The organism is Brevibacterium renqingii (assembly GCF_017808095.1).
GTDB lineage: Bacteria > Actinomycetota > Actinomycetes > Actinomycetales > Brevibacteriaceae > Brevibacterium > Brevibacterium renqingii.
The window spans coordinates 1-56,980 of the sequence record NZ_JADBHG010000012.1 but is presented as its reverse complement, the minus strand read 5'-3'; the positions used below and the strand labels follow the sequence as shown (position 1 = coordinate 56,980).

Annotated in this window: 50 protein-coding genes; 17 read left to right on the top strand and 33 right to left on the bottom strand. The window is 65.6% G+C overall.

Annotation, left to right across the window (positions count from 1 at the left end; translation table 11 throughout):
• A partial coding sequence (locus IIE29_RS16125; RefSeq protein ID WP_209326318.1) for an IS3 family transposase occupies window positions 1-549 on the top strand: 549 nt, incomplete at its 5' end.
• Between the two features lie 45 nt (window positions 550-594).
• Here the strand turns inward: IIE29_RS16125 and IIE29_RS16120 are convergent.
• The 5 genes from IIE29_RS16120 to IIE29_RS16100 all read right to left on the bottom strand — a co-directional run bounded on the left by IIE29_RS16120 (window position 595) and on the right by IIE29_RS16100 (window position 8,103).
• Entirely contained in the window at window positions 595-3,777 is a 3,183-nt protein-coding gene (locus IIE29_RS16120; protein WP_209326317.1) for a DUF3427 domain-containing protein, read from the bottom strand.
• On the bottom strand, window positions 3,770-4,210 hold the full coding sequence (locus tag IIE29_RS16115) for a (deoxy)nucleoside triphosphate pyrophosphohydrolase (RefSeq protein WP_209326316.1): 441 nt from the start codon (window positions 4,208-4,210) through the stop codon (window positions 3,770-3,772). The genes IIE29_RS16120 and IIE29_RS16115 overlap by 8 nt, the downstream gene beginning before the upstream one ends.
• A 247-nt stretch (window positions 4,211-4,457) precedes the next feature.
• Window positions 4,458-5,321 (bottom strand): HTD2 family dehydratase, encoded by an 864-nt coding sequence (locus IIE29_RS16110; RefSeq protein ID WP_209326315.1) that lies wholly within the window; start codon window positions 5,319-5,321, stop codon window positions 4,458-4,460.
• Window positions 5,322-5,370: 49 nt separating this feature from the next.
• On the bottom strand, window positions 5,371-6,519 hold the full coding sequence (locus IIE29_RS16105) for an acyl-CoA dehydrogenase family protein (protein WP_209326314.1): 1,149 nt from the start codon (window positions 6,517-6,519) through the stop codon (window positions 5,371-5,373).
• A gap of 273 nt (window positions 6,520-6,792) precedes the next feature.
• Entirely contained in the window at window positions 6,793-8,103 is a 1,311-nt protein-coding gene (locus tag IIE29_RS16100; RefSeq protein WP_209326313.1) for an Nramp family divalent metal transporter, read from the bottom strand.
• A 215-nt stretch (window positions 8,104-8,318) separates the two neighbouring features.
• Between IIE29_RS16100 and arr the strand changes: the two genes are divergently transcribed.
• Entirely contained in the window at window positions 8,319-8,750 is a 432-nt protein-coding gene (gene arr / locus IIE29_RS16095; protein ID WP_209326312.1) for an NAD(+)--rifampin ADP-ribosyltransferase, read from the top strand.
• Between the two features lie 25 nt (window positions 8,751-8,775).
• Here arr and IIE29_RS16090 read toward each other — a convergent pair whose 3' ends face one another.
• From IIE29_RS16090 to IIE29_RS16045, 10 genes are all read right to left on the bottom strand, one after another.
• A complete protein-coding gene (locus IIE29_RS16090; RefSeq protein ID WP_209326311.1) occupies window positions 8,776-10,776 on the bottom strand; it encodes a TRAP transporter permease in 2,001 nt (666 codons plus the stop codon).
• Between the two features lie 2 nt (window positions 10,777-10,778).
• Window positions 10,779-11,222, bottom strand: coding sequence for a DUF1850 domain-containing protein (locus tag IIE29_RS16085; protein WP_209326310.1), 444 nt, complete (start codon window positions 11,220-11,222; stop codon window positions 10,779-10,781).
• 42 nt (window positions 11,223-11,264) lie between these two features.
• Window positions 11,265-12,251, bottom strand: coding sequence for a TAXI family TRAP transporter solute-binding subunit (locus tag IIE29_RS16080; protein WP_209326309.1), 987 nt, complete (start codon window positions 12,249-12,251; stop codon window positions 11,265-11,267).
• A gap of 136 nt (window positions 12,252-12,387) precedes the next feature.
• Window positions 12,388-12,870, bottom strand: coding sequence for a carboxymuconolactone decarboxylase family protein (locus IIE29_RS16075; protein ID WP_343071941.1), 483 nt, complete (start codon window positions 12,868-12,870; stop codon window positions 12,388-12,390).
• Window positions 12,867-13,241 carry a GNAT family N-acetyltransferase gene (locus IIE29_RS16070; protein ID WP_209326308.1) on the bottom strand — a complete coding sequence of 125 codons (375 nt, stop codon included), beginning with the start codon at window positions 13,239-13,241 and terminating at the stop codon, window positions 12,867-12,869. Before IIE29_RS16070 ends, IIE29_RS16075 begins: the two co-directional genes overlap by 4 nt.
• A 43-nt stretch (window positions 13,242-13,284) precedes the next feature.
• Window positions 13,285-14,346, bottom strand: coding sequence for a pirin family protein (locus IIE29_RS16065; protein WP_209326307.1), 1,062 nt, complete (start codon window positions 14,344-14,346; stop codon window positions 13,285-13,287).
• Window position 14,347: 1 nt separating this feature from the next.
• Window positions 14,348-14,788 (bottom strand): MarR family winged helix-turn-helix transcriptional regulator, encoded by a 441-nt coding sequence (locus tag IIE29_RS16060; protein ID WP_209326306.1) that lies wholly within the window; start codon window positions 14,786-14,788, stop codon window positions 14,348-14,350.
• Complete coding sequence (locus IIE29_RS16055) at window positions 14,785-15,426, bottom strand: isochorismatase family protein (RefSeq protein ID WP_209326305.1); 642 nt, start codon at window positions 15,424-15,426, stop codon at window positions 14,785-14,787. The genes IIE29_RS16060 and IIE29_RS16055 overlap by 4 nt, the downstream gene beginning before the upstream one ends.
• A 123-nt stretch (window positions 15,427-15,549) precedes the next feature.
• Window positions 15,550-16,035, bottom strand: a complete 486-nt coding sequence (locus tag IIE29_RS16050) for a MarR family winged helix-turn-helix transcriptional regulator (protein ID WP_209326304.1) — start codon at window positions 16,033-16,035, stop codon at window positions 15,550-15,552.
• Between the two features lie 233 nt (window positions 16,036-16,268).
• Window positions 16,269-18,539, bottom strand: coding sequence for an MMPL family transporter (locus IIE29_RS16045; protein WP_209326303.1), 2,271 nt, complete (start codon window positions 18,537-18,539; stop codon window positions 16,269-16,271).
• A gap of 150 nt (window positions 18,540-18,689) precedes the next feature.
• Here IIE29_RS16045 and IIE29_RS16040 point away from each other — a divergent pair, with 150 nt between their 5' ends.
• Complete coding sequence (locus IIE29_RS16040) at window positions 18,690-19,610, top strand: carbon-nitrogen hydrolase family protein (RefSeq protein WP_209326302.1); 921 nt, start codon at window positions 18,690-18,692, stop codon at window positions 19,608-19,610.
• Window positions 19,611-19,690: 80 nt separating this feature from the next.
• Here the strand turns inward: IIE29_RS16040 and IIE29_RS16035 are convergent, their stop codons facing one another.
• The gene (locus IIE29_RS16035) at window positions 19,691-20,932 is read right to left on the bottom strand and encodes a PucR family transcriptional regulator (protein ID WP_209326301.1); all 1,242 of its coding nucleotides are present in this window, start codon (window positions 20,930-20,932) and stop codon (window positions 19,691-19,693) included.
• Between the two features lie 214 nt (window positions 20,933-21,146).
• On the opposite strand from IIE29_RS16035, the gene IIE29_RS16030 reads away from it, so the two are divergent.
• Genes IIE29_RS16030 through IIE29_RS16020 form a run of 3 tightly spaced genes read left to right on the top strand, consistent with a single transcriptional unit; the run spans window position 21,147 to window position 26,352 of the window.
• Window positions 21,147-23,234, top strand: a complete 2,088-nt coding sequence (locus IIE29_RS16030) for a hydantoinase/oxoprolinase family protein (RefSeq protein WP_209326300.1) — start codon at window positions 21,147-21,149, stop codon at window positions 23,232-23,234.
• A gap of 10 nt (window positions 23,235-23,244) precedes the next feature.
• Window positions 23,245-25,221, top strand: a complete 1,977-nt coding sequence (locus tag IIE29_RS16025) for a hydantoinase B/oxoprolinase family protein (RefSeq protein WP_209326299.1) — start codon at window positions 23,245-23,247, stop codon at window positions 25,219-25,221.
• A gap of 54 nt (window positions 25,222-25,275) precedes the next feature.
• The gene (locus IIE29_RS16020; RefSeq protein WP_209326298.1) at window positions 25,276-26,352 is read left to right on the top strand and encodes a VanZ family protein; all 1,077 of its coding nucleotides are present in this window, start codon (window positions 25,276-25,278) and stop codon (window positions 26,350-26,352) included.
• A gap of 4 nt (window positions 26,353-26,356) precedes the next feature.
• On the opposite strand, the gene IIE29_RS16015 is transcribed toward IIE29_RS16020, so the two are convergent.
• The 3 genes from IIE29_RS16015 to IIE29_RS16005 are packed head-to-tail and all read right to left on the bottom strand — an operon-like array spanning window position 26,357 to window position 29,535.
• Window positions 26,357-27,388 carry a phosphotransferase gene (locus tag IIE29_RS16015; RefSeq protein ID WP_209326297.1) on the bottom strand — a complete coding sequence of 344 codons (1,032 nt, stop codon included), beginning with the start codon at window positions 27,386-27,388 and terminating at the stop codon, window positions 26,357-26,359.
• A complete protein-coding gene (locus tag IIE29_RS16010) occupies window positions 27,375-28,664 on the bottom strand; it encodes an aspartate aminotransferase family protein (protein ID WP_209326296.1) in 1,290 nt (429 codons plus the stop codon). The genes IIE29_RS16015 and IIE29_RS16010 overlap by 14 nt, the downstream gene beginning before the upstream one ends.
• Window positions 28,665-28,680: 16 nt before the next feature.
• The gene (locus IIE29_RS16005; protein ID WP_209326295.1) at window positions 28,681-29,535 is read right to left on the bottom strand and encodes an aldo/keto reductase; all 855 of its coding nucleotides are present in this window, start codon (window positions 29,533-29,535) and stop codon (window positions 28,681-28,683) included.
• A 70-nt stretch (window positions 29,536-29,605) separates the two neighbouring features.
• Between IIE29_RS16005 and IIE29_RS16000 the strand changes: the two genes are divergently transcribed.
• On the top strand, window positions 29,606-30,787 hold the full coding sequence (locus IIE29_RS16000) for an SLC13 family permease (RefSeq protein WP_343071940.1): 1,182 nt from the start codon (window positions 29,606-29,608) through the stop codon (window positions 30,785-30,787).
• Between the two features lie 142 nt (window positions 30,788-30,929).
• On the opposite strand, the gene IIE29_RS15995 is transcribed toward IIE29_RS16000, so the two are convergent.
• A complete protein-coding gene (locus tag IIE29_RS15995) occupies window positions 30,930-31,319 on the bottom strand; it encodes an MmcQ/YjbR family DNA-binding protein (RefSeq protein WP_246476007.1) in 390 nt (129 codons plus the stop codon).
• 88 nt (window positions 31,320-31,407) lie between these two features.
• Complete coding sequence (locus IIE29_RS15990) at window positions 31,408-32,949, bottom strand: sodium:solute symporter family protein (RefSeq protein WP_209326294.1); 1,542 nt, start codon at window positions 32,947-32,949, stop codon at window positions 31,408-31,410.
• A 262-nt stretch (window positions 32,950-33,211) separates the two neighbouring features.
• On the opposite strand from IIE29_RS15990, the gene IIE29_RS15985 reads away from it, so the two are divergent.
• A complete protein-coding gene (locus IIE29_RS15985) occupies window positions 33,212-34,300 on the top strand; it encodes a flavin reductase family protein (protein WP_209326293.1) in 1,089 nt (362 codons plus the stop codon).
• A gap of 71 nt (window positions 34,301-34,371) precedes the next feature.
• Window positions 34,372-34,761 carry a hypothetical protein gene (locus tag IIE29_RS15980; protein ID WP_209326292.1) on the top strand — a complete coding sequence of 130 codons (390 nt, stop codon included), beginning with the start codon at window positions 34,372-34,374 and terminating at the stop codon, window positions 34,759-34,761.
• A 72-nt stretch (window positions 34,762-34,833) separates the two neighbouring features.
• Here IIE29_RS15980 and IIE29_RS15975 read toward each other — a convergent pair whose 3' ends face one another.
• From IIE29_RS15975 to IIE29_RS15960, 4 genes are all read right to left on the bottom strand, one after another.
• The gene (locus IIE29_RS15975) at window positions 34,834-36,525 is read right to left on the bottom strand and encodes an HAL/PAL/TAL family ammonia-lyase (protein ID WP_343071939.1); all 1,692 of its coding nucleotides are present in this window, start codon (window positions 36,523-36,525) and stop codon (window positions 34,834-34,836) included.
• Between the two features lie 40 nt (window positions 36,526-36,565).
• On the bottom strand, window positions 36,566-37,804 hold the full coding sequence (locus IIE29_RS15970; protein WP_209326291.1) for a cytochrome P450: 1,239 nt from the start codon (window positions 37,802-37,804) through the stop codon (window positions 36,566-36,568).
• A gap of 180 nt (window positions 37,805-37,984) precedes the next feature.
• The gene (locus IIE29_RS15965; RefSeq protein ID WP_209326290.1) at window positions 37,985-38,773 is read right to left on the bottom strand and encodes an IclR family transcriptional regulator; all 789 of its coding nucleotides are present in this window, start codon (window positions 38,771-38,773) and stop codon (window positions 37,985-37,987) included.
• 151 nt (window positions 38,774-38,924) lie between these two features.
• Window positions 38,925-39,704 (bottom strand): GntR family transcriptional regulator, encoded by a 780-nt coding sequence (locus tag IIE29_RS15960; RefSeq protein ID WP_209326289.1) that lies wholly within the window; start codon window positions 39,702-39,704, stop codon window positions 38,925-38,927.
• Window positions 39,705-39,845: 141 nt separating this feature from the next.
• Between IIE29_RS15960 and IIE29_RS15955 the strand changes: the two genes are divergently transcribed.
• The 6 genes from IIE29_RS15955 to IIE29_RS15930 all read left to right on the top strand — a co-directional run bounded on the left by IIE29_RS15955 (window position 39,846) and on the right by IIE29_RS15930 (window position 46,559).
• The gene (locus IIE29_RS15955) at window positions 39,846-40,961 is read left to right on the top strand and encodes a TIGR03364 family FAD-dependent oxidoreductase (RefSeq protein ID WP_209326288.1); all 1,116 of its coding nucleotides are present in this window, start codon (window positions 39,846-39,848) and stop codon (window positions 40,959-40,961) included.
• A gap of 196 nt (window positions 40,962-41,157) precedes the next feature.
• Window positions 41,158-42,105, top strand: coding sequence for a phosphate/phosphite/phosphonate ABC transporter substrate-binding protein (locus IIE29_RS15950; protein WP_209326287.1), 948 nt, complete (start codon window positions 41,158-41,160; stop codon window positions 42,103-42,105).
• Between the two features lie 29 nt (window positions 42,106-42,134).
• Entirely contained in the window at window positions 42,135-43,022 is an 888-nt protein-coding gene (gene phnC / locus IIE29_RS15945; protein ID WP_209326286.1) for a phosphonate ABC transporter ATP-binding protein, read from the top strand.
• Complete coding sequence (phnE, locus tag IIE29_RS15940) at window positions 43,022-44,701, top strand: phosphonate ABC transporter, permease protein PhnE (RefSeq protein WP_209326285.1); 1,680 nt, start codon at window positions 43,022-43,024, stop codon at window positions 44,699-44,701. The genes phnC and phnE overlap by 1 nt, the downstream gene beginning before the upstream one ends.
• 104 nt (window positions 44,702-44,805) lie before the next feature.
• Window positions 44,806-45,498 carry a phosphonatase-like hydrolase gene (locus tag IIE29_RS15935; protein WP_209326284.1) on the top strand — a complete coding sequence of 231 codons (693 nt, stop codon included), beginning with the start codon at window positions 44,806-44,808 and terminating at the stop codon, window positions 45,496-45,498.
• Window positions 45,495-46,559 carry an alcohol dehydrogenase catalytic domain-containing protein gene (locus tag IIE29_RS15930; protein WP_209326283.1) on the top strand — a complete coding sequence of 355 codons (1,065 nt, stop codon included), beginning with the start codon at window positions 45,495-45,497 and terminating at the stop codon, window positions 46,557-46,559. The genes IIE29_RS15935 and IIE29_RS15930 overlap by 4 nt, the downstream gene beginning before the upstream one ends.
• A 25-nt stretch (window positions 46,560-46,584) precedes the next feature.
• On the opposite strand, the gene IIE29_RS15925 is transcribed toward IIE29_RS15930, so the two are convergent.
• The 6 genes from IIE29_RS15925 to IIE29_RS15900 all read right to left on the bottom strand — a co-directional run bounded on the left by IIE29_RS15925 (window position 46,585) and on the right by IIE29_RS15900 (window position 52,115).
• A complete protein-coding gene (locus IIE29_RS15925) occupies window positions 46,585-47,595 on the bottom strand; it encodes an ArsA family ATPase (protein ID WP_209326282.1) in 1,011 nt (336 codons plus the stop codon).
• Window positions 47,586-47,888, bottom strand: coding sequence for a cory-CC-star protein (locus IIE29_RS15920; RefSeq protein ID WP_209326281.1), 303 nt, complete (start codon window positions 47,886-47,888; stop codon window positions 47,586-47,588). Before IIE29_RS15920 ends, IIE29_RS15925 begins: the two co-directional genes overlap by 10 nt.
• A 7-nt stretch (window positions 47,889-47,895) precedes the next feature.
• Entirely contained in the window at window positions 47,896-49,623 is a 1,728-nt protein-coding gene (locus IIE29_RS15915; RefSeq protein ID WP_209326280.1) for a carbon starvation CstA family protein, read from the bottom strand.
• 211 nt (window positions 49,624-49,834) lie between these two features.
• The gene (locus IIE29_RS15910; RefSeq protein ID WP_209326279.1) at window positions 49,835-50,593 is read right to left on the bottom strand and encodes an HpcH/HpaI aldolase family protein; all 759 of its coding nucleotides are present in this window, start codon (window positions 50,591-50,593) and stop codon (window positions 49,835-49,837) included.
• A gap of 134 nt (window positions 50,594-50,727) precedes the next feature.
• Window positions 50,728-51,279: a dihydrofolate reductase family protein gene (locus IIE29_RS15905; protein ID WP_209326278.1), complete on the bottom strand. Its 552-nt coding sequence runs from the start codon at window positions 51,277-51,279 to the stop codon at window positions 50,728-50,730.
• Between the two features lie 152 nt (window positions 51,280-51,431).
• Window positions 51,432-52,115: a Crp/Fnr family transcriptional regulator gene (locus IIE29_RS15900; protein ID WP_209326277.1), complete on the bottom strand. Its 684-nt coding sequence runs from the start codon at window positions 52,113-52,115 to the stop codon at window positions 51,432-51,434.
• 160 nt (window positions 52,116-52,275) lie between these two features.
• Here IIE29_RS15900 and IIE29_RS15895 point away from each other — a divergent pair, with 160 nt between their 5' ends.
• Entirely contained in the window at window positions 52,276-52,509 is a 234-nt protein-coding gene (locus IIE29_RS15895; protein ID WP_209326276.1) for a heavy-metal-associated domain-containing protein, read from the top strand.
• Window positions 52,510-52,602: 93 nt separating this feature from the next.
• The gene (locus IIE29_RS15890; protein ID WP_209326275.1) at window positions 52,603-54,603 is read left to right on the top strand and encodes a heavy metal translocating P-type ATPase; all 2,001 of its coding nucleotides are present in this window, start codon (window positions 52,603-52,605) and stop codon (window positions 54,601-54,603) included.
• Window positions 54,604-54,630: 27 nt separating this feature from the next.
• On the opposite strand, the gene IIE29_RS15885 is transcribed toward IIE29_RS15890, so the two are convergent.
• Together IIE29_RS15885 and IIE29_RS15880 are read right to left on the bottom strand one after the other, a co-directional pair.
• Window positions 54,631-55,332, bottom strand: coding sequence for a helix-turn-helix domain-containing protein (locus tag IIE29_RS15885; protein WP_209326274.1), 702 nt, complete (start codon window positions 55,330-55,332; stop codon window positions 54,631-54,633).
• Between the two features lie 42 nt (window positions 55,333-55,374).
• Window positions 55,375-56,889 (bottom strand): tripartite tricarboxylate transporter permease, encoded by a 1,515-nt coding sequence (locus IIE29_RS15880; protein WP_209326273.1) that lies wholly within the window; start codon window positions 56,887-56,889, stop codon window positions 55,375-55,377.
• Window positions 56,890-56,980 lie beyond the last annotated feature (91 nt).

The window sequence follows — 56,980 nt, the reverse complement described above, 5'->3', positions numbered from 1 at the left end:
GTCGACGCCGACGGACGAACCCGTCATGAGTTCCGAGCCGATGGACCGAATCAGCTCTGGCTCACCGACATCTCGGAGCACCACACCGATGAGGGCAAGCTGTACTTGTGCGCAATCAAGGACGCCTGCTCGACGCGCATCGTTGGCTACTCGATCGGCTCGAGGATGAAGGCGCGTTTGGCTGTCGATGCCCTCGAGATGGCAGTGATCCGTCGCGGCGGTGACGTCGCTGGATGCGTGACGCATAGCGATCGCGGCAGTCAATTCCGGTCGAAGAAGTTCACTCGGGCTCTGGCCCGCCACGGCATTGCCGGGTCGATGGGCAGGGTCGGTGCTGCCGGCGATAACGCTGCGATGGAGTCGTTCTTCGCGCTGTTGCAGAAGAACGTTCTCGACCGTCGCCGGTGGGCCTCCAGGGACCAGTTGAGGATCGCGATCGTGACGTGGGTTGAGCGGACGTATCATCGGCGTCGGCGACAAGCTCGGCTGGGTCGTTTGACACCTGTCGAATACGAAGCAATTATTGAGTCACCTGCAGTCGCAGCGTGACACCCTAATTGTCACCTCTCCTTGCATCAGTCCCTTTCGATCGGTCTAAGCAACCGCTTTTGCTGCCAGAAATAGGTCAGTAGGCATTGGCCGATCGAGCTCCCACACGACCTGAATCGGTCGCGAGCCCTCGTGCGAGACATACTTAGCAGTGCCCAGACAAGTATAGGGTTCTGTTCCCAGGTCCCCTACCTTCGCGTGACGCACGAACAGAAGGACGTTCGTCCCATAATCGCGATGTCGAATATATCGCTGTCCCGTTGGACTCTCAATTGAAGTTCCGGACTGTGACTCCCAGTGGAACAATTGCGGGGTGAGTGCATAATCCCTGTAGCGAGTCGACGGTGAGAAGTCCGCATCGGACTTCCGGAGAGTAATGAGGAGGGCATCTGTCTTATGCTCCTTGAACCATTTCACTCCTTCACGAAAGTTTCCAGGCTGAGGCTTCTCGTTCACTCCCATCCCAAGGGCCGACAACAATTCCTCACGAGAATATCGTGCGTGTGTCCGAAGAGGAATATCCTCGAGTCCACTTTCAAGGCGCCGTGGTGTCAGACGATGCAACGATGATGTAACAGTGAGGAGTTGATCCAGCTCCTGGCATAGCACCTGATTCGAACGGATCTCGTCGAGGCCCTCGGCGACCGATCCGCCATCACCTTTTGGCCAGAATGCGTAGTAGAGCATTGCCGCATATGGGCTGGTAACTAATTCATCCGATGGGGCTTCAGACGAAATAATTCGACGATATTCCAACGCACGTTCTACATCGTCAACATGGGTCAGCGCGCTCACTCTGCGCATGATTCGGGCAGCAAGCTCACTTTCTATGGCGCTGTCGCTATGACTGCCGAAAGCCAGGTGTCGCACTGCCGACCATGTTGCAGGTAGCTCCAGTCCAAACATCCGCCTTGTAGCCGGCTTATAAATATCCGGTAGGCCTCTTCCCGACTCCGCAAGGTAGTCGCTCAATCGATACTCGAGCGCGTTCGTGCCGTCATGAATATTCTGGCGCACGTCCGACACCAGAGCTTTAGTTGTCAACGATAGCTGACTCCTAATGCTGTCGATAACTCGCTCTTCAGCCACCCGATCGAGAACAATCTGCGACCCACCCGGCATTTGCGGGAATCCGTTCTCCACCGCGTGTAGAATCCTCCCCCGCGGAACACCGGTCATCGCGCGCAGCGGTATATCGAACCGGAACTTCTCATGCTGATGCCCCACAAAATCTAGGACAGTTAGCAGCGCCTTGCCTGCTGCACGGCGAAGGCCACGACCCAGCTGCTGCAGAAAGACGGTTGCAGATTGAGTCGGACGGAGCATGAGTACAGTGTCGACTTCGGGTACATCCACTCCTTCGTTAAAAAGGTCCACGGTAAAGATGCACTGCACTTCTCCCGCCCTAAGTCGGCGAAGTGCAGCATCACGGTCATCCGTTGTCGACTGTCCACTCAGTGCGACAGACTCGATTCCTGCGCGAGTGAACACTTCCGCCATATAGCGAGCATGATCCACGCTCACACAGAATCCCAGCGCCCTCATCGCTTGCGGGTCCAGGATCTTCTCTCCCACCTGCTCAACGATAAGAGCCGCACGGTCACGATTTCCGGTATAGATCTCTGACAATTCAGCGGAATCGTAACCGCCTGCCCGAAATGTCACACCGCGAAGGTCGACATTGTCTGCGATTCCGTAGTAATGAAAAGGTACCAGTAGGTCCGCATCCAACGCGTCCCAAAGCCGCAGTTCGCTCGCGATCCGTCCATCGAAAAACGCTTGAGCCACGTTAACCCCATCAGCTCTCTCCGGGGTTGCAGTCAGGCCGAGTAGCTGCGCCGGCTTGAACCAATTGAGAATTCTTCGATATGTGGCAGCTGCCGCGTGATGAAACTCGTCGATCACAACAACATCAAAATGATCAGGTTCCCACTGTTGAAGTTGATCATCTCGTGACAGCGATTGAATCGAAGCAAAAACATGGTCTCGATCGTCTACGGGGATCCCGCCTAATAGCAAAGACCCAAAATCACCACGCTTGAGCACGGAACGATACGTGTCCAGCGCCTGATCTAGGAGCTCCTTCCGGTGCGCCACGAATAGAAGCCGCAGTGGTTTAGGCATCATCTTGCGTGCACGCGTCGTCTCCAGCGACTCCCGTACAAGTCGTGCATAGTCCAACGCTGCCACAACAGTCTTGCCTGTGCCCGTTGCCGCAACAAGCAGGTTCCGAGTACGGCCGTGTTCGCTTCTCTCCGACGCAAGCTCCTCAAGCATCTCAGTCTGGTGAGGAAATGGACGAACATCCAAGAAATGCGTTGTGATCCCCGACGATGACGATCGCGCTGCTCGAAAACTACCTGCCCGAGCGCTGGCCAACGAGTCGTCAAGACGCCGAGCGTCGCGTGAAGGGATGTAATCCTCGAATTCGTTGGACGCCCAGTACGACTCAAACGTAGCGTCAAAGTTGTCCATCAATGGCGGTGTCGCTTCTCGCGACACCCGGACGTTCCATTCGAGCCCATCGACAAGCGCCGTCCGGCTCAAGTTGGAACTCCCTACGTACCCGGTGTCGAAGCCGGACTCTCGGTAAAAGAGCCATGCTTTCGCGTGCAAGTGCGTTGTTCGCGAATCGTAATTGACCCGCACCTCGGCGCCGAACTCGTTGACAAGACGGTCGAGGGCTCTGCGCTCAGTCGCACCAATGTATGTTGTTGTCAGGACACGAATCGGCACTTTCCGTTCTCGCAGACGCTGAAGTCCCCGTTCCAGCACCGTAATTCCGCTCCATTTGACGAAGGCGCACAGCAAATCAACACGGTCCGCGCTTTCCATCTCCAACCGCAGCTCTGAGTTGAGGCTCGGAGTCTCAGCAGCATTCGTGAAAAGCGCGGTTTCGGTTAACGGAGTCGAAGGTCGTCTCGCTGGTGATTCTTCGTAGACCGACATCAGCACATCAGGAGTGTGGTTAAGCACGTGCTCGTTTCCGTTCCCCGGCAACACGCGAAGAATCTCATTAGCTATCGATACTCGATTCGCAGCATCCGTTTGAGTCAGCGCAGCCTTAACTTTGAGTCCGATATGGTGCGCAGCAAGCGCCGGATAGTCCTCGATATCAACCGATTGCATATCGACGTGGAGCGCGTCATCCATATCTTCAATGAGCGAGTTCACCGACCCATCGACCAGTCGTTCATAGAGTCCGGGGCGTAGATTATCGTCACTCATTATTGTGCGCACCTCCCCGGTCCTCAGACATAGCTACTTCGATCACTTCGACGGCTGGAAGATCAGGCTCTGCCCAGTCCAGCGTACGCAAGTCGGCCGAGGTCACCCATTGGATTGCGTCATGGTCGCTACTTTCTGTCGGAACCTCTTGCACAGTTACCCAATAGCAGGCAAGATCTATCACTCGACTGCCAACAGGCGTGCGAGCCCGAGCCACTAGCGGACCGACGCCAACTTCAATACCTAGCTCTTCTCGAATTTCACGAGCAAGCGCAACCGATTGAGTTTCAGTCTGTTCAACTTTCCCGCCGGGAAACTCCCACTTGCCTCCGGCAGATTTTTCCGCACGTCGACGGAACGCCAGAACGGCAGGCGCCCCGTCTACATCTCCGCGTATCACTGCACCTACAACCTCGAGGACGTCCTGCTTCATGTAATGCATATTAGCTGTGGCATAGCTCCCCTCAATCTTTCAACCTTCCCGTACAGTACGCGCCGTCTACTTAGGTCGCAGTCGGAACTATCGCAACCGCACTTGTCGGCGGGTTCAAGATCAGGTCGACAGGTTCAGTCCTGAAGGGGGTCCGTCTTTCTGCCTCTCGAGCGTTACCGTTGAGAACGGCCGCAGGGCGCAACGTTATTCAGGCCCGTCCTGAAGATGCTCTTTCAATCGCTGCTCCTCACCCTTCCGCCATCACGGTGGCCGCGATTGCGGTCGTCCCGCCGGGGGCGATCGCCTGCAGCTCGTGAACGCCGCCTGCGGTCTGCCGCCCGACGAGGTGGATCTGCTCGTTCGCGAACAACGGGGACTTCGCAGTGAAGCTGTACTCGGTCACGCGGGCGCCCGGATGCTTGGCGATGAAGGCGTCGAGCAGCAGCGTCGCCGTCAACGGTCCGTGGGTGACCAGACCCGGATATCCTTCGACCTCGGTGACGTAGGGGTAGTCGTAGTGGATACGGTGCGAGTTGAACGTCAGCGCCGAATAGCGGAACAGCATGACCTCATCAGGGCGCACGCTCTCCGCCCAGTCCCACCCCGTCGGTGCGGCCGAGTCCGCTCGTGGCGGTTTTGCCGCAGACGCGACCGGCGCCGAGGCGGCCTCCCTGTACACGATCGTGTGCCGATCCGACGTCGCGAGGACTCCGTCGGCAGAGATCTCGTGCCGCAGCACCACGAAGCACAAAGAGCCGGTGCTGCCGGACTTCTCCGTGACCGATTCGATCGTCGTCGTCCGCGAGAGCAGCTGACCAGGCAGGATCGGCGCGTGGAACGTGAGTTCGCTGCCAGCCCACATTCGCCGAGGCAGGCCCACCGGTGGCATGAACCCGCCGAGCCTCACATGCCCATCGGTGCCGAGCTCACTCATCGGCACATCGTCTTCGGAGAAGTGCAGCCAGTGTCCGACAGGAAAGAGCGGGTCCGTCTCGTCAGCTTCACGGCCGAGCAGAGAGGCCAAGCGTGACGCCCGCTCCCCCGAGGCGACTTCCTCGATTGTCGAAGTTCGCCCCACCGAATCCCGCAGGTTCACGTCATCTTTGCCCATGCTCTCTTCTCTATCACTCTTCCGGCCCCCGCGCTGTCAACGAGGCAGATCAGATCTTGTTGCGGCCGATGAGCTGTTTGGCGATGACACCCATCTGGATCTCGTTGGTTCCTTCTCCGACGATCATCAGCGGCGCATCGCGGTAGTAGCGTTCGACGTCGTATTCGGTGGAGTATCCGTAACCGCCATGGACGCGGATCGCGTCGAGGGCCACCTCGGCGGCCATCTCCGAGGCGTAGAGCTTCGCCATTCCGGCTTCCATGTCCACTCGCGCCCCCGAGTCATACGTGCGGGCCGCGTGGAGGACGAGCTGGCGGGCGGCTTCGAGCTTCGTCGCCATCATCGCGAGCTTGTTGCCCACCGACTGATGCTTCCAGATCGGTTTGCCCATCGATTCGCGTTCCTGCGAGTACTTCACCGCATCATCGAGGGCGGCCTGCGCGACGCCGAGTGACCGGGACGCGACCTGGATGCGGCCGATCTCGAGTCCCTTCATCATCTGCTTGAACCCGACGCCTTCGACCTCGCCGAGCAGCTGGGCCTGCGGCTGGCGGAGGTTCTCGAAGTTCAGTTCGCAGGACTCGACTCCCTTGTACCCGAGTTTCGGCAGATCCTGGGAGACGGTGAAGCCATCGCCCTTCTCCACGAGAATGATGGAGATTCCCTTGTGGCGTGGTTCGGCGTTCGGATCGGTCTTGCACAGCAGGGCGATGAGGTCGGACTTCCGCGCGTTCGTGATCCACGTCTTCGAGCCGTTGATGACGTAGTCGTCGCCGTCCTTGGCGGCACTGGTGCGCATCGCCTGCAGATCGGAGCCGCCGCCGGGCTCGGTCAGCGCCATCGTCGCCCGCAGCTGCCCGGTGGCCATCTTCGGCAGATACGCGTCCTTCTGCACCTGAGTGCCGTACTCCTGGATGAGCTTGGCCACGACGGTGTGACCGCCCATCGCACCGGCCAAGGACATCCAGCCGCGGGCGATCTCTTGTGTGATGAGGGCGTAGGCCTCCGTCGAGACCTTGCCCATCCCCCAGGGTTCGTCGATGGCGAGCCCGAAGATGCCCATGTCCTTCATAGTCTGAATCCAGGCTTCGGGGTACTCGTTGGCGTGTTCGACGCGGTTGACGTGGGGTTTGACCTGTTCGTCGACGAACTCGGCCACCGTGTCGATCATCATCTGCTCTTCGGCGCTGACAGGCATTCGCGGACGTCCATCTCCTCTGTCGTTGAGGGTGCTGCTCGCGGCGGCACACAGAGCGATCACCCGCTCCTCATCTCCGCATCGACTGGTTCGCCAGCACTCGACGCGTGGACCTCGGCGACGAGCTCTCACTATTGATTACTCAAAGCATAGCTATATAACCCAATTATTGACGTACCTATCAACAGTAATGTGGTCGAGTTACACGGGCACCCCTGAGGCAGACGGGATGCGCCGCAGCAACCGTCGAACCGCAACTACGCAGCCACGGCCCTACCCAACCAGGCCCATGACCGACTCCTTCACCTGCAGTGCGGCGAGGAAGCCGAAGAGCGCGAGGCAGATGCCCAGCAGCACATTCGACCACCTCGTGTTGCGCAGTTCGGCTGGCACCGAGGACCGGTTGAGGATGACGAGCAGCGCCAATGCGAGCACCGGCAGAATAAAGGCGCTGATCGCCGCATAGATGAGGACAAGAGTGACCGGCTGGCCCAGACTCATGATCGCCAAGGTCGCGACGGAAAGATAGACGAGCGCTCCGCGGAACTCGGTGGACTTCGCCGACATCTCATGCTCGGGTGTGTCCTGGTGCGGATAGCGGCGGAGGACCCGCAGGCAATCGGCGGTGACGTAGGCGATGCCGGAGAAGCCGCCGAGCACGCTGGTGTAGACCACGGCGAGGAAGCTGATGAGGAAGACCAACCGCCCGACTTCGCCGATGCGGCCGATGAGATTGTCGGCGATGGCGAAAAGCGCATCGTTGTCCGCGATCGAAAAGCCCTGACCGTAGAGGATGAAGGCGCCCACGGCGCTCATGGCCACGGCGAAGACGAAGACGAGGCCGTAGCTGATGAACAGGTCGAGGCGGACGACGGGTTTCCAGTCCTCGCTGCGCCAGGACTTCTCACGGATCCAGAACGAGTAGGCGAGGATGCCGGTCGCTCCCCCGACGCCGCCGATCAGCGACATCACCGTGATGATCGACGTGTCCGGGAACGTGGGAACGATGGTCTCCGCCGCCACCTGCTGGGCATCCTGGCCCTGGAACACGGAGACGGCGAGGGCGATGATGCCGAAGAACATGATGATTCCGAAGCCCATCATGGCCTTTTCCACGATGCCGTAGCGGCCGATGCCTACGAGCACGGCAGCCGACAGGAGGACGACGACGGCGGTCGGCCAGAACGGCAGCACGGGGAAGATCGCCTGGAGGATGTTCGTCGTCACGGCGATCACGCCGGCACCGAAGAACAGTCCGACGAGCAGTTCGGCGATGAGGAAGGCCACGGGGAAGGTGCGTCCGCCGAAGCGCGTGAGGTGGGACAGCAGGGACCGATCGCCGCTCATCTGCAGCCGCGCGACCGCCTCGGAGAGCACGAACTTGAGGATGATGCCGACGGTGAAGACCCAGACGAGCGCGAGACCGTATTCGGCTCCCGAGTTCATCGTCGTGATCATGTCGGAGGCGCCGACGCTGGCCAGGGCCAGCACGATTCCCGGCCCGATGAGCCTCAGTCGTCCGGCGAAGGTCAACGGCGCCGAGGTGGTCCCGTCAGTGGTCTGGACTGGTGGTGCGGACGACATGGTTGAGCTCCGGCTGCTTGCTGGGTTCGTCATCGGACGAGATGGTCGGCATCAAGTGTGCCTGGCATCTTCAGCTGTGGAAGTCGGAGTCTCATCCTCTGAGCCGATCGGCCCGTCAGCAGCTGATCGTCGACGACCGAATCACTGCCCGTTGGGTTCCATTCTAGCCGCAGCACCTGACCTCAATGTGCAGACTGCACAGCTATATTCGTGTCATGTCTGAGCCACTTGATGAGGGCCCGTTCTTCCACGGGACGAGAGCCGCCCTGCAGCCCGGTGATCTGCTCACCGCCGGTTACACCTCGAACTACCGCCCCGAGGTGACGATGAATCACATCTACTTCACGGCTCTTCCGGACGGCGCAGGCCTGGCCGCCGAGGTGGCCGCGCTGCGTTCCGAGGCCGACGGTTTCAGCGGGCAGCCGCACGTCTACGAGGTCGAGCCCACAGGTGAGTATGAGAACGATCCGAACGTCACCGACAAGAAGTTCCCGGGCAACCCGACGCGCTCCTATCGCAGCCGCCAGCCGCTGCGGGTGATCCGCGAGGTCAGCGACTGGAAGCGGCTGAGCCCCGCAGATCTGCAGCTGTGGCGCGAACGTCTGGCCGCAATCGCCGAAGACGACAGCAAAGAGATCATCAACTGATCCCTCGGCGGCCTCCGACCTCTGCTCAGATCTCGTTCCATGCCAGTCGGTCCTGACGTTTGGCCATCACGAGGATGATGACCAACGCTGTCACTGCTATGACCGCGCCGATCACGTCATAGAGGGCACTCGGCGTCACCAGCCCCAGTGCCGCCACGGCGACGACGAACCTCAACCAGATCGGAAGCGGGACCAGGAAGTGCCCTTCCGCCGCAACGGACATCATCATGACCCCGATGAGCAGAATCACGGCAGCACGCGCGGTATCGAATCCGGTTCCGTCGAGCATCAGCAGTTCGGGCTGATAGACGAAGACGAAGGGGACGATGAGGCCTCCGAGCGCAAGGCGCATGGCGATGAATCCCGTCCGCATCGGACTGCCTCCCGATAGGCCGGCAGCGGCGAAAGCAGCGAGAGCCACAGGTGGGGTGATATTGGCGAAGAGGCCGAAGTAGAAGACGAAGAGATGCGCGGCCAGCGCCGGGACGTCGAGTTGCACGAGTGCCGGCGCGGCCATCGTCGCCACGATGATGTAAGCCGGAATGCTCGGCAGTCCCATGCCGAGGATGATGCACGCGAGAGCCGTCATCAGCAGGGTGGGCAGGAGGAAGCCGCCGCCGATGGTGACAATCGTTCCCGCCAGCTTCACACCGAAACCGGTCTGTGTGGCCGCACCGACGATGATGCCGACACAGGCACACGCCACAGCGACCGAGATCGCAGTGACCGCTCCATCCCGCAGGGCAAAGATGATGTCGATGAGCGACATGCGCGTGGACTTGCGCAGCATTGAAGCGATCACGGTGACGAAGATCGTTGTCACCGCCGCGAAGAGGATGGTGGTTCCGGAGAAGAAGAGCATGTAGAGAAGGAAAAGCAGCGGCAGGAGCAGGTGCCCGCGCTCCTTCATCACTTCTCGCACTGCCGGGAGATTCTCCCGGCTGATGCCCCGCAGCCCTTGGCTCGTGGCCCGCAGATGGACTTGGACGAGGATCGCCAGATAGTAGAGCACAGCAGGGATGATCGCGATGAGAACGATCTCCGTATAGGGGACTCCGAGTGTCTCGGCCATGATGAACGCGGCTGCGCCCATGATCGGCGGCATGATCTGCCCACCGACCGAAGCGGCCGATTCGACGGCTCCCGCGAAGTTCCGCTGGTAGCCGACTCGCTTCATCATCGGGATGGTGAAGGCACCGGTGGTGACGACATTGGCGATCGCAGAGCCGTTGATCGAACCGAGGAATCCGGAAGCGAGCACGGCGACCTTGGCCGGGCCTCCCCTGGCCTGGCCGGCCAGAGCCAGAGCGATGTCGTTGAAGAACTGCCCCATCCCGGACTTCTGCAGAAATGCGCCGAAGAGAATGAAGAGGAAGATGTAGGTGGAGGACACTCCGATCGCTGTCGAGAAGATGCCCTCCGTCGACTGATACATGAACGTCACGATGCGATCGAGATCGTACCCCCGGTGCCGGAACAAGCCGGGCATCGACCGCCCGTAGTAGTCGTAGACGATGAACAGGATCGCAAGAATGGGCAGAATCGGCCCTGTCACGCGCCGGGAAGCCTCGAGGACGAGGACCAACGCCAACACCGAGAAGATGACGTCGATGGTGTCGAAGCGTCCGCCGCTGACGGCGAGCTTCTGGAAGACGAGCCCGAGATAGACCGCGATCGCGATCGATCCGGCCATGAACAGCCAGTCGTACCACGGCGGCGTTCTGCGCTTCTCGCCGAGGCGGAAGCGCTGGACAGCGAAGCAGAGCACGAGGATCGCCCCGACGTGGATGCCTCGATGCACCAGGGTCGGCGGTCCTCCGAAGAGCGCATAGTAGATCTGGTAGAGCGAGAGCGCCACGGCGAATGCCGTCAGCGGCAGTGACCATTTCGTCGACCATACATCGCGGGTCCGAGACTCCCGATCGTATTTTTCGACAGTGTCCGGAGACACGGACTCGGCGGGCACGGAGACGACTTCCGCGGTCCCTTCCTTCGCCTCCGCTGGGGAGCTGTTTTCGTTGGTCATGTTCATCGGTCTCCGATTACGATCATTTCGGTACGTACGTGGTGGTCGATGGCGCGAGTCGGCAGGATGAGCTCGCTGTCGAGATAGATGCGGTGGTGGACTCGATGGGAGTGAATCCACCGGACCGCGGGAAAGTGCTCGTCGAGTCCGCAGAGCCTCACCATGTCTCCGTCAATCTCGGTGTGCGGAGCTTCGAACGGGGTACCCGCGCCCATCAGCGCCAACTCGGTGCAGTCGAGGACGAGCTCACCGTCGACGGCTGAGTAGTATTCCCACCACGGCGTCTTGTCGACCGAATGCATCCAGGTCATCGCCACCACGTCGTCATCTGAAATGGGGACGGATCTGAAGATCCGGCGACCCGGCGCCTGCTCCCGGATGACCAGTCGCTGCGCAACCGGTCCGGACACGGAGATCGGCACCACGAGACCGAACCCGGCGAGCACAGCCGCGGTCAGTGCCGCTCTCCGCGTCAGGGAGCTGATGGCTCAGCCCTGTTCGTCGAAGTACTTCTTCGCGCCGGGTGCGACTTCGCCGACCGGAACGTCTTGAGCGGTGTCGACCGTGATGTCCTTCGCCGCGTTGTGCGAACTCTGGATCTGGTCGAGGTTGTCGAACAGCGACTTCGTCACGTCGTAGACGGCGTCATCGCTCAGCGACGGGCTGACCACCAGGAGGTTCGGAATGGTCAGCGTCTCGGCGGCCTCACTATCGCCGTAGGTCCCGGCCGGGACCTCTCCTTCGCCGAAGTAGTCATGCTCGGCGAGCAGCTTCTCGCGGCCCTCACCGGTGAAGGGAACGACCTTGACCTTGTCGCTGGTAGCGAGGTCGGTCACGGCCGAGTTCGGCAGACCGCTGGTGACGAAGGCGGCGTCGAGCTGCCCATTGCGCATCTGGTCGATGGCTTCGGCATAGGGCAGGTAGTCGGCGTCGAAGTCGTCGTAGCTGAGCCCGTATGCATCGACGACGGTCTTCGCGTTCAGCTCGACGCCGGAGTTCTGATCACCGACCGAGACCGCTTTGCCTTTGATGTCTTCGATCGACTCGATCCCCGACCTTTCCACGGTGACGAGCTGGACGTACTGGTCGTAGAGATTGGCCACGACCGGCAGAGATTCGATCTCCTTGCCGTCGAAGGGCCCTTCGCCGTTGAGCGCTTGGTCGACGGCGTCGCCTTGGGTGAAGGCGAGTTCGGCTCCTCCGTCTTCGATCAGGGTGAGATTCTCGACCGATGCGCCGGTCGACTGGACCGAGGTGTCGGCGCCGAGGTCATCGGCGAGGATTTCGGACATCGTCGCACCGACCTGGTAGTAGACGCCGGAGGATCCTCCGGTCGCGATAGTGATGAAGTCAGCGCTCGCCTCTCCTTCTTCGCCACCTCCACCACCGCCGCCACCGCAAGCAGTGGCGAGCAGGACGAAAGCAGCGGCGCTCGCCGTTGTGGCGAAGAGACTGAACCGACGAGAGGTGCGCATAGTGATGTTCTCCTTCGAACTCTGAACGCCAGATGGCAATTCAATGTGTGAATGCTTCATCTGAAGATAGTGGAAAACACCGTTCGAGACCACACCATCTCAACTGTCGGTCCGGGCCTGCCCGGCCGGGAGGCGTTCAGTCCTGCTTGGCTCCGAAGACCGGATGATCGCTGGCGATCGAGATGCGGTTGAAGGCGTTGATCAGCGTCGTCGTCCACTCGACGGCGGAGATCTGCTCGGTCGTCAGATGCTGACCGGCCTCGGCCGCGATCTCGTCCCGATCGACCGTCTTGTCCAGCACGGTCAGGGATTCGGCGAGCGTGAGGGCCGCCCGCTCCCGGTCGTCGAAGATCTCGGCCTCGTGCCAGCTGGGCAGCACATCGAGTTTGAGCTGATCGATGCCGGCCTTCCGCGCCGCCGGCGCGTGGATGCTCAGACAGGTGCGGCAGCCGTTGATCTGGGACACGCGGGTGTTGACGAGCTCGATGAGTCCGTCGGTCAGCTCGGCCGCATGAGCGACCTTCCGCGATGCGGCCGCCGCCTGCGCCATGGCCTTGTAGACCTCGGGATGGGTCTTGTCGATGAAGGGTCTGTTCGCGTTCATGCTCAGTGCGATCACGCCTGCTTCTTGACGATGTCGAAATCCGCCCCGGTGGCGTTGCGGAAGCGTCCGCCCTCGGCCTGATAGTCGTCCCCGGTCTGCTGGAGCTTCTTGACGAACAGCGGGCAGATCGGCACGACGGTGATGCCGCGTTCCCGGGAGTCGGCAAGCGCCTCGGCGACGAGGACCTTCGACAGGCCGCGGCCGCCGAACTGCTCATCGACGACGGTGTGATAGAAGATCCGCTCGGTCTCGGCCTCGGGGCCGGGGAGGAAATAGGCGTGGCCGGCGATGGCGCCGCCCTCGACCGCGATGACGTAGGACCGGCCGTCCTCATCGAGGGTGACGGTGACTTCGACTCCCGTCGAGTCCGTGAGTGTCTTGCTCATTGCTCTCTCCTTAGCTGCTTGGTTGGTCTGCGGGTAATTCCGGTCATTGTGTCTCGTCGGGTCCACCCTGGACCCGCGGAGGCGGGTTCCTCCGCGCTCTGATCGTCACGTCGGGCAGCCTCGGCGCGGGGAGCCGACTGAGGCCGTCCGCGTTGCGGCCGGGGCCTCCGCGGCCGATGTAGCCGTCGACGGCGCCGAACCGGTCGCCCTCGGCCTGCCACTGCTCACGGAAGGCCACGATCTCCTCGTGGGTGCGGCCGACGAAGTTCCACCACATGACGATCTCTTCGGCGAAGGGCTCGCCGCCGAGGAGGATCAGCCGGGCCGTCTGATCTCCGCGGTTGCTGATGCGCAGCTCGCTCGACCCCACCCCGGTGTAGCCGAGTGCACCCGTGGGCAGGGTGACGTTCTCGAGTTCGATCTCACCGGAGTCGACGAGGAGGCCGTGCTCGAAGGTCTCATCGACCGGCAGATCCACGGTGACTCCGGCGTCGAGTCGGATCTCGGCACCGAGCAGCGGCGTATGCGTCGTCACCGGTGACGAGGTGCCCCAGAGGTCTCCGAGGAAGACGAGCATCTCACCGCCGTCGAAGGGAGTGAGCTCGGGGGCGTAGTGCTCGAACTCGCGCTCCTCCTGATGGCGGGTGGCATCTGGCAGGGCCAGCCAGAGCTGGACTCCGTGGAGAGTCGTCGTGTCCTCGGTCGAGACCTCCGAGTGGCAGATGCCCCGGCCGGCGGTCATGAGATTGACCTCTCCGGGCAGGACCAGGCCGGCGTTTCCGCCCGAGTCGATGTGCTGGATCGCACCGGAGAAGAGCCAACTCACGGTCTGCAGCCCGGTGTGCGGGTGCGGGGCGACATCCATGCCGCCGGCGATCGACACGTCCTCGGGACCGTAATGGTCGACGAAGCACCAGGGGCCGATGAGGGAGCGCTGGCGCTGCGGCAGAGTCCTGCGCACGGTCATCGCACGAGGTCCGCCGAGCGGGACATCCCGCGAGGTGATGATCTCCACCGGGGCGCGCCCCTGCTGGTCACAGGCCGGGTCAGGCAGACCGCCCGGGCGGCAGACGATCTGCGCGGGATCCGTTTCCACGTTGCTCATCTCATTCTCCTGTCTTCGCCGGGCGGATCCGTCGAACGGCCTCGCTGAGACATGTGAGATCGGCCGAGTCGAGTGCCGCGAAGGCGTCGTCGACCACCTCGGCGTTCGTCTTCGCAGAGGCCGCCCGCAGGACGCGGCCGCGTTCGGTCAGTTCGACGCAGATGCCCCGCTGGTCCTCGTCATCGGAGCGCTGCTCGATGAGACCGCGCTGCTCCAGCCTCCGCAGCAGACGTGAGAGCGCACTGCGGCTGAGCACGATCTCGTCGACGAGGTCGCGGTGGCGGATCGTCGAGTGCGGCGGGATGTTGATGAGGACATCGAACTCGGTGGCAATGAGTCCGTGCTCGGTCCGCAGCCGGGCTCCGATCGCATCGACGAGGTCAGCGTGTTTGAGCAGCATGCTCCTCCACACGGTGACCGCTTCGGACTCGAGCTGTCTCATCCTTCGCTGGCATCGAGTTCGGCCTTGCGCGGGAAGTACCACCCCATGATCGAGCGCAGGCGGTCGGAGTCGGGGCGGGCCCAATTGCGCATGAGCTCTCCGGCGAACGAGATCGCGGTCACCGGTGAGGCTCCTGCGGCGACCATCCGCTGCAGGGCGGACTCGTGGGCAACCCGGCTGATGCCGCCGACGGCGTCGACGACGGGGTAGACCTCGAAGCCTTCGGCCAGCATGTCGAGCGTCGGGAAGGTCAGGCAGACCTCGGTCCAGAGCCCGGCGATTACGACCTTCTTGCGGCCGGTGGCTTCGATGGCGCTGCGGAAGTCCTCGTCCTCCCAGGCATTGACGCCTGTCCGATCGATCTCCCCGACGCCGGGCAGTTCGTCGACGATTGCCGGCTCGGTTCCCTGGTTCACTCCGAGGTCGACGCCGACGGTCGAGAGCACGATGGGGACTTCGTAGGCGGTCGCGGCCTTGGCCACGGCGACGACATTGAGGTCGATCCGCTCCTTCGTCGCCGAGGTCACGGTCTGGTACTGCTCCGGTTGGAAGTCGATGAGGGCGACGACGCAGTTGTCCGGGGTAAGCAGCCGATCGGCTCGCGGGTCTCGAATCGGCTCGGGTTCGGTCTTCGGCATGTCGACAGCTCCTCCGGGATCTGGGCCGGGAGAATCGTCCGACCGCGCGCTCGCATGCATTTTGTTGCATACACAACAGTTCCACAGCTGCACGGCGATGTCCAGGGGCGCGATCGGACCATGCTACTCCTGGGCCGGTGGGATCGGGCGGACCGCGCTCACCAAGTCGAAGACCTCCTCGGCGGCGGCATCGCTGAGGCCGGAGAAGCCGGCGAGGATGATCTCGACGTTCGTCTTCGCGGCCGCCTCACGCAGCTCCTCCCCCGCCGAGGTGAGGCCGACGAGGACGCCGCGATGGTCCTCGGGATCCGGGGCTTGGGTGACGAGGCCGCGGTCCTCGAGCTTGCGCAGCAGACGGCTGAGAGCGCTGCGGCTGAGCACCATGCTGCGCAACAGGTCCCGGTGCCGGATCTCCTCACCGGGCAGGCAGTTGATGAGTGTGTCGAATTCGTTGAGTGTGAGGTCGTGCCGCTCACGGAACCCGAGCTCGAATTGGCGCATGAAGTCCTGGTGCTTCTCCATCATCAGCCGCCAGGCCGCGACTTTGATCGGCCCATGCTCTCTGATCTGACTGCTGACCGGAGTCGTCTCGTCTGTACGCTCGCCCATGCGCGCTCAGTATGCCCTCTCGCACTCTTTGTTGCAACGTCAACAAAATCGTAGTTCAATAGTAGATCAGGCTCCGCACAGCGGGGCCTGGTCGACTACCCCTCGACAGCAGTACCCGGCACATCCCCAGTGCACCCCCGGCCCAGTCGGATGACACGAGCCTCCCCACGGCTCACATCTCACGCCGGGGGTCCGTATTGCCCCGCGGCTTCCGTCCCGATTCCTCAGTGTCCTCAGTCCCGTGGGATCCTCTTCCGCCATGGCCACCACACGCTGCGCCCCACGTCGTGGACCAATGCCGGCACCACGAGCGAGCGCACGAGGATCGCATCCAGCAGCACCCCGAAGGTGACGATGAAGGCGAGCTGGAAGAGGAACATGATCGGAATGACTGCGAGTGCTGCGAAGGTCGCCGCGAGCACGACCCCCGCCGAGGTGATCACCCCGCCCGTGGCGACCAGCCCCGCGAGCACACCGCGCCGGGTACCCAGGCGCAGGGACTCCTCGCGCACCCGCGACATGAGGAAGATGTTGTAGTCGATGCCGAGTGCGACGAGGAAGACGAAGGCGTAGAGCGGCACCGAGGGGTCGGCCCCGTCGAAGCCGATGATGTGGTTGAACACGAGCGCCGAGACGCCGAGCGCCGTGCCGAAGGACAGCACCGTCAGCGCCACGAGCAGCAGCGGGGCCAGCAGCGACCGCAGCAGCAGGACGAGGATGACCGTGATGACGAGGAGGATGAGCGGGATCGCCAGGCTCCGGTCCGCCTCGGCGGTGGTGTTCGTGTCGAGGTCGACCGCGGTCTCCCCACCGACGAGGGCCTCGCCGTCGAGCGGATGGACCGCCTCCCGAATATCGGTGACGGTCTCCTCGGCGGCCAGTGAGTCGGCGGCATCGGACAGCGTGACTTCGAGCAGCACCTGACCGTCGACGGTCGTGGGGGCCGGAGTCGAGGGGGTGTTCCCGGTCGGTGGGCCCTGTGAGGGTGCGGCTTCGATCTTGCCGTCGGCGGTCACGGTCGCCGTTCCGCTCGGCGAATCCTCGGTCGTGACCGACATCGATTCGACGCCGTCGAGTTCGCCGATCGCCTTCGCCGCGTTCTCGAGCTCATCGTCGGAGACGACGACCTGGGTGGGCGAGCCCGAGCCGCCGGGGAAATGCGCGGCCAGAACGTCCTGGCCGTCACGGGCCTCGGACTCGCCGAGGACGAATTCGGACTGGGCCACGCCGGAGGCCTTGAACTGCGGGGCGGCGAGCACCGGCAGGGCGAGGAGGATGACGAGTCCGATCCAGATCACCCGCGGACGCTTCGCGACCACTCCGGCGATGCGGCCCCAGACGCCCTTCCGCCCGGTGACCTCCGAGGCGGGGCCGACCTTCGGCTGGAAGGGCCAGAACACGGCACGGCCGATGACCATGAGGGCGGCCGGGAGGAAGGTCAGTGCGGCGAGGATCGCCATGACGATGCCGATCGCCGCGACCGGCCCGAGAGCACGCGTCGAAGCGAGATCGGTGAGCAGCAGGACGAGGAGGCTGGCGATGACAGTGCCGCCGGAGGCGAGGATCGGCTCGAGCACGCCCTTGAGCGCGCTCAGACCCGCGCGCACCCGATCTCGCTCGGTCAGCAGGGCATCGCGGAAGCGGGCGACGACGAGGAGCGAATAGTCGGTCGTCGCTCCCACGACGAGGATGAACAGGATCCCCTGGACCTGCCCGTTGACAAGGAGGATCTCGGCATCGGCGAGGTGCCAGACGACGAAGATCGACGCCGCCAGGGCCGCCACCGAGGTGAAGAGGACGATGACCGGCAGCAGCGGGGACCGGTAGACGATGACGAGGATGACGAAGACGGCGATGAGGGCCACAAGCAGCAGGATCCCGTCGATGCCGGCGAAGGCCTCGGTGAGGTCGGCGGCGAATCCGGCGGGACCGGTGACATGGACGGAAACGGCGGTGCCGCTGTCGGTTCCGCCGTCCGAGCTGTTCGGGAAGGCATCGGCGATGGCGGTGCGGATGCTCTCGACGTCCTCGGCGGTGGTCTCCGAGGACACGGGCAGGATGAGCTCCAGGGCCTCTCCGTCCTCGGAGGGGATGGCCGGCGAGGCGTCTGCGGCGAGGACTCCGTCATCGTCGAGGGTCGTCGCGAGGTCCTTGAGCGTCGACGAGTCGTCGTCGGTGACGCCGTCGGAGTCCTCGAGCACGACGATCGCGGGCACATAGTCGTCTTCGCTGAAGCGGTCGATCATCTCCTGCGCGCGAGTGGACTCCGCCGATTCCGGCAGGAAGGTCGAGCGGTCGTTCGTGGCGACATCGGAGATCTTGCCGAAATAGGGGCCGCCGACTCCGGCGATGCCGACCCAGGCGACGAGGAGGATGGCGAAGAGGGCGATGAGAGATCGACGTCCGCGCACGGGGGTGCCGGGACCGCCTGCGGAGCGCTCCGCGGTCCGATCGTCGTCGGGGCGAGGGGGCTGCGGGGTGCGGGTCAGCAGAAAGTGCGGCATGGCCTCAGCCTACGCGGAGGGTCCTGCCCCGGGCACGGGGGTGCGGAATCGATGCTCGAATGCGACGCTCGCGCGAGTTGACTGCCGCGACCGGTCGGTCGAGAGTGAGAGCACACAGGAGTGTTCAGCAGAGCGAGGAAGGTCAGCCACATGCCCACAGCAGCAGTCGTCCAAGCAGGATCGATCCCCTTCGACGCAGAGGCCTCAGTCGACAAGGCCATTCGTCTGATGAGGGAAGCCCGCGACAACGGCGCCGAGATCGCCGTCTTCCCCGAGGCATTCATCGGCGGCTACCCGAAGGGCAGCACGTTCGGGGCCCCTGTGGGACTGCGCACGAACGACGGACGCAGGCAGTACGGGCGCTACAGCTCCGGCGCGGTCACACTCGACGGGCCGGAAGTCGCACGGCTGGCAGAGGCTTCCCGGGAGCTCGAACTCTTCGTCGTCATCGGCATCATCGAGCGCCTCGGCAACACGCTCTACTGCACCGCGCTCATGCTCGACCCATCCGCCGGCATCGCCGGTGCGCACCGGAAGCTCATGCCGACGGGGTCGGAACGCCTCATCTGGGGCTTCGGCGACGGGTCGACGCTCGACACGATGGATACACCTCTCGGTCGGGTCGGTTCGGTCATCTGCTGGGAGAACTACATGCCGCTGCTGCGGCAGGCGATGTACGCCAAGGGAGTCGAGCTCTACTGCGCCCCGACGGTCGACGACCGGCCGACCTGGGCCGCGACGATGACACACATCGCTCTCGAAGGGCGCACGCACGTGCTCTCGGCCTGCCAGTTCATCACCAAGGACGCGTACCCCGACGACCATCCGTTCGAGGTCGACCTGCCCTACGGCAGCACGGCCATCCGCGGCGGCAGCATCATCGTCGCCCCGACCGGAGAAGTCCTCGCCGGGCCGGTCTACGACGAGGAGACGATCCTCTACGCCGACATCGACCCGGACGCGAAGACCCGCTCCCACCTCGACTTCGACGTCGTCGGCCACTACTCACGCCCCGATGTCTTCGAACTCACCGTCCACTCCGAGCCCCGCAGCTCGGTGAGCTTCGACTGAGACCCGACTGCGGGGGCGGGGCACTCAGCACCGACTGCGGAGCGCAACGTCCCGAGCCGACGTTCGGACACTCGCCTCGTTCAGGCACCGTTGCCCATCCGCCGGCACTCGAAGGCGACCACGACATCGGCCACGGCTCGAGGATCGGTCAGGCGTGCGCCGAGTGCGTTCTCGATCTGACCGAGCCGGTAGCGCACGGTGTTCTCATGCACGTTCAGGGCACGGGCCGCCTCGGCGATGCTCCCGGCGCAGTCGAGGTAGGTCGTCAGCGTCAGCCATGAATCCGTTCCCTGGGCGAGGCGTTCGAGGAACCGGCGTGCGATCTTCTGATCGAAACGCGAGCTCATCCTCGCTGCGGCCCACTCGACGGGACGCATCTGCTCGACGTGGACGATAGCGCCCGGTTCCGCTGCGGCGAGGGCGACATCGGCCGAGCGGAGCATCTCGGGGACCTGACTGAGCGCGGTGAATGCTTCGGAGACCCCGGCGCCGATCATGCCGTCGGTGAGGAACCCCTCGATCGCGAAGTCCTCTGCGCACAGAGCGGTCATCTCATCCAGCGAGGAGTGCACTCCCGAATCACTGAGGACGATGCCCTTCATCGCCGTCAGCGGCTGGCCGCCGGCTGCGAACTCAGTCCGCCGGCTCGAGGCACTGCCAGGCTCCGAGACGGCCGCGGTCGGTTTCCTCGCTGAGCCGTCGGAGGCCGCGGCCGAACGGGCTCGCACGACGCGGACGGGAGCATAGGCTTCGAACCCGAAGTTCTCCAATGTCCGCCATTTGGCCGGTTCGCGTCCGGGTGCGACACCGGCCTCGAGCTCACGCATCAGTCGTGCCGACTCCTCCCTGCGAGTGCTCATCGAGAACGATTCGAAGCCTTCGAACGCGCGAAGGATCTTCACCGCGGTGTCGAGCACGAGCGAGACGTCCTCGCCGGCCGATCGAATCTCTCCCCCAGCTCGGCCGTCGGCGCCGCTGTCCTCATGCACAGCGATGACGATCGTATGCACCCTCTGTCGTATACGCACCACTCGAGCCGAGACACTCCACCGGCCGATCTGTCCCTGCCGCACCTCGTATTCTCGCGCGGAACCGCGCTGGGATGCGGCGGCAGACGGCCCCGCGAAGACATGCGCAAGGACCCATTCGGAGACGAGATGTCCCGGCGCCGCTCCCACTGCGCGGAGCGTCTCCCCCAGTTCGTTGACCACCAACGCGGAACCGCGGCAGATCCTCGCCGCCTGCGCGATGACGGACCCGAGCGGGTCGGCGGCGCCGAGTGACGCCAGCAGCGTCTCGAATACCTGCTCACGGCTGTTCATCAATGACTCCCTCGTCTCTGCGGCGCCGCCTCGTTGGTTCTCAGCAAGCTTGCCGAATCGCGAAGGAGCGGCAGACGACGACGCCCACCAGCAGTTTCGCCCACAGTTTGTGCTTTCCACAAGAGAGGGGTTCGTGATCCTTCGGATCCTCCATTGACCGCACCCGGAGGACGAGTCACGATGAGGGGCAGATCACACAATCAAAGGAGATCCCGTGGCCAATCTGCGCGTCGCCGTCGACGTCGGCGGCACTTTCACCGACATCTGCATCTTCGACGAATCAACCCAGTCCATGCGGGTGACGAAGGTTCCGTCCACTCCGGACAACCCGATGACCGCCGTCCTCAACGGAGTCAGGAGAGCGAACATCAACCTCACCGATGTCGAGCTCTTCTCGCATGGTACCACTGTCGCCACCAACGCACTCATCACTCGTAAATTTCCCAAAGCAGCCATGGTGACCACGAAAGGGTTCCGCGACGTCATCGAGATCCGCGATGGCACGAAAGACGACCTCTGGGACGCCTACTCCGATGTCTCGGGCCCCTACATCCGCCGTCGCGATCGCTTCGAGGTTCCCGAACGCGTCGATTTCGCCGGCAATGTCGTCACACCGCTGGATGAGGATGCCGCCCGCGATCTCGGCCGTCTGCTGCGCAAACGCGAAGTCGACACGGTTGCCGTGTGCTTCATCAACTCCTATGCGAACCCCGCCCACGAGATCCGCATGCGCGAGATCCTCGCCGAGGAGCTGCCCGGAGCGAGCATCTCGACCTCGGCGGAGATCCTGCCGGAGATCTTCGAGCTGGGCCGCTTCAACACCACCGTGGCCAACGCCGTCCTCGGACCCTTGGTCTCCGGATACGTCGAGAACCTCGACCGCAGCCTCACCGCCGACGGGTACACCGGAGAGCTCCTTCTGCTGCATTCGGGCGGCGGATCGATGACCTCCGAGGTGGTCAAACGCTTCCCCGTCCGCCTCGCCGCCTCGGGCATCGCGGCCGGGGCGATCGCGGCTCAGCATGTCGCTGAGCAGTGCGGATTCGCCAATGCCGTCGGACTCGACATGGGCGGCACCTCGACCGACATCTCCCTCATCGCCGATGGCGAACTGCGGGAGACGAACGAATGGCAGGTCGAATACGGCCATCCCATCGTCTTCCCCAGCATCGAAGTGCTCACCATCGGTGCCGGCGGCGGCTCACTGGCACACATCGACATCGCCGGCTCCCTGCGCAACGGCCCGCAATCGGCCGGTGCCGATCCCGGCCCCGCCTGCTACCGCCGTGGCGGAACCGAACCGACGAACACCGATGCGAATCTCTGGCTCGGACGGCTCGGCACCGACCTCGCCGACGGTGAGATGACCCTTGATAGGGCAAGCTCGAGAGCGGCGATCGAGTCCACGATCGCGACTCCGCTCGGTCTCGACATCGACACGGCGGCCGACTCCATCATCAAGGTCGCGAACGCGAACATGGCCGATGCCGTTCGGCTGGTCTCGATCCGGCGGGGCCTCGACCCGCGCGACTTCGCCCTCATCGCCTTCGGCGGCGCGGGAGCGCTGCACGGTGCGGACGTCGCAAAGGAACTCGACATCCCCTCCGTCATCGTGCCCCCGAGCCCCGGGGTCACCTCGGCGCTGGGATGCCTCCTCGTCGATATCCAGCACGACCTCTCGCAGATGTACACCGGAGCGGCAGACGCCGCCGATGCCGATGTCGTCGAAGAGCATTTCCGGACCCTCGAGCTCGAAGGCCGCGACCGGCTCCGCCATGAGAAGGTCGCCGAGGAGGACGCCGTCTTCCAGCGCGGAATCTCGATGCGCTACCAAGGGCAGTGGCGCTCACTGCAGGTGAAGATGGGAAGCGGCCAGAAAGCTCTGGAAGAGGCCGTGCAGCTCTTCCACGAGGAGCACGAGAAGCAGTATGCATTCCGGCAGGACGAGACACCGGTCGAGATCTACCAGCTCCACCTCAAGGCACTGGGCAAGACACCCAAGCCCAGCTTCAAACCCTCGCCCGTGAGTTCGGACGATCCCGGCGAGCCGATCGAGATCCGCGACGTCCACTTCGACGGAAGCTGGCACCGGACTCCGGTCTACCAGCGGGAGAACCTGCCCTCGGGCGCGGCATTCATCGGACCGGCGATACTCAATCAGATCGATTCGACGACCGTGATCCCGCCCGAAGCCTCCGCCGTCATCGACGAATGGTTCAACATCAGGATCAGCCTGCCCACAGCCACCGGCGGAGAGGCCGCCGAGACCACCGCCAGCGACTCGACGCAGAGCGCAGTGTGAGGAGAGACCCATGACCACGACAACACCAGCAGAGAAGACCTCGACGCTCGACCCGGTCACTTTCGAAGTGCTCAAGAACGCCTTCGCAACCAGCGTCGACCTCATGAGCGAGCAGATCCTGCGCACCTGCTACTCATTCGTCATCTACTCCCGTGACTTCTCATCGGCCCTGTGCGACAAGTACGGCAACACGGTGATGCAGGGCAGCGCAGACATCGCTGTGCATGTCGGCACCCTGCACTTCCAGTGCAAGGCCGTGATGGAGGAGTTCGGCGACGACATCAACCCCGGTGACGTCTTCCTCATCAACGATCCCTACAGAGGCGGCACCCACTTCAACGACGTCAGCTTCGTCCGGCCGATCTTCTCCGAGGGCGAGATCATCGGCTTCGCCCAGAACAAGGGTCATTGGGCCGATATCGGCGGCTCCGTACCGGGATCGTTCGACGTCTCCGCCTCCGAGCACTTCGGCGAGGGCCTGCGGATCACTCCGCTGAGAGTGTGGCACAAGGGCCGGTTCCTCCATGATGTCGCGCAGCTGCTCGTGTCGAACACGCGCGCTCCCGACCAGGCTCTCGGCGACCTCAATGCCCAGGCCGAGGCGACGGCCGTGTGCGAACGCGAAGTCCTGCGCCTCGTCGACAAGTATTCGAAGGACACCGTTCTCGACGCGATGCAGGAGACCCAGGACTATGTGTGCCGCACGGTGCTCGCCAGCCTCGGCGATCTGCCCCGCGGGGAATGGGAGACCGTCGACTACCTCGACGGCGACCCGGCCAAGGGTGAAGGCCTGGCCCCCATCCGCGTCAAGCTCACCCTCGACGGCTCCGGCATCCACTACGATCTCACGGGATCCGCCGAAGCGGTCTCGACGTTCCTCAACTCCGGCTACGGCACCACGTTCTCCGCGATCTACGCGGGAACGAAGACCTTCTTCCCCGAGGTGCCCCTCAACTCCGGGTTCTATGAGGCAGTGACGGCCGAGATCGGCGAGGAGGGCACCGTCGTCAACGCCGGCTGGCCGCACGCGGTGACCGGCTTCTGTTCGGGGCCGTACGAGAAAGTGATGAACGCGATCTTCGAGCTCTGGTCCCACATCATGCCCGAGCGGGCGATGGCCTGCGCTTTCAACCTCGAATACCTCCTGGTGGGTGGCCATGATTCGCGAGTGAAATCGAGCCCTTACTTCATGTGGTACGACTGGATGGCCGGGGGCTGGGGCGGCCGGTCGACGAAGGACGGGTCCTCAGCGACTTCGCCGGTCTTCGGCACCGGACTCGCCGTGCAGCCCGTCGAGGGCCAGGAGCGGCTGACGCCGGTGCTGACCACCCAGCATTCGATCAACACCGATTCCGGTGGGCCCGGTCGGTTCCGGGGTGGCTGCGGGGTCAACAAGGGCGGCATCCTCACGGACGCCTCGGGCGCGGTGATGAGCTACTGCTGCGATCGCGGCCGATCGACGACCTGGGGCATCAACGGCGGACTGCCGTCGATTCCCCATGGAGTCTGGCTCAACCCCTCGGCCGAGGACCGCACGTACCTCGGCGCGACCTTCTCCAATGTCTCGATCGCTCCGGGCGACAGCTTCGAACGACCCAGCGCGGGCGGCGGCGGATTCGGCGATCCGCTCGACCGGACCACCGCCGAAGTCCTCGAAGACGTCATCGACGGCTACGTCTCCATCGATCGGGCTGCGAAGGACTACGGCGTCGTCATCACCGAGATCGATGCCGAACTCGACGAATACGAGGTCGATGAGGAGGCGACGACACGCGAACGCGCTCGGATCCGATCCGAACGCGCCTCCTGGCTCGACACCGACGCCGCCGAGGTGGCCCGTTGCTATCGTGAAGGCGAGATCACCGTCCACGACGTGATCCGCCGGTACGGCGTCGTCCTCGACTGGGGCACGGGCGAACTCCTCGAGAAGTCCACGGGCCAGTTCCGCGAGAGCATGCGCGCCCGCTCGGCAGCGCACTGGAGCTGATCCCTCCCGGCGTCGAGCTGCCGCTGACCTGGGCGGACACGTAGGATTATGGGAATGAGCACTTTCGTCATTCCTGCCTTCGTCGCCGTCCTCGTCGGCTGCGGCCTCGCCGTTCTCGCATTCGTGCCGTTCGTCGCGATCAGCTACCGCCGCAGAGGCGGCCTGACGTTCTGGCACACGCTGGTGTGGCTCGCCGCCGCCGTCTACGCGATGGCGCTGTGGACGTACACGCTGCTGCCGATGCCCTCGGCCGCTGAGGTCACCTGCGCGGCGGTGCAGCTGCGCCCCTTCCAGTTCGTCGCCGACATCCTCAGTTTCGACACCGGCAGCGCCCGTGCCCTGATGACCAATCCCGCGGTCCTGCAGGTGGTCCTCAACGTCGTGCTCTTCGTTCCGCTCGGCTGGTTCGTCCGACAGCTCGCGGGCCGAGGCATCATCGTGGCGACGATGACGGGACTGGCAGCCTCGGCGCTCATCGAGTTCACCCAGATCACCGGCATCTGGGGGCTCTACTCCTGCGCCTACCGGGTCTTCGACGTCGACGATCTCATGATGAACACTTTCGGTGCGATCCTCGGCTCTCTGGCCAGCCTGCTCCTTCTGCGCCGGCAGAAGGGACTGGAGGAAACCGATGTCCCGCGTCCGATCACGGTGATGCGCCGGCTGACCGGAATTCTCTGCGATCTGCTCATCTGGGGTCTGTTCGGCTGGACGGTCTCCATCATCTATATGTTCTTCATGACCGTCCTCGGCGGCGGAACGGTCACCGAACCCGAACCGATCGTGACGTTCATCGGCTTCGCGCTGCCCTTCGCCGCTCAGCTGTTCTCGGTGCTCAGCCGGGGCGTGACCCTCGGCGAGCGCCTCATCCTCATCTCCGCTGCGCAGGTCCGCCGGCCCGCAGAGGCCAATCGGATGCTGCGGTTCCTCTTCGGCATCGGCGGCTGCATGCTGCTGTCCCAATGGACGTTCCCGCTCTCGGGGCTGCTCCTCTTCGCCCTCGTCGCGGTCTCTGCCGTCATGGTGTTCACGACCCGCCGCCACCGCGGACTGGCCTGCGTGGTGTCGGGAACCGAGATCGACGACGTCAGGGCCACAGCTGCGGCCGTGCCAGTTTCGACCGACGAGTGAGCCCTCAGCAAGACCGGACAGCCTCGGGCGCACCCGCCTCGGCGAGGTAGGCGATGAGGGGCCAGGTGTGCGCGGATCGGCGCAGAGCGTATTCGCTGTCGGCGGCGTCGAGTGCACGTGCCCGCCACTGGGCCCAGTTCATGCACAGGCGCATGAGCGCCATCTCTCCGACGACGTCGAGTTCGGCCCGCTCGGGTTCGAGAACGCTCCGATAGCCGGCGATGACTGAACGGAATGCGGCCGCCGGGTCGCTGCGGCCCAGCATCGCGTAGGCTCCTGAGATCGCGAGGTCCGAGATCCGCGGGGCGGCGACGGCGTCGTTGAAATCGATGACTCCGGTCAGAGACTGCCCGGCCTCGTCGAGGACGACGTTCGCATCGTGCAGGTCGTGGTGGATGACCGACCGCGGCAGCCCCTCGAGCCCCGGAAGCACGCGCTCAGCGAAGCGATCGACGATGCCTCGGATGACCGACAAGCGCTCCGGCTGCTCTCCCCCGGCTTGCTCGAGCCGGTCGAGAGCGCGACGAACGACGAGCGGACCTCGCTCGATCATCCAGTCGTGACCGGGGATCTCCGCCGGCATCTCGATGTCAGTCAGTGCCAGGGTCAGCCGTGCCGAGGCCTCCCCGAGCGAGCGCAGCAGCCCGGCACCGGCCCCACCGGTGCTCGAGTTCTCGTTCCACAGCCGCCCGGAGATCCACGTGACCACTCGCACGAGATGCGCACCGATCCGCACATGCCGGCTGCCATCGAGTGCGGGCAGAACCAGCGGGGTCCGGAACGTCACCTCCGGACTCTCCGCCGCAGCATGGAGCACCGTCTCCTGCCAGCGGAGTGCGTCCTCGCCGAGGCTGTCGGCACTCACTTTCGCCAGCAGCATCCCATGCCTGTGATCGGCGAACCGGACATTCCTGTCGAATTCGCCCTTGAACAGTTTCGGTCGTTCGACACGCACCCCATAGAGTTCGCTGACCGCAGCCATCACCTCGGTGAGGTCGGACGGAAGCGCATCCGCCGTGCGGTCATTCCCCCGCATGCACGGATCCCACTTCGAGCCGTGCGAGCGCCCGCGCGAATCCGCCGGCGAGTTCATGCAGCTCGTCGTCGGTGATGACCAGCGGCGGACGGATCTTCAGCACGGTTCCCATCCGACCGGTTGTGCTCACGAGGATCCGCTCGGCATACAGGTGCTCGACCATCGCCTTCGCCCGTCCGGCCGCGGTCTCGGCGGTCGTGCCGCCGGTCTCGAAGTCGATGCCGACCATGAGTCCGCTGCGGCGCACCAGCGCGGGTGTGTCCGAGGCAGCGACCGCCTCGGTGATGAGGGATTCGAGCAGTTCTCCGCCCTCACTGGCCCGGGCGGTGAGGGCACCTGCTTCGAGGGCGGTCAGCACCACCTCGGCGGCGGCGATGGGCACCGCGGTGCCCGCGAAGGTGTTGAAGTAGCGCTGCTCGGCACCGAAGTCGTCGAAGATCCGGTGGGGGCCGATGACGGCCGAGACCGGCAGTCCGTTGCCCATCGGCTTGCCGAGGGTGACGAGGTCGGGAACGACGCCGAGGTGCTCGAAACCCCATGCCCTGCCGGTGCGGCCGAAGCCCGACTGCACTTCATCGGCGATCCACAGTCCGCCGTGTCGGCGCACTTCGGCCGCGGTGGCCGTCAGCGGACGCGGAGAGAGGATGCCGTCGCTGGTGACAGCGGAGTCGAAGATGAAAGCACCGAGATCGTGGCCGCGTTCGCGCAGCCGTTCGGCCGCCGCCTGGATCGCACTAGCCAACCCCGTATCGAAGTCCGGGTCGTCCCAGTCGGGCAGGGAGATGGCCTCGACATGATCAACGACGTCCGCACCCACGAGGCTGGGCGAGATCCCGGCCACCGCCGAGGTGGTGCCGTGGTAGGAGTGCCGTGTGACGATGATGCCGTCGCGGCCGGTGGCGTGAGCGGCCAGGCGCAGAGCGAGGTCGTTGGCCTCGGAACCGCTGCAGGCGAAGATGACTGCTTCGAGGGAGTCCGGGAACTGGCCGACAAGGCGTTCGGCATAGTCGACGATGAGTCCGTCGAGATAGCGGGTGTGGACGTTCGCCCGGCCGAGCTGCTCGTCGACGGCGCGCCTGACCTCGGGATTCGAATGGCCGAGGACGGGGACGTTGTTGTAGGCGTCGAGGAAGTCCCGACCGTCCGCATCGGTGATCGTACATCCGGAAGCGGAGGCGACGGTCAGGGGCTCGGAGTAGAACGTCCGGTAGGTGCCGCCGAGGACTCGGGCACGGGTCGTCACCAACTGAGGTCGGTGCGGGTTCTCTTCGGTCAATGGCACCGCTCTCGCTTCACATCTCTTCGTGGCTCAGCGGGTCCCGGTCCTTCATGCGTCCGCGCTCGAGCGCGGAGATCGCGCCCACCTCGGCGGGGGTGAGGCTGAAGTCGAAGACATCGGCGTTGCTGCGCTGCCGATCCGGGTTGGCCGACTTCGGGATCGGGAGGCTGCCGATCTCGAGGTGCCAGCGCAGGACCACCTGGGCCGGTGCGACGCCGTGGGCGGTGGCCGCCTCGGTGATGGGAGTCTCGTCAAACAGACCCTGGTCACGGTAGAGCGGCGACCAGGCCTCGGTCTGGACTCCGATCGACCGGTGGAAGTCGATGAGCTCAGTCTGCGGGAAATAGGGGTGGAGCTCGACCTGGTTGACGGCCGGGGTGACTCCGGTGGCCTCGACGAGCTCGGTGAGCATCGCCTCGGTGAAGTTCGAGACGCCGATGGATTTCACGAGCCCGCGCTCGCGCAGTTCGATGAGCCCGCGCCAGGTGTCGAGGTATTTGCCGACGCTCGGGTTGGGCCAGTGGATGAGGTGGAGGTCCAGGTAGTCGAGTCCGAGCCGGGCTAACGATTCCTCGGTGCTGGCGATGGATTCCTCGTATCCGTGGTGACGGCCGGGGATCTTCGAGGTGACGAACAGCTCCTCGCGGTCGACGGCGGAGTTCGCGATGGCCTCGCCGACCTCGCGTTCGTTCTCGTAATTGACCGCCGTGTCGAGCAGACGGTACCCGACCTCATCGACGGCACCCACGATCGCGTCGACCCCCTCGACGCCCTTCATCGCATAGATGCCGAGACCGAGCTGCGGGATCGCGCGCCCGTCGTTGAGGTCGAATGTGGGGATGGGTGAACTTTGCGCAGGAGTAGCCATGACACCCACCCTATGACCGCCGAGGTGATCCCGCCAGGGCACGGCGACATCAGTGCCGTACTCTGCAGGTGTGCGCGAAAGCCAGTGGAATCCCGCCTCTCTGCGGTGGAACGTCATCGTGCCGTGGGCGCTCATCGCCGTCGCGGTCCTCACGCTCGTCACCGGGCGGCTGCCCGGCGGCGACCTCGTCGCACTCGCCGAGACGACAGGGCCCGTCCTCGTCTTCGTCATCGCGATGACGATCGTCGCCGAGCTCGCCAGCGTCGCAGGCGTGTTCTCGGTCGCCGCTGAACGCCTGGCCGTCTGGGGGCGGGGGCGGCGAGCGCTGCTGTGGGCGTTCGTGCTCGCGATGATCACGCTGAGCACGGCGTTCATGTCCTTGGACACGACGGCGGTGCTCGTCACCCCGGTCATCGTCGTCCTCGCCCGGCACATCGGTCTCTCGCCGCTGCCGTTCGCGCTCGCCACCGTCTGGCTGGCCAATACCGCTTCGCTGTTCCTGCCTGTGTCGAACCTGACCAACCTGCTGGCTGCGGATGCGCTCGGGGGTGCGCCGCTGGGCTTCCTGGCTGAGTTCTGGGCCCCGGCGCTCGTGGCGGTGCTCATCACGGTCGTCGCGCTCACCCTCATCCACCGCAGGAGCCTGAAGGGTCGGTACGAACTCGCGGAGACCACCGTCATTCCTGATCGACGTCTGCTGGGCATCGCGGCCGTGGTCGTCGCCGTGCTGCTGCCGATGCTGGTGACCGGCATCCCCGTCGCGCTCGTCGCCGGTGTCGCGGCGCTCGTGCTCCTCGTGGTCTTCGCCGTCCGCCGACCCAACGTCCTCACGCTCCGGCTCGTTCCGTGGCGGACGATCGGGATCGCAGCGAGCCTGTTCGTCATCGTCGAGGCGATCCATGTGCAGGGCTATGACGCTGTGCTCGGCACTGCGGTCGGTCAGGGTGAGGGCGTGTTCGACCTGCTGCGGATCGCGGCTGTCGGCGCCCTCGGCGCGAACGCGGTCAACAATCTGCCGGCGTATCTCAGTCTCTCGGCGTTCACGGACTCTCCTCTGCGGCTGGGAGCCCTGCTCATCGGCGTGAATCTCGCCCCGATCATCACCCCGTGGGGATCGCTGGCCACGCTGCTGTGGCACCAGAGGCTCACAGCGATGGGCGTCGAGATCTCGTGGCGACGATTCGCGCTGCTCGGACTCGGCCTGACGCTCGTACTCGTGCCCCTGACGACGCTGGCACTGTGGCTGGGTTGAGGCGGCAGACACTGGCAGGTTGAGGTGTCCTGACGATGTACGGTTTGAGTGGACGAATCGGGCGGATTTCCAAGGGGTGATTTCAGCTCATTTCGACCACTCAAGACCGCTCGTTCTAGGAGGCACGCAACCGCCGTCATCGTCAGCCCTCGATGAGCTTCGCGAGCCTTGCGGGAGCGGTGTTGCGGTAGGAGTCGGCGAGGACCTCGTACAGCTCTTCATCGCTCAGCTGCTCGACCTCGAGTCCGATCCAGCCGGCCGGACTCAGGTACATCGGCACGAACGAGTCCGGACGCTCGAGCATCACCTCGGCGTCCAGCGGATCGAGGAGGACGAGCACACCGTGCGGATGCTGCACGATCTCACCGGTCACATGCTTCCGAGCACCGCCGAAGTAGGCGAAGACCTTCTTCGTGAAGAACGTCGGCCGTCCGTGGGAGATCTTCTCCTGCGCTTCGGGAAAGCTCAGCGCGATGCCCCGGAATCGCTCGAGCACCGGATCGTCGTCATCGAACATCTGCGGATGCGCCATGACCCTACGATACGTGCCGATACGCTCGCTGCCGAGAGGTCTGGCCCGGGTACCCGCGGGTTCCGGCGCCCGGGGCTCGAATCACGAATCATGAACCGAAGCTCTCGAACTCCTCCGTCCCATCGGCACGAGCCGGACCGCTCGCAGCAGCCACATTCTCAGTACACGCGGTCGAAGAACCGACCTGTTCGGCTCTCAGGCGACCGCGAGCGGAGAACGCATCGGCTTTGGCGAACTCCGGAGGTGTCGCCAGGGAGACTCCGACGTAGAGGACGAAGCTGATGCTCAGACCGATGAGCACGCGAGTCACCGATCCCTCGCCCCAGAAATGCGGCAGCGGCACGCCGAGCTCGATTGCAAAACCGTAGAGGATGAAGCCGCCCCCTCCGATGATCGAAGCGATCGCGCCTGCCGAGTTCGCACGTCGCCAGAAGAATCCGAGGACCAGGGGGAAGAACACTCCTGCCGCGAGCATCTCGGAGGCGAGCGCGAGCAGAGTGAGAGCGCTCGGCAGCTGCACGGAGACGATGAAGCCGATGATCGCGGCCGCCAAGGTGCCGGCTCGTGCGATCCACACCTTCTGCTTCTCGCCCACTTCGGTCCGCAGCGCCTTCGTCGTCAGCTCTGTCAGATACAGCGAGGAGAGGTTGAGAGTGGTGCAGATCGTCGACATGATCGCGGCCGCGATGCCGATGAAGACGATGACGCCGAAGATCGGGAGGAAGTGGCTGGTGGCCAGGGTCGCGACGATGCCCTGTTCAGGCGGTTCGTTGAACGCGGCGATCGAGGCGATTCCCGCGAAGACGACGAGGAAGTAGAGCGGAATGAAGTAGACCATCGCATGGACCGTGACCTTCCGGGCTTCGCGAGGTGACTTCGTCGCCTGGATCCTCTGCCAGGCTGCCGGGTCGATCGTGAAGGCGAGTCCGAAGGCGATGACGTAGCCGAGGTTGGGGCCGAAACCCTCCCACAGGTTGAGGAATGCGGCATCGCGTTTGGTCTCGATGGTCTGCACGATCGCGTCGGGACCGCCGGAGACGATGACGGCGCCGACGAAGGTGACGATGAGTCCGAGCATGAAGAAGCCGAACTGTGCTGTCTCCGTGAGAACCACCGCACGGAATCCGCCGATCATCGCGTACAGCAGCGAGAAGACGATGCCGATCGCCACACCCCAGGCGAAGCTGATGTCGAAGAAGACCATGAAGAACAGCCCGAGTGCCACCATCTGGCTCGCACCCCAGACGATGAGGTAGATCGCGGTGACGATCGACAGCACGGTGCCGGCAGTCCTGTTGTACCGGTTCGTCATGATCCCGTCCTGCGAGAGCAGCCCCGCTCGTCGGATGATCGGTCCCAGGGCGAAGAGCGCGATGACTGCGATGACGGTCGGGCCGCCGAGCACCCACCACGAACCCATGCCCTGAGTGTTGGCTTCGTCGACGGAGATCAGCGCCGAGTTGCCCCCGTACCAAGTGGCCACGAAGGCCATCGCGAGCATCCAGGCGGGCATGGTGTTCCCGCCGAGGAAGTAGTCGGTTTCCGTGTCGGTGCGGCGTTTGTGCAGAGCGACGCCGAGGAGGATGAGAAAGTAGGCGGCGAGTGCGCCGATGAGCCAAAAGGGAGACACCGTTGTTTCCTTCCGCAGACGGTCCTGACACCGGTCACGAAAACATGGGAGCACCATCGCTTCACCACGCTGTCCGGTGACGGTTGGGCCCACTTTCTGCGAGACCGATCCCCTGCCTCAACCGGGATTCCCAGCCGCTGAGAATGCGGATCGCGACCGTGCTCCGGGCCCGGACACACTGGAACTCAGCGCCTGCCGCAGGGACCGATGGTCCGGTCTCTCCGGCGGAGCTCGACGCGCGAGCAAGAAGGATGGAGGACCAATGACGGCTATTCTCAACGGCAGCCCTGCCCTCGGCGAATTCGACGGCGTCAGCCTCGATATGCTCATCCGCCAGGGCTTCCGCCCCGTTCCCGTCAGCGGGGTCGAAGCTCTCACTCCCGAAGTGCTCGGCATCGAGCTCACCCCCGCCGAGGCGACCGCCGGTCTCGTTCCCGGTTCCCATATCGAGGTGGCCGTTCCCCTGCCCGAGGGCCCCGCCATCCGCCACTACTCCCTCGTCGCCGGCCCAGCAGAGACCTTGAGGATCGCGGTGCTGAGAGAGGACCGGGGCCGGGGAGGTTCAGCCTGGCTGCACGAGCACCTCGCTTCCTGCACCTCGCTCCTCATCCGCGGGCCCCGGGACACTTTCGGCTACCGCGGAGTCGGACCGGTGTTCTTCGTCGCCGGCGGCATCGGCATCACTCCTGTGACGGCGATGATCGCTGCGGCCGCCTCGGCGGGTGATGACTGGCACCTGCTCTACATCGGCCGTCGGCAGGAGTCGATGGCCTTCGCCGAGGTCCTTCTCGCCGAACACGGACCCGAACGGGTGAGCGTGCACATCACCGAGACGGCCGGTCGACCCGATGCCGCTGCCGCGGTCCGTGAGTGGGCGGCCGGTCGCGGTGGGGAGACGACGGTCTACGTGTGCGGGCCGGTCCCCCTCATGCGGTCTCTCGAGACCGGGTTGGCCGACGATCCCGCCATCGCCGTCATCAGCGAGGATTTCGACGACGCCGACACCTCGGCGAATGTCCGTGAGAGGACGGGGCGTGGCACGGTCGCCTCAGCCCGCGCCACCAGCGCCGAGGCGCAGGGAGGAGACGAGGCCTTCGTCGTCGAGCTCGGTGACGGTTCCGAAGTCGACGTCCCCGCCGGATGTTCGATCATCGAGGCCCTCGGCCGCGCCGGTGTGAGAACGCTGAGTTCGTGCCAGAAGGGCACGTGCGGCACCTGTGAGACGGTCATCCTCGACGGGCAGGCCGACCACCGGGACTCCGTGCTCTCGGCGGAGGAGCATGCGGCGCAGGAGACCATGATGATCTGCGTCTCCCGGGCGTGCGGCACGCGCATCGCGCTCGACCTCTGAGCGGTGCGGCAGCCGTCGCACCCATCGGATCGGTACCCTGGGAATCAGGTGGCCGGTGGAGAGGACGGACGATGAGCGGTGCGGTGATCGCGGCAGTCGTGTGCCTCCTTGCCCTCCTGCTGCTCATCCATCGCACCGTCGTCTCCAAGCGCACCTATGGTGTGGTGCTCGATCTCTCCGCTGAGGAGGCCGCTGCCATCGTCGAGGCGCACTTCCCACGGGTCACCTGGGTGAAGACCACAGGTCCCGGCCTCATCAACAGGGCGCGGGTGAACAACAGCAGCCGGATGCTCATCGTCTCCGTCGACGTGCGCGAACATGAGGAGGGTGCCGAGGTTCGGGCCTGGGTGTCGAACCGCCGCAGCATCGCCGGCCTCACGGTCGCGGTCGGAGCGCTCAAGGCGCTCCAGATCAGAAACCGACTCCGCCGCCATCCTGCCTGTATACGCGACGCGGACTGAACCGCGGGCAGCCTTCGGTCGCGGCGCGCAACCAGACGCTCCACAGAGGCTGACGTGTGCAGCGGCGCGAACTCAGTCGCTGACCGCGGCGAGCACCGCGCGTTCCTTGACCAGCCCGGCCGCGGTGCGGACCTGCGGGTAGAGGACGACGTCCCGGGTGAGGTGGGCGATCGTCCGGCCCTGCGTGTCCGGGGTCGCCCGCAGCATCGCCTGGACTCTGCGCGCCGCAGTCGAGAGCTCGTCCTCGGACACAGCTGTGCCGTCTGGCCTGCCTGCCTGCACCCGCAGCTCGAGCGCTTGCACCGCCATGAGCAGCTCCACGCCGACGACGACTTCGACGTTCGCGACGATCTGTCGCAGATGCCGGCCGGCGTTGTTCGCCATCGACACGTGGTCCTCCTGATTCGCCGAGGTGGGGATCGAATCCACGGAGTCCGGATGGGCCAGGGTCTTGCAGTCGGAGACGAGTGCTGCGGCGAGGTACTGCGGGAGCATGAACCCGCAGTCGAGGCCGACCTGGTCCGAGTCGACGAGCATGTCCGGCAGACCCCGGTTGAGGGTGCCGTCGTCGAGGCGGAAGATCCGCCTTTCGGTGATGTTGCCGATCTCGGTCGCGGCGATCGAGAGGAAGTCTGCAGCGAAGGCGACGTACTCGGCGTGGAAGTTTCCTCCCGAGACCGCTTTGAGATCCCGGTCGAGATCGGGGAAGACGAGCGGATTGTCCGTCGCAGCGTTGATCTCCCGTTCGATGATGCCGAAGGCGAAGTCGAGCGTGTCCGCAATCGGGCCGAACACCTGCGGCACGCAGCGCAGCGAGTACGCGTCCTGGGGCGGCTGACGGACGGGGTCGTTGTCCCGGTCGCCGGTGATGAGACGGGAATCGTGCATATAGCCGCGCATCCGCTCGGCCACGGCGATCTGCCCCTTCTGACCCCTGGCCTGGTGGAGCTCGGCGATGAAGGCGTCCCCGAACCCGAGGAGGGCTTCGATCGACAGGCAAGCGGTCACCTCAGCGGTGTGCAGTGCGCCCTGGACGTCCCAGGCGGCGAGCGCCGTCTGTGCCAGGGAGAAGGATGTGCCGTTGAGCAGTGCGAGACCGTCCTTGGCCCCGACGGGAATGCGGTCGAGACCGGCCGCAGCCATCGCCTCATGCCCGGTGACGATGCGTCCGTCGAGGATCGCCTCTCCCGAGTTCTCCGGCTCCGTGCCGCCGTCTGGAGCAGTCGTGAGCACAAGGGCGATATGGGCCAAGGGAATGAGATCGCCCGAGGCGCCCAGAGACCCGTACTCGGGCACAGCCGGCCACACGTCGGCGTTGAGCATAGCGACGAGTCCTTCGATGAGCGCCCATTGGATCGCCGAATGGCCCTGGGTCAGCGAGATGACGCGGATGAACATCGTCGCCCGCACGACCTCCTCGTCGACGATGCGGCCGACTCCCGAGGCATCGGCGAGGATGAGCCGGCGGGAGAGCTCGGCCGCGTCATCGGCCGAGGGGAAGGCCTTCCGTCCTGCCAGAGAGCCGAATCCGGTGTTGACCGAGTAGATCGCCTCGACAGGTTCCCCTGCGCGCATGCGCTCGATGACGTCCTCAAGCCACTTCCGCGACTTCGCGCAGTGCTGTTCTAGCTCAGGGTCGAGGCGGATGCGTCGCCGGAAGCGAGCCACGTCGACGAGGTCACTCAGGCTCGCAGGATCGAGTCCGATGACGAGTTCGTCGCCGGGAAACTCCTCGCGGGTGCAGGCGGAAGCAGTATCGATCACATCGGTTCCTCTCGTTCGGGGCGGGTGGTTGCTGCTGTGCTCAAGCCGCTCGGGCGCGCAGAGGTACGGAGGCGTAGCTCTGCAGCGTCGTGTGGACGAGGTGGGTCGCGACCCCGGCGGTCTCGAGGGAGGCGACCCGGGTGACGAAGGCCGAGAGCAGGGCGTCCATCTCCATCCGGGAGATCGGCTGCCCGACGCATTGGTGGATGCCCATGCCGAAGGTGAGGTGGCCGCTGGAGTCCCGGTCGAATCGGTAGACGTCGGCATCGGCGCCCCATCTCTCCTCATCGCGATTCGCACTGCCGGGGAAGACGAGCACCTTGGTCTCGGCGGGGATCTCCACCCCGGACAGCACCGTGTCGCGCGACGTCGTGCGATAGAAGGCGTAGAAGGGGCTTAAGAAGCGGAATGATTCGTCGATTGCGAAGCGCACCAGCCGAGGATCGGCATGGACCTTCGCGTACTGCTCCGGGTGCGTGGCCAGCGTGTGCAGCGTATTCGTGATCGCGAAGATCGTCGTATCCAAGCCGGCCGAGAGCAGGGCCCTGACCAGCAGCGTCGCCTCTTCCGGGGAGATGTCGCCGGAGTCGGCGAACTCCCACAGCTGGGCTCCCATGCCCGAGGGATCGAGGACTTCGCGGGCGCAGTTGTCGAGCACCCAGTCGTAGGTGCCTGCGGAATCGGCGATCCAGCGCTGGGCGATCTCATTCTGCGGCCCGAAGGTCGCGAAGTTCGCGGCACCCTGCACCAGCAGATTCTCCGCCCGCCCTGAGCGCGGGATGCCGACCGCGTCGCCGAAGACTCGCAGCACGAACTGCTCGGCGAGGCGAGCGGCATCGAACTCACCGTCTTCGGTCGACAGCACCTCGTCGATGACGGTCTTCGCATAGGTCGCGAAGTCCTTCCTGCGAGGACGCAGACGTTTCGGGGTGATGACGCCGTCCATGGCTGCGCGCATGCGAGTGTGGATGGGCGGGTCGACCTCGAGGATCCCGGGCTTTCGCAGAGGCGGATTGTGGTGGATGTTGACGCTGCCGACCCCGGCACCGGAGATGAACGTCCGGTGGTCTTCGAGGATCTCCCGCACTTCGGCATCGCGACCGAAGGCCGGAACGCCGTACATGCTCAGCCAAGCGGCCGGACCGGCCCGACGGAGTCGGCGCATGAACGGGTACGGATCGGCGAGGTTCTCCCGCGAATACGGGTCCTCGTCGATGACCGGGACATCGAGTGCCGTGATGGCGTCCGTCGCCGTCGGATGTGCCGATGTGCTCCCCATGAAAGACCTCCGTTGCTCATTCGCAGGCGCATCGCCCTCCTGCCGTTCCGCGTCGTTGCCGGGACGGCGGGTCTGTGCGATGCGTTCTCCTGCAGATTAGGAACTCACGAGGAATCGAGCCAGTCGGATTCTCAGCCCGTGGGAACGCGTGGGCGCGTCGGCAGCGGTCGAGCCCAGCTCTCAGCACACCTCGCTCAGTGCTGTCTGCAGCTCCTCGACCGCCTCGGTGAGCAGAGGTTTGAGGGAAGTCGCCGTCGCATTTCCGAAGCGTTCGGAGTGGCCTGCCAGGGTCAGCGAGCACAGGACCTCCCCGCGGACGATGACGGGACAGGAGAGCGCGTTCGCACCGGAGCGCAGCTCGGACTGGGAGTAGGCGAATCCGCTGCTGCGGATCTGGCGGAGGGATCCGAGGAGCTTCTCCTCCGGATGGGACGACTCGGCGGCCACCTCGGCGATGATCTGGGACGGGGCGTGGGCCAGCAGCACGCGCTGGCCCGCCCCGCGATCGAGCGGGAGGACTTCGTAGATCCGGAAGGCGATATCGGCGTCTTCGTCAGGCGCGAACTGCCGCAGGCACACGGCGTTGCGCCCCTCTCGGACGGCGAGCACTGAGGTTCGGCCGCTGCGGGCGCTGAGCCGGCGGAGGAACCGGTGCCCGACTTCGAGCAGATGAGACCGCGTGGCGTTGCCTCCGGACCAGGAGCTCAGCCGGGAGCTGGGCAGGTAGCGGCCGCCGAACTCCTCGACGAGGTCGAACTCGCGCAGGGTCTTGAGGTACCGATAGGTCGTGGACAGGGGCAGGTCGAGCTCGGCCGCCAGCTGCTTCGCATTGGTCTCACCGGTCTCCGCGACGCTCGAGAGGATGCGCAGTCCCCGTACGAGCGCGGTGTCGCGAGCAGACTCATCGCCTGCCGAGACGCTCCGCTGTTCGGGTTGCGCTCCCCTGTCATCTGTCGGCCGCTCTGCCATCCGTACCCCTCGCCTCGTGGACCGTCGGAGGTGGTCATCCACGGTCAAGGAGATCATAGCCGGACACATCAGCGCACCCTCGCACGGAGGGCCGCCGGTTCACGCGAGTGACAAGTGTGTTCTCAGTCGCGGTCCATACGTCCCCGCACGTTCATGCAGGCGCGGTGTGCTCGGTCGAGACCAGCGACATCGAACTCGGGTTGCCCCGGGTCGAGTTCATCGTGAAGCTCGCCTTCCACGGCAGATAGCGGTCGTCGGAGGACTCGATGATCTCCCCGGCGCCTGTGAAGGCCCGTCGTCTCACCCGCAGCAGCGGTGTGCCGACCGGGACCTCGAGCAGCTTCGCGTCCTCCTCGTTCGCGCCGATCGCATCGATGGTACGCGAAGCGCGATCGATGTCGACGCCGCGGTCGAGCAGCTCTTGGTAGATCGATCCCGCATCCGTGTCGAAGGCGAGCACGTGGCGACCGACCTCGAGCGGATAGTTCAGCCGTTCGACCATCGCGGGGACATCGTCCATGAGCCGCAGCCGGAACACCGAGACCACGGGATCCCCGTCGGCGATGCGCAGGCTGGCTGCCAGGGACCGCTCCGCCGGCTGCCGCGCCACCCATTGCGTGCGCTGCCCGGGGACGATCTCGGCGTTGCGGCACCATTGGGAGAACGAGATGACATCGTCGAAGGACTGGGTGAGGACATTGTCGAGCACGACGGTCCTGCGACCGCGCCCCGACGAGATCAGCCCCTCGCCCCGCAGCGCCGCCAACGCCTGTCTGACCGGGCCGCGGGAGCTCGAGAACTTCTGCGTCAGCTCGGCCTCCGAGGGGAGCTCGTCCCCGGGTTGGAAGGATCCTTCCCGGATCGCCGTGCGCAGGTAATGGGCGATCTCGTCGTGCTGCTGTCGGCTGCGCTGCCTCGAACCGGTCGTCATGGGCTCCTGCTCCTTCGATATCCCTCGCCGAATGAATGTGAGATGGCTTTCTGCGTATGCAATGTCAACATCAGGTGAACAGATCTCAAACTTGTACATACATGTTTCCAGCTTACGCCATCGACCCACAACGATGGGGGAATGTCGAAAACAGATCTCATCATCGTCGGCTCGGGAATCCTGGGCCTGGCCACCGCATTCCTCGCCCACCAGCAGGGCCGCAGCGTCCGCGTCATCGACCGCTCCGACCGCCCCGTCGGCTCCTCGATCCAGAACTTCGGCCACGCCTGCTTCACCGGCCAATCCGATGCCGCACAGCCGATCGCGCAGGCCTCCCGTGACGGCTGGCGGCAGGCAGCGGCGGCCACCGGACTCTGGGCCGCCGAGACCGGCACCCTCATCCCGGCGATGACTGCCGCCGAATTGGCCGTGCTCGAGGAATTCGCCGCCCACCGCGGTCCCGAACAGGTCCGGCTCCTCGACTCCGAGGAGACCGCCCGGTCACTGTCGAACCCCCACCTCGGCGCCGTGGGCGGGGCACATCTGCCCCAGGACATGCGCGTCAATCCCCGCGAGGCGGCCCCGACGATCGCCGCCTGGCTGGCCGCACAGGGAGTGGAGTTCGATTGGAACACCCATGTCACCGGCACCGCCGACGGCGAGGTGGCGACGAATCGCGGCAGCTTCCGCGCCGACCACGTCGTCGTCTGCCCCGGCTACCAGCTCACCTCACTGTTCCCCGAACTCGCCGAGGACAGGCAGGTGCGCATCTGCACCCTCGTGATGTCACTCATCGACGCCCCGCCGAGGCTGCCGACCGGATTCGCGATGCTCACCGGCACCTCACTGGCCCGCTACGACGGGTTCGCCGCGATGCCGTCCACCGACGCGCTGCGGGCGGAGCTGGCCGAACGCGAACCCGAACTCGTCGACTGCATCGCCAACCTCATGGTCACCGACATCCCCGAAGGACTGCTCATCGGCGACTCCCACGCCTATGACCTCAGCCCCGAGCCCTTCATCGACGAGCACCTCGGACAGCTGCTGCTCGATCGCTCGACCGCACTGCTCGGCATCGACGAGCCCGTCGTGCGCCAGCGCTGGCTGGGCCAGTACGCCGACAGCCCGGAGACGAACCTCGTCCTCGAACGCCCCGACGAGCAGACGACGGTCGCGGTGGTCACCTCGAGGATCGGGATGACCCTGTCGTTCGGCATCGCCGACCTCGTCCTCGGCGGCGGCACCGTCGACCTCTGAGTGACGCGCACCACCCAGCCGGACGGCCGCTCGAAACCAAGGATGAAGTTGTCATGTCCACTCGGTTAACTGAGCCGAATTGTATAGACACCTCCGATGCGGCCCGCGAGGATGGAATCACGCGAACATCCGATTCGCCCGCAGTCTCGCACCCGGCAGGGCCCCGTCCCGCCCGCACCCGAAAGGCACCATCGCCATGGTCTCCATCTCCCCCTCCCGCTCCCGCACGGTGCGCTCGATCGCCGCAGGAGCGCTCGCTCTCCCGCTGCTCGGCCTCACCGCATGCGGCGGTCCCGGCGGCAGCGACGACACCATCACCTTCGCGGCCGTTCCCGCCGAATCCTCGTCGACTCTCGAGTCCTCCTTCGAGAACATCACGAAGCTCGTCGCGGAGGAGACCGGCAAGAAGGTCGAGTTCGAGAACGCCTCGGACTACGCCGCCGTCATCGAGGGCATGCGCGCCGGTCAGATCGATGCCGCCTCGTTCGGTCCCTTCGCCTACGTCATCGCGAAGGACTCCGGCATCAACATCGACCCGGCCGCCGCACCCACCAACGACCCCGAGGCGGATCCGGCCTATACGTCTCTGGCCTATGTGAAGAAGGGGTCGGACATCAAGGACATCCAGGACCTCAAGGGCAAGAAGACGTGCTTCGTCGACGCGGCCTCGACCTCGGGCTACCTCGTGCCGATGAAGGGACTCATGGACGAGGGCATCGACATGGACAAGGATCTCGAACAGGTCATGGCCGGCGGCCACGACGCCTCGCTGCTGTCACTGAACTCCGGGGACTGCGATGTCGCCTTCGCCCACGATGCCATGCTCACCACCCTCGAGAAGTCCGGTCAGGTCGACAAGGGCAGCCTCGAGCCGATCTGGGAGTCCGAACCCATCACCGAGGATCCGATCGCCGTGAACAAGGACTCCCTCGATCCCGAGGTCGCCGAGCAGGTCACGACGAGCCTGCGCGAGAAGGCCAATGTGCCCGCGCTCGTCGAAGCAGGCGTGTGCACCTCCGAGGACGACTGCGTCCTGCCCGAGGAGATCACCTACGGCTACAAGAAGGTCGACGACTCGGACTTCGATTCGATCCGCGAGATCTGCAAGTCCACCGAGGCTGACGCCTGCAAGAACATCGGCTGACCGACACGACAACCGGCCAAGGAGAACCCATGAACGCACATCGCACACCCCACGACGGCCTCGCCGACCACCGCGCCACCACACCCGAGCTGCAGAGGGAGATCGATTCCATCTACTCCGTCCAGCTCGACCACGTGACCAAGGACTTCGGCGGCGGGGTCCTCGGCCTCGACGATGTCAACCTCGGCTTCCGGACCGGAGGCATCACCGTCCTGCTCGGTCTGTCCGGTTCGGGCAAGTCCACCCTGCTGCGCCATATCAACGGTCTGCACACCCCCACCTCGGGGCGGGTGCGCGTCCTCGGACACGATCTGGGCACACTGGGCAAGAGGGACCTGCGCGCCGTTCGCCGCGACATCGGCGTGATCTTCCAGTCCTTCAACCTCGTCGGTCCGATGTCGGTGCTCGAAAACGTCTGCGCCGGAGCACTCGGTTCGCTCAGGGGCCCGCGCATCTCGCTGATGATGTACCCGAAGTCCGTCCGCCGCGAGGCCCTGGAGAAGCTCGATCGCGTCGGTCTGGCCGAGCGGGCCTTCCAGCGTGCGGACACGCTCTCCGGCGGTCAGCAGCAGCGTGTGGCGATCGCTCGCGCGCTCATGCAGCACCCGAAGGTGCTGCTCGCCGATGAGCCCGTCGCCTCCCTCGATCCCGTCTCGGCCATCGACGTCATCACCCTGCTGCAGCAGATCTCGGCCGAAGACGATCTCACCGTGATCGGCTCGCTCCATCAGGTGCAGCTGGCCATCGACTTCGCCGATCGGATCATCGGACTGCGCGGCGGCAAGGCGGTGCTCGACCGCGACACCGCAGGGCTGAGCGCCGAGGAGGCCTCGCAGATCTATTCGAGCGTGTCCGGTCTCGACGAGCAGTCGGACGCCCCCGTCGCCGAGGCGGCAGGCCGGGCCGGGGTCCGCTGATGAGCGTCCTCGCCGACACTCCCGCTCCCGCCCCCGAGCTGCCGCGGCGGCCCCGGCCGCCGGTAGGCACGATCGCCGCCGCCGCGGTGCTCGCCGGTCTGGCCCTGGCCGGAGCCTGGTCGGTGTGGTCGCTGGGCATCAGCGTCAGCACCATCCTCGGCTCCTTCGACAACGCGATCGGGTTCTTCGCCCGCATCTTCCCGCTCGACTTCCCGCCGCTTCGACAGACGTTCTCGCTGGTGTTCGAGACCCTGGCGATCGTCTTCCTCGCCACCCTGCTCTCGGTGGCGCTGTCGATCCCGGTGTCCCTGGCCGCCGCACGTCCGACCCGGATGGGCCGCGGTTCGCAGTGGACGGCCCGCGCACTCATCGTGCTCGCCCGCGCGGTCCCCGACCTCGTGCTCGCGATCATCTTCCTGCGGATGTTCGGCCTCGGCGCCACGGCCGGCATCATCGCCATGGGCATCCACTCGGTGGGGATGATCGCGAAGCTCTACGGCGACGCGATCGAGGAACTCGATGACGGGCCCCGGGAGTCCGTCGAGTCCCTCGGCGGCACTCGCGCCCAGCAGATCGCGGCCGCGATCCCGCAGAAGCTCATGCCGCAGCTCATCGCCACGGCCCTGCACCGCTTCGACATCAATCTGCGCACCTCGGTGCTGCTCGGCTACGTCGGCGTCGGCGGCATCGGCCTGGCCATCGCCGAGTCCCTGCGCACGCTGGACTACCAACGGGGAATGGCGCTGGCGCTCATCGTGCTGGTCCTGTGCATCGGCATCGAACTCGTCTCCGGCTCGATCCGGGCCGCACTCATGCGCGCGACCGGGGCCCGGGTCACCGGCGGCACCTGGGTCGACCGCATGCTCAACCGGGGACGCGACACCACCGCCGGGGATCTCAGCCTCACCCCTCCGTGGAGTCCCGCACGGATCCGGCGCTTCGCCTCGGCGGCGGTGCTCGTCGTGCTCACAATCGCCGCGCTGTGGCGGGTCGATGTGTCCTGGTCCGCGCTGATGGCGGGGCTGCTCGACCTGCCGAAGACGCTCGCGCTGTTCTTCCCGCCCTCCTCGGGCGGATCGATGTCCGACCTCGTCGAACAGCTGCTCGTCACCGTCCAGATCTCGCTGGCGGCGACGTTCATCGGGGCGATCATCGCGATTCCGATCGGGATCCTCGCCGCCCGCAACGCGGTGGCCAACAGCTGCGTCCATCAGACCTTCCGCGTGATCATCGTCATCGTGCGCGGAATCCCCGAGCTCATCCTCGCGATCATCTTCATCGTCATCTCCGGACTCGGCGAGGTGGCCGGAACGCTCGCGCTGTCGATCGGTGCGATCGGACTGCTCTCGAAGCTCATCGCCGACTCCCTCGAGGAGACCGACACCCGAGTGCAGGAGGCGGTGCGGGCCACGGGCGCCGACCAGGCCCAGGTGTTCTTCTCGGCGACGCTGCGCCAGGCCGCCCCGGCGTTCGTCGCCCACACGATGTACCTGCTCGACAACAACATCCGCTCGGCGACCCTGCTCGGCGTCGTCGGCGCCGGCGGCATCGGCTTCCTGCTGCTCAATGCCTCGCGGGTCAACCAATTCGACGTCGTCACCATGGTGCTCATCCTCATGGTCGCCGTCGTCCTCGCCGTCGAGGCCCTGTCCATGTGGCTGCGCCGAGCCGTGCGCTGAAGGCCGTCCGCTGAGCGTGCACGCATCCTCTGTCCGGACCACTGAACCAACCCTCACTAGGCTCGTAGGAGACGAGCCGGGGAGAACCGAGAAGGAGAATCATCATGACTGAACTCGCCGTCTTCGACATGGCCGGAACCACGATCGACGACCGTGACGAGGTCTACCGCGTGCTGCGGGAGGCTACCGAGCGCGAGGGCGCCCGCTACTCCGATGAGGTGTTCCAGCAGTGGATGGGCACGGAGAAGCACTGGGCGATCGAGAACCTGCTCCGCCTCGGCGGCGTGGAGGTCACCGAGGAAGTCCACGAACGTGCCTGGCAGTGGTTCCGCACCGAACTGGCCCGCACCTACACGGAGAACCCGCCCACCCCGCTGCCCGGTATCGAGGACGCGCTGACGACCCTGCGCGAGCGCGGTATCAGGGTCGGACTGACCACCGGGTTCTCCCGTGAGATCGCCGAACTCATCTACTCCACGATGGGCTGGAAGCAGGGCGAGACCTTCGACGCCTCGTCCACCGGCGACGAGGTGCCCTCCGGTCGTCCGGCGCCGGACATGATCAACACGGTCATGGACACCCTCGGTGTCACCGACCGGTCTGCCGTCGTCAGCGTCGGGGACACCTCGGCGGATGTGCAGTCGGCACTGCGCGCCGAGGTCACCGCCGTCGGCGTGCTCACCGGACATCTGACTCGCGCCGACTTCGAGGCCGAGGGCGCCCACCTCGTCCTCGACTCCGTGGCCGATCTGCCCGCAGTCCTCGCCGAGCGGACCCCCGCGGCGGTCTCCGAATGACCGTCCGAACCCAAGCGGATGTCACGGATGCGGGGCGAGCGGATTCGCAGCCGCGGGCCCAGGTGTGGGTCGGAGGCGAGGACTTCGAGCTCCGCGACTTCGAGCGCCCGCAGCTGGCCGAGGGCGAGAGCCTCGTCCGACTGACCACCGCAACCGTGTGCGGTTCGGACCGGCACACCGTGAGCGGGCGACGTTCGGGGGCGTGCCCCTCGGTGCTCGGCCACGAAGGGGTGGGCATCGTCGAGGAGACGCGCTCGGATCTTCCTGTCGGCACGCGGGTGGTCTTCGCGGTCACCTCGGTGTGCGGTGGCTGCCGCAACTGCGAGCGCGGACTCAGCGCGAAATGCACCTCGGTGGCGAAGGTCGGGCACGAGTCGGCGGAGTCGGCGTGGCCGCTGTCGGGAACCTATGCCAGTCACATCCACCTGCCTGCCGGCGTCGCGATGGTGCCGGTCCCCGATCATCTGCCCGACGCGGTGGCCGCGACCGCCGGGTGTGCGGTGGCGACAGTCATGGCGATGCTGGAGTCCGCCGGCGAACTGGACGGACGACGCGTCTTCGTCAACGGCATCGGAATGCTGGGACTGACCGCGGTGGCCGCGGCCAAGGCCAGGGGCGCCGAGGCGGTCATGGCCTTCGACCCCTCCCCGACGAGGGCTCGGCGGGCGCTGACAGCCGGTGCCGACAGCCTCGTCGGGGCTGACGAAACGGCGCGTGATGTCGACGTCGCCCTGGAGCTGTCGGGCAGCGAGGTCGGCGTGCGCGCCTGCCTCGATTCGCTGGGCATCGGGGGAACCGTCGTGCTCGCCGGCAGCGTGAGCCCGGGACCCGATATCGAGATCAGCCCGGAGCGCATCGTCCGCGGCTGGCACTCGATCACCGGCGTCCACAACTACGAGCCGCACCACCTGCAGGAGGCCGTGGACTTCCTCGCCACCGCCGGCGGCACCTTGCCCTGGGAGGAGATCCTCGGCGGCCCGATTTCGCTGGCGGACCTGCCGCGCGAATTCGTCGAGCCGAGCGCGGGCCTGCGGACCGTGGTCGAGATCGGGCCCCGGTGAAGCCCGTCGCTGCCTCTGAGCGACGTCAGCCCCTGCCCATCCCCGTCTCTCGGGTCAGGAGATCGGCCAGCTGACGGACCGCCTCGGCGCCGGTGAGTTCACCGGGCAGCAAGGGAAGCTCGGCCATCGGCAGCGGGTCGACGGCGGCGTGCAGCTGCCTCAGCTGCTCGTCTTCCAGGGCCCGGCGGGCGGCGAGGAACTCTCCGGAGTCGGCCGGGGAGAGGCGGTTGACGACGATGCCGGTGAGATCGACATCGAGCTCGCGCAGCTGCCGCACCAGGACGAGGGTCTCGGCGACCGGCAGCCGCTCGGCGAGTGTGGTGATGAGGAAGCCGGTCTGCCGGGCATCGGCGATGGTGCTGCGCAGCAGGGCGAAGCGGTCACGTCGGGCCAGCAGGGTGCGGCGCATCTGGGCGTCGGGGCCGGGAGTCTCCTCCTTCGGGCTGACGAGAGAGCGAGCCGCGGCGGCGAAGCGCTCCGAGCGGTCGCGGTTGGCCACCAGCGATTCGGCCCAGCCAGTCAGTCGCTCGGGCAGGGACAGCAGATGGACGGTGTGCCCGGTGGGCGCGGTGTCGAAGATGACGAGGTCGTAGACGCCCATCGCCTCTTCGCAGATCACAGCGATCCGCTCGAGGACAGCCGATTCGTGACTGCCGGGCGCCGTCTTCGCCGTCCGCAGATGATCACGCGCGGCAGCGTGCGTGCGTTCGGGCAGCATCCGCCGCATCATCGCTTCGACTGTGGCGAAGTGCGCGTCGATCGTTGCCTGCGGATCGACTTCGATGGCGTCGACGAAGCCGGGCCCCGCCTCGTCGACGGTGCCGGTCTCGGCCGTGTAGACGCGCCGGGCTTCGTCGGCGAGCTCCGCGCGCCAGATATCGCCGAGGTTGTGCGCCGGGTCCGTCGAAACCAGCAGCACGCGACCGCCGTCGAGGGCGCGCGCCATCGCCAGCCCCGAGGACACCGAGGTCTTTCCCGTACCGCCCTTGCCGCCGATGAAGAGGAGACGCCGCGAGCGTGCGATGTCTAGCAGCATGCGATGTGGTCCAGCGGCGATCGGGGCAGCCCCATGCGTCTGTGCCAGGCGTGGAAGTCGTCCCAGAGAGCGGGCATGAGCTCAGCCGTGTAGTAGGCGGCAGGGTCCGGGACGCCGAGGGCCTCGCCGAGGACGACGACGGAGAAGAAGTCGTCCTCGGCCTGCTGCTCCCGCTTGAGCGTCTGCCGGTAGGGGCCGACGTAGAACTCGATCAGCCCCTCCCGGAATGCCGCCCATTTCTCGGGCAGCGCCCTGAGACGGCGGTTGATCAACTCTGCAATGCTGTCTGGCATGAATGGGTCAGACGTTCTCTCGCGTCGCCGCCAGTTTCTCGTCCGCGTCGGGCTCTTCCTGGGGTTCGCGGTAGGCCCGGCGCATCGCGAGGAAGGCCTCGACGGCGACCCAGATGCTGGCGATGATGATGACCACGTCGAGTGCGAAGAGCAGCCAGTCGGTGGAGCCGGGGGTGGCGAAGCTGACCAGCTGATCGATAGCCGCCCAGAACGACATGACGAAGACGATGACCAGCGGGATCATCGCCGGCAGCGGGCTGCGCCGCTTGCGGATGAGGATGACGGCGATGATCGCCAGCGACAGGGAGGCCATGAGCTGGTTGGTCGTGCCGAACAGCGGCCAGATGCGCAGTCCGCCCTCGCCTCCGAGCCCCTGGGAGAACGTCAGCCCGAGGCCGATGACGACGACGAGCAGAGTCGCGGGGACGTTGCTGATGCGCAGTTTCACGGTTTCGCCGATCTCCTGGATGACGAAGCGCAGGAGACGCATTCCCGTGTCCATGGTCGTGGCCGCGAACAGCACCGCCATCGTCGCCAGGACAGTCGCGGACAGGGAGGCGGGCAGTCCGAGGCCGTTCTCCATGAGGGCTCCTCCGCCCTGGACGAAGGCCTCCACGCCTCCTTCGCCGAAGGCCGAGTAGATCTCCTTCCAGGCGGCCGTGGACTTGATGCCGCCGATGACCGCGAGGATTGTCCCCAGCGACAGCAGGCCTTCGCCCACCGCGCCGAAGTAGCCGACGAAACGGGCGTCGGTCTCCTTGTCCAGCTGTTTCGAGCTGGTGCCGGAGGCGACCATGCCGTGGAAGCCGGAGATGGCTCCGCAGGCGATGGTGACGAACAGCAGGGGGACCATGCTGGGCGTGCCCTCAGGCACATTGGTGTTGATGGCCGGGGCGACGATCTCCGGCTTGACCGCGGAGAAGAGCGTAGCGGTGAGCACCGAGCCGAACAGGAGGATGAGGCCGATGAACAGCTGGACGCCGTTGATGTAGTCGCGCGGCTGGAGCAGCACCCACACCGGCAGCAGCGAAGCGATGGCACCGTAGACGAAGAGCGCGACGATCCAGAAGGTCGCGGGGCTCATGCCCAGGAACGATTCGGGCAGGACCACGGGGACGCTGTTCCCGAGGACGATGAGTCCGTAGAGGAGCACGACTCCGACGACGGTGACGGGAATCAGCGGGATGCGCAGACGGTATACGCAGAGTCCGACGAGCAGCGCCACGACGATCGCGCCCCAGGTCGGGATGACCGCGGTCGGCGTGCTGATGAGGAGGTTCTTGATGACCACTGCGAAGGCCGCGATGACCATGAGCAGCAGCAGGAAGATGACGATGAGGAAGAGGTTCGCCCCGCGTTTGCCGATATAGCGCGATGACAGGGCGCCGATCGAGCGGCCCTTGTTCCGGGCTGAGGCCCAGAGTGTCCCGAAGTCGTGCATACCTGCGAAGAAGACCGTTCCGATGGTCACCCACAGCAGAGCCGGCAGCCATCCCCAGATGACGGCGATGGCGGGGCCGACGATCGGCGCGGCGCCCGCGACCGAGGTGAAGTGGTGGCCCCAGAGGATGTACTTGTTCGTCGGAACGTAGTCGACACCGTCGTTGAGTTCATGCGCGGGCGTGGTGAATGCGTCATTGAGCTTGAAGATCCTGCGACCGAGGAACTTCGAGTACAGGAGGTAGCCGGCGACGAATATGGCCAATCCGACGAGCATGATGAATAGGGAACCCATGAGGCTCCTCCCTTCGCGATGCACCGCTGCACCGCACAGAACTCACAGTTGATCGTCGTCCGATCTTATCATTTCCTGTGAGTTGCATCGCAGTTGTATCCCAGTGCCGGAACAGTATGCGTGCGTGCCCTGGGCGGCCTCGGCGGCCTTTCGACCTTGGGCGCCGAGACCGCTCCCCGTGCGAGCACCGAGTTCACGCACGCGCGGCAGCTCACTCCCGCGCAGTAGCCAGGTCCTCCCGCAGCGCCCGGCCTGCCGCACCGATGTCTCCCGCCGAGGTGATGAAGCGGAAGCCCTGCTCCTTGCGCAGCTTGGCTTCCGCACCGTCGCCGCAGTGGATGCCGGGGATGAGCCCGGCATCGTCGGCGGCGGTGCGAATCCGCACGAGCGCCTCGGCGTGGGCGTCGTTCGGCTGCCCCGGCAGGGCACCGACGGCGAAGGCGAGGTCGGCGGGTCCCACGTAGACTCCGTCGATTCCCGGCACGGCGCAGATGTCCTCGACGGCTGCGAGGCCGTCAGCGTTCTCGATCATGACGAACAGCAGCGGACGCTCAGCCCGGGTGTCCTGGACCGCGCCCAGCATCAGCTCGGCGGTCGGCCCCCAGGATCGGTCGCCTCCGCAGCTGGGATAGTCGAGTGCGTGGACGGCCGCTTCAGCCTCGGCGACGGAGGACACGAGGGGCACGATGATGGCTTCGACCCCGGCGTCGGCGAGCGCACCGATCTCGGTGAAGCGGTTCGCCGCGACTCGCGCGGTGACGAGCGCAGGCCCGCTGGCTCGCACGGCATCGGTCAGCCGCAGCACATCGGTGGGGCGGACCAGTCCGTGCTGCAGGTCGAGACAGACATAGTCGAATCCCGCCGCCGCTCCGATCTTCGCGAGCTCCGGACTCGTCGACATCATCCACAGTCCGTTGTAGATCTCCCCCGCGCGGAGGCGGGCCCGATGGTTCTCGATCGCTGCAGTCATGCCTGCATCGAACCACGGAACCTCTCACCTGCGCCAGAACTGCCCGGCATCCGGATGGACAACTTCGCCGAGGCGGTCCGACGCTGCGTTCGGACGGTGGGGCCGCCTCGGCGAGGGATCGTGCCGGGACTTGCTCAACCGTCCTCGAGAAGAGGACCGATGACGCGGTGGCGGGCGATGACGAAGGGATCGCTGTGTCCGACTTCGATGAGTTCGAGATCAAGCCGGCGGGGCAGCAGCGGGCGACCCTTGCCGAGGGTCACCGGTGCCGTCCAGGTGATGATCTCGTCGAGGAATCCCTCGTCGGCGAACTGTCCGGCGAGGTCTCCCCCACCCATCACCCACAGATCGTGGTCGCCGGTGGCCGTGCACATCTCGACATAGTGGTCGGCGACCGATCCCTGAGCGAAGCGGATATCGGGTTTCTCTCCGTCCTCGCCTGATTCGGGCAGCGCTGAGTTCCGGTGGGTCATCACCCAGGTGGGCATCGTGTACGGCCACGGCCCGTCGAGGTTGCGCAGCAGCCATTCGTACGTCGTCGCTCCCATGACGATCGCGCCGACGCCTTCGAAGAAGCCGTCGTCGGGCTGCTCCTCGGTCTGCCGCAGCAGCCACTCGAGCGAATCGTTCGGATCGGCGATGAATCCGTCGAGCGTGGTCGCGGTGTAGTAGACGGTGCGTGGCACGATGCGGTGTCCTCCTATGACTGCCACGTCCGTCAGTGACGCTGGACGTGCTCGGCAGAATCGATATCGGTCTCCCTGCATCCTATTTCGCCGGACTGACTCCATGTTTGAACATCTCGCTCCGGTGTCCGGGCACTGACGCCGGCGCGGGTCTATCGAGGCGTGGCGACACGTTCGAGCCCGTCGATGTCGAGGATCCTGACGTTTCGACGCCCGTCGAGTTCGATGATCCCGGAGGCAGAGAGCGCGGCGAGGCGCCGGCTCAAGGTCTCCGGGGTAGTCCCGAGGTATGCGGCGATCTCCTGTTTCGCCATCGGCAGTGTCACTGTGACTGTTCCCTCCCGCATGCTGCCGGGCAGGTCCAGGAGGTAGGCAGCGACGCGGGCAGTGACATCGCTGGAGGTGATGGCGGCCAGGAGCCGCTCCACGGAGGACAGCCGGTCGGAGAGTGTCCGCAGCATCCGCTGGCTGATGTCGGGGTATTCACGCAGAAGCGCTGCGAGGTCGCTGTGGTCGAAGACGCACATCCTGCTGTCTTCCAGCGCGACTGCGAGGTCATTCGGGCGATGGCCGGTCAGGAAGGCCCGTTCGCCCACGACATCGCCATCGGTCACCGTTCGCAGGATCTGTTCCTGACCATTGGCGGACTCATGGCTGATCTTGACCTGTCCACTGTGCATCACCAGCAGGCGTGAGACCGGCTGTCCGGGGCCGTAGACGATCTCCCCTTTGCCGGCGAGTATCGGCCGGGCGAAGTCCGCGACGCGCAGCTGTTCCTGGAGGGTGAGACCTTGGAAGATCGGGACGCGGGTGACGCACAGATCACGCTCGGACATGCTCCGATCCTATCTCACGCGGGCGCGAGACCGTCGCAGACCCTGTCGGCAGAGCTCACCAGGGCGGAGCAGTGCGAACTTGATCCAGGTCAAGGAGTCCGCGGCGCGGCGAACCTACATTGAAGGTGTCAAGAAGGAACAACAGTGAAAGGACTCCGCAATGACCAACGCGACCACCACCCACACCATCCTGCGGGCCGAAGGATTCTCCTGCCCCTCCTGCGTAGCCAAGATCGAGAAGCAGGTCGGACGCCTGAAAGGTGTCGAGAACGTGAAGGTCCATTTCGCCTCCGCCCGCATCGAGGTCGACCACGACATCGAACGCGTTTCGGTCGAGGACATTGTCACCGCCATCGCGAAGGCCGGCTACAAGGCCGCTCCCACGGCCTTCTGAGGCCAGCGGGCCCCTGCGGGGGCCCGCACGCATCTCTGCTCATTCCAACCTGCCGGCCCGCCGGCTCCAGATTCAGAAAGGTCGTACCCGAAAGTGAACAGGCTCCAGAAATGGGTCCACGGGAACTGGTCGGTTCCCGTCGTATCCGGCGTGCTCATCATCATCTCCTTCGCCCTCCGGTGGCTGGACGGCGGCGCCGGCGATCTCACCGTCGGCCGGCAATGGTGGCTCAATGCCGGCGCCCACGCCACGCATTCCGGCGGGGTCTTCACCCTCGGCGACGTGCTGATGATCGCCGCGGCCGTGGTCGCCGGCTACGGAATCGCGGTCAAAGCGGTTCGCGCACTGATCGCCAAGGTCATCGGCATCGACCTGCTCGTGTCCGTCGCAGCCATCGGCGCGGTCATCATCGGCAACTTCTGGGAGGCCGCGGCGGTGACGTTCCTGTTCGCGGTCGGCCACGCGCTGGAGGCCGCGACCCTCAACAAGACGCGTTCGGCACTGGCCGAGCTCGTCGCCGTCGCCCCGGATTCCGCGATCGTCGTGCGCGATGGTGAGCAGCAGGAGATCCCCGCCGGCCAGGTGAGGATGGGCGAGATCGTCCTCGTCAAGAACGGCGCGAAGGTGCCGGTGGACGGCCAGGTCGTCTCGGGCACCGGAGCCATCGATGAGGCCTCGATCACCGGCGAGTCGATCCCGGTGGAGAAGGCCAAGGGCGGGCAGGTCTTCGCCGGCACCGTCTCCCGTGGCGGGTTTCTGCAGGTGCTGGCCACCGGCATCGGTGCCGACACCACCTTGGCGCGGATCATCCATCGGGTGGAGGAGGCCCAGGACGCCAAGGCCCGCACGCAGGCGTTCATCGACCGCTTCTCCGGCTGGTACACCCCCGCGGTCATGGTTCTGGCCCTGGTGGCCTGGCTCATCTCCGGTGACGTGGCCCTGGCTCTGACCCTGCTGGTCATCGGCTGCCCCGGTGCCCTGGTGATCTCCATCCCGGTCGCGATCGTCGCCGGCATCGGCCACGCCGCCCGCACCGGCATCCTGATCAAGGGCGGCGAGTTCCTGGAGACCTCGGCGAAGATCTCCGCCGTCGCCGTGGACAAGACCGGCACCCTCACCGAGGGGCGTCCTCAGCTGACCGACGTGATCGTCCTGGATTCGCCCCTGGAGCGCAGCGAGGTGCTGCGCTGGGCTGCGGCTGCGGAGGCCGGCTCCGAACACCCGCTGGCCCGTCCCATCCTGGAGACCGCCCAGGCGGATGGAGTGGGCCCGCGCGGCATTCCCGGCACCGTCACCCCGGTCCCCGGCAAGGGCATCGTCTCGGATATCGAGGGCCGCCGGGTGCTGATCGGCAACCCGCCGCTGCTGACCCAGTTCGGCATCGTCGACGACGGCAGCGCTGCGCGCACGGCCGAAGCGCTGGCCGCCGACGGCAAGACTCCGATGATCGTGGCCGTCGACGACCGGGTCATCGGCGTCGTGGCCGTCGCCGATCAGATCCGCCCGGATGCGCCCGAGATGGTCGCCCGCCTGCACCGTGCCGGCGTGAAGAAGGTGGTCATGCTCACCGGCGACACCCGGCTGGTGGCCGAGGCCATCGGCAAGGCCACCGGCATCGACGAGATCCACGCTTCCCTGCTTCCCGAGGACAAGCTGGACGTGGTCGCGCGGCTGCAGCAGGAAGGCCATACCATCGCCATGGTCGGCGACGGCGTCAACGACGCCCCGGCCCTGGCCACCGCGGACATCGGCGTGGCCATGGGAGCGGCCGGCTCGGCCGTGGCGGTGGAGACCGCAGACATCGCTCTGATGGGCGACAATCTGCTGAAGCTGCCGGAAGCCGTCGGCCTGGCCAAGCGGACCGCGTCCGTGATGCGGCAGAACATCGGGATCGCCCTGGTCACGGTGGTGGTGCTGCTGGCCGGCGTCTTCGCCGGCGGGGTGACGATGTCGATCGGCATGCTGGTCCATGAGGCTTCCGTGCTGGTGGTCATCGCCAACGCGATGCGGCTGCTGCGCAGCACACGAGGCTCCGCCGCGGCGCCGGAGAGCGAGAGGCCCACTCCGACGGCGGCGCAGCCCGCGAATGCCTGATGCCACCGGCAGGCTCCGGCCGCGCGTCTACTCCCCCGCCTGTCTCCTCGCGCCGAGGGCCAGGCGGGCGATGTCGCGCAGCACTCCGAGCTCCTCGTTGCCCTCGAGCAGCGCCCGCAGCTCGCCCGCGGCCTGGGCGAGCAGGGTGCGATAGGCGCCGGCGACGTTCTCCGGTTCCCGGGTCAGCGGATAGGACACGCAGAGGGCGAACACGTTCGCCCCGACGGTGAACGCGACACTCGCCGAGGCGGTCCCCGCCACCCGTGCCTGCTTCGTCGCGTAGAACTCCGCGGGATTGCCCGGACCGCACAGCGCCAGTGCGGCAGAGCCGCCGTCGACCAGCGGCAGGACGGTTCCGACGCCCCGGGAGACGCGCAGCTCGTGATCTGCCTCGACGTTGCGCACGCACACCCGGTCCTCGCCGACCCGGATCCACAGCTGCACGGACTCTCCGGTCATCGACCGCAGATACTCGAGCACGGAGTTCGTCGTGGCGATGCTGCGCCGGCCGGGGAAAGGGCCCAGCCGCAGCAGTCCGGACGAATCGCGGACGATGAACCTGTGTGCCCGCAGATCGGCCAGCAGCCGATAGGTCGTCGACTTCGAGTATCCGAGCCGCCGGCACATCTCCGCTGCGGTCATCGGCTCCTCCTGCAGGGCCGCGAGGATCGCGGCGCTGCGATCGATGACGCCGATCTCCGGCGCGGGCTTCTCAGCGGCGTCCCTCATGCCCGCTCCTTCCCATACGTCGGCATTTCCCACACGCCGACATCACGCCACCGTGACGTCGGCGAGCAGCTGCCGTCTGCTCACCCACCAGCGGAAGAGCATCGGTCCGGCGATGCCCGCCACCATGAGGATGATGATCGACAGGGACACCGGCCGGGTGACCAGGGGTGCGAACGAGCCTCCGGAGATCTGGAGCATGCGCCGGAAGTTGTCCTCGAGCAGCGGCACGAGCACGAGTGCGAGGATCGCCGGCGCCAACGGGATGCCGCCTTTCTCCATGAGGTAGCCGATGATGCCGAAGATGCCGAGCATCATCAGCCCGAAGAGGCTGAACTCGATGGCGTAGGCGCCGATGACGACGAGCACGAGGATCGCGGAGAAGAGGATCTCCTTGGGCATCTTGAGCAGTTTGACGAAGACCCCGACCAGCGGCAGGTTGAGGATGATGAGCGCGATGTTGCCGATGTACATGCTCGCGATGATCGTCCAGATCAGACCTGTCTCGTCGCGGAAGATCAGCGGTCCCGGCTGCAGCCCGTACATCGTGAACACGAACAGCAGCAGCGCCGTCGTCGCCGAACCGGGGATGCCGAGGCTGAACAGCGGGATCATCGCACCGCCGACGCCGGCATTGTTCGCGGCTTCGGGGCCGGCCACGCCTTCGATGGCTCCGTGTCCGAACTCCTCCTTCCGCTTCGAGATCCGCTTCTCCATGATGTAGGACATGAAGGACGCCAGCGACGGGCCGACGCCGGGCAGGATGCCGATGATGAAGCCGAGCACCGAACCGCGCGCCCAGGGCCCGGCCGAGCGCTGCCAGTCCTGCCGTGTCATCCACTTGTCCTCGCCGAAGCTCTGGATCGTCTCCTTCGCCCCGCGTCCGAGTGCGAGGTTGCGGATCGCCTCGGGGATGGCGAAGAGCGCCATCGCGAAGATCGTGAAGTCCACGCCGTCGGAGAGCAGGTCGATGCCGAAGGTCTGCCTGGGCAGCCCGGTCTGGAAGTCGAGGCCGATGAGGCCGACGGCCAGTCCGATGAAGATCGAGATGAGCGCCTTGGCCCGCGATCCCGCCGACATCGTCGACGCGAGCAGCAGAGCGGTGGCCATGAGCAGGAAGTACTCGGTGGCGCCGAAGACGTTCGCGAGCTTGACGAGCAGCGGCGACAGGAACGTCAGTCCGATGATCGCCAGGGTGCCGGCGAGGAACGACCCGATCGCCGCGGTCGCCAGCGCCGCCTTGCCCCGGCCCCGGCGGGCCATCTCATAGCCTTCGATCGCGGTCACCGCGCTGGCGACCTCACCTGGGGTCTTGATGAGTGTGGCGGTGATCGATCCGCCGTACATCGACCCGTAGTAGATGCCGCAGAGCAGGATGAGCCCGTGCACGGGCTCCATGCCGAAGGAGACCGGGATGAGGATCGCGATCGCCGAGATCGGCCCGATTCCCGGCAGCACCCCGACGACGGTGCCCAGGAGCACGCCGAGGAGGGCGAAGGCGAGGCTGGCCGGTTCCAGCGCCGAGGCGAAGCCGCCTCCCAGATCGATGAGAGTGTCCATTCCCGCCCCCTAGCTGTACTTCCTCGACACGTTGTGAACGGTAGTTGAAACACAACGAAGACCTCCGATACCGATATGGGTAACCACACTC

Excerpts from the sequence above, each read along its gene's own strand:
- IIE29_RS15900 (WP_209326277.1), bottom strand. The coding sequence starts at position 52,115 with ATGTCCGAGCGTGATCTGTGCGTCACCCGCGTCCCGATCTTCCAAGGT.
- IIE29_RS16100 (WP_209326313.1), bottom strand. The coding sequence starts at position 8,103 with ATGTCGTCCGCACCACCAGTCCAGACCACTGACGGGACCACCTCGGCG.
- IIE29_RS16050 (WP_209326304.1), bottom strand. The coding sequence starts at position 16,035 with ATGGGCGAGCGTACAGACGAGACGACTCCGGTCAGCAGTCAGATCAGA.
- IIE29_RS16080 (WP_209326309.1), bottom strand. The coding sequence starts at position 12,251 with ATGCGCACCTCTCGTCGGTTCAGTCTCTTCGCCACAACGGCGAGCGCC.
- IIE29_RS15960 (WP_209326289.1), bottom strand. The coding sequence starts at position 39,704 with ATGACGACCGGTTCGAGGCAGCGCAGCCGACAGCAGCACGACGAGATC.
- IIE29_RS16015 (WP_209326297.1), bottom strand. The coding sequence starts at position 27,388 with ATGCGGGGGAATGACCGCACGGCGGATGCGCTTCCGTCCGACCTCACC.
- IIE29_RS16040 (WP_209326302.1), top strand. The coding sequence starts at position 18,690 with ATGCCCACAGCAGCAGTCGTCCAAGCAGGATCGATCCCCTTCGACGCA.
- IIE29_RS15955 (WP_209326288.1), top strand. The coding sequence starts at position 39,846 with ATGTCGAAAACAGATCTCATCATCGTCGGCTCGGGAATCCTGGGCCTG.
- IIE29_RS16070 (WP_209326308.1), bottom strand. The coding sequence starts at position 13,241 with ATGAGCAAGACACTCACGGACTCGACGGGAGTCGAAGTCACCGTCACC.
- IIE29_RS16090 (WP_209326311.1), bottom strand. The coding sequence starts at position 10,776 with ATGACCAACGAAAACAGCTCCCCAGCGGAGGCGAAGGAAGGGACCGCG.
- IIE29_RS15935 (WP_209326284.1), top strand. The coding sequence starts at position 44,806 with ATGACTGAACTCGCCGTCTTCGACATGGCCGGAACCACGATCGACGAC.
- IIE29_RS16055 (WP_209326305.1), bottom strand. The coding sequence starts at position 15,426 with ATGCCGAAGACCGAACCCGAGCCGATTCGAGACCCGCGAGCCGATCGG.
- IIE29_RS15910 (WP_209326279.1), bottom strand. The coding sequence starts at position 50,593 with ATGACTGCAGCGATCGAGAACCATCGGGCCCGCCTCCGCGCGGGGGAG.
- IIE29_RS16005 (WP_209326295.1), bottom strand. The coding sequence starts at position 29,535 with ATGGCTACTCCTGCGCAAAGTTCACCCATCCCCACATTCGACCTCAAC.
- IIE29_RS15885 (WP_209326274.1), bottom strand. The coding sequence starts at position 55,332 with ATGAGGGACGCCGCTGAGAAGCCCGCGCCGGAGATCGGCGTCATCGAT.
- phnC (WP_209326286.1), top strand. The coding sequence starts at position 42,135 with ATGAACGCACATCGCACACCCCACGACGGCCTCGCCGACCACCGCGCC.
- IIE29_RS16020 (WP_209326298.1), top strand. The coding sequence starts at position 25,276 with ATGAGCACTTTCGTCATTCCTGCCTTCGTCGCCGTCCTCGTCGGCTGC.
- IIE29_RS15965 (WP_209326290.1), bottom strand. The coding sequence starts at position 38,773 with ATGGCAGAGCGGCCGACAGATGACAGGGGAGCGCAACCCGAACAGCGG.
- IIE29_RS15930 (WP_209326283.1), top strand. The coding sequence starts at position 45,495 with ATGACCGTCCGAACCCAAGCGGATGTCACGGATGCGGGGCGAGCGGAT.
- IIE29_RS16110 (WP_209326315.1), bottom strand. The coding sequence starts at position 5,321 with ATGGGCAAAGATGACGTGAACCTGCGGGATTCGGTGGGGCGAACTTCG.
- IIE29_RS15920 (WP_209326281.1), bottom strand. The coding sequence starts at position 47,888 with ATGCCAGACAGCATTGCAGAGTTGATCAACCGCCGTCTCAGGGCGCTG.
- IIE29_RS15915 (WP_209326280.1), bottom strand. The coding sequence starts at position 49,623 with ATGGGTTCCCTATTCATCATGCTCGTCGGATTGGCCATATTCGTCGCC.
- IIE29_RS16035 (WP_209326301.1), bottom strand. The coding sequence starts at position 20,932 with ATGAACAGCCGTGAGCAGGTATTCGAGACGCTGCTGGCGTCACTCGGC.
- IIE29_RS16025 (WP_209326299.1), top strand. The coding sequence starts at position 23,245 with ATGACCACGACAACACCAGCAGAGAAGACCTCGACGCTCGACCCGGTC.
- IIE29_RS16060 (WP_209326306.1), bottom strand. The coding sequence starts at position 14,788 with ATGAGACAGCTCGAGTCCGAAGCGGTCACCGTGTGGAGGAGCATGCTG.
- IIE29_RS15880 (WP_209326273.1), bottom strand. The coding sequence starts at position 56,889 with ATGGACACTCTCATCGATCTGGGAGGCGGCTTCGCCTCGGCGCTGGAA.
- IIE29_RS15950 (WP_209326287.1), top strand. The coding sequence starts at position 41,158 with ATGGTCTCCATCTCCCCCTCCCGCTCCCGCACGGTGCGCTCGATCGCC.
- phnE (WP_209326285.1), top strand. The coding sequence starts at position 43,022 with ATGAGCGTCCTCGCCGACACTCCCGCTCCCGCCCCCGAGCTGCCGCGG.
- IIE29_RS15895 (WP_209326276.1), top strand. The coding sequence starts at position 52,276 with ATGACCAACGCGACCACCACCCACACCATCCTGCGGGCCGAAGGATTC.
- IIE29_RS16120 (WP_209326317.1), bottom strand. The coding sequence starts at position 3,777 with ATGAGTGACGATAATCTACGCCCCGGACTCTATGAACGACTGGTCGAT.
- IIE29_RS15970 (WP_209326291.1), bottom strand. The coding sequence starts at position 37,804 with ATGGGGAGCACATCGGCACATCCGACGGCGACGGACGCCATCACGGCA.
- IIE29_RS15985 (WP_209326293.1), top strand. The coding sequence starts at position 33,212 with ATGACGGCTATTCTCAACGGCAGCCCTGCCCTCGGCGAATTCGACGGC.
- IIE29_RS16065 (WP_209326307.1), bottom strand. The coding sequence starts at position 14,346 with ATGAGCAACGTGGAAACGGATCCCGCGCAGATCGTCTGCCGCCCGGGC.
- IIE29_RS16115 (WP_209326316.1), bottom strand. The coding sequence starts at position 4,210 with ATGAAGCAGGACGTCCTCGAGGTTGTAGGTGCAGTGATACGCGGAGAT.
- IIE29_RS15995 (WP_246476007.1), bottom strand. The coding sequence starts at position 31,319 with ATGGCGCATCCGCAGATGTTCGATGACGACGATCCGGTGCTCGAGCGA.
- IIE29_RS16045 (WP_209326303.1), bottom strand. The coding sequence starts at position 18,539 with ATGCCGCACTTTCTGCTGACCCGCACCCCGCAGCCCCCTCGCCCCGAC.
- IIE29_RS16105 (WP_209326314.1), bottom strand. The coding sequence starts at position 6,519 with ATGCCTGTCAGCGCCGAAGAGCAGATGATGATCGACACGGTGGCCGAG.
- IIE29_RS15980 (WP_209326292.1), top strand. The coding sequence starts at position 34,372 with ATGAGCGGTGCGGTGATCGCGGCAGTCGTGTGCCTCCTTGCCCTCCTG.
- IIE29_RS15925 (WP_209326282.1), bottom strand. The coding sequence starts at position 47,595 with ATGCTGCTAGACATCGCACGCTCGCGGCGTCTCCTCTTCATCGGCGGC.
- arr (WP_209326312.1), top strand. The coding sequence starts at position 8,319 with ATGTCTGAGCCACTTGATGAGGGCCCGTTCTTCCACGGGACGAGAGCC.